Source organism: Geodermatophilus tzadiensis (assembly GCF_003002915.1).
Lineage (GTDB): Bacteria > Actinomycetota > Actinomycetes > Mycobacteriales > Geodermatophilaceae > Geodermatophilus > Geodermatophilus tzadiensis.
Genome location: NZ_PVTG01000006.1, coordinates 111,400 through 169,070, shown reverse-complemented (window position 1 = coordinate 169,070; position 57,671 = coordinate 111,400). Strand labels below are relative to the sequence as shown.

At 76.3% G+C, this 57,671-nt stretch carries 46 protein-coding genes and 1 tRNA gene (2 of these 47 only partly in view); 13 read left to right on the top strand and 34 right to left on the bottom strand.

Annotated features, from left to right (window positions below; genetic code table 11):
* Positions 1-706, bottom strand: the 5' portion of a protein-coding gene (locus LY71_RS10485) for an isoprenyl transferase (protein ID WP_106277059.1). Its footprint begins 74 nt before the window's first position; only the first 706 of its 780 coding nucleotides appear in the window; it begins with the start codon at positions 704-706; its stop codon lies beyond the left edge, outside the window.
* A 136-nt stretch (positions 707-842) separates the two neighbouring features.
* Between LY71_RS10485 and trhA the strand changes: the two genes are divergently transcribed.
* Positions 843-1,655: a PAQR family membrane homeostasis protein TrhA gene (gene trhA, locus LY71_RS10480; RefSeq protein WP_106277057.1), complete on the top strand. Its 813-nt coding sequence runs from the start codon at positions 843-845 to the stop codon at positions 1,653-1,655.
* 37 nt (positions 1,656-1,692) lie between these two features.
* On the opposite strand, the gene LY71_RS10475 is transcribed toward trhA, so the two are convergent.
* Genes LY71_RS10475 through LY71_RS10465 form a run of 3 tightly spaced genes read right to left on the bottom strand, consistent with a single transcriptional unit; the run spans position 1,693 to position 4,261 of the window.
* Positions 1,693-2,946: a geranylgeranyl reductase family protein gene (locus LY71_RS10475; protein ID WP_106277054.1), complete on the bottom strand. Its 1,254-nt coding sequence runs from the start codon at positions 2,944-2,946 to the stop codon at positions 1,693-1,695.
* A 30-nt stretch (positions 2,947-2,976) separates the two neighbouring features.
* Positions 2,977-3,633 carry a maleylpyruvate isomerase N-terminal domain-containing protein gene (locus tag LY71_RS10470; protein ID WP_106277051.1) on the bottom strand — a complete coding sequence of 219 codons (657 nt, stop codon included), beginning with the start codon at positions 3,631-3,633 and terminating at the stop codon, positions 2,977-2,979.
* 19 nt (positions 3,634-3,652) lie between these two features.
* Positions 3,653-4,261, bottom strand: coding sequence for a hypothetical protein (locus tag LY71_RS10465; RefSeq protein WP_211297252.1), 609 nt, complete (start codon positions 4,259-4,261; stop codon positions 3,653-3,655).
* Between the two features lie 295 nt (positions 4,262-4,556).
* Here LY71_RS10465 and LY71_RS10460 point away from each other — a divergent pair, with 295 nt between their 5' ends.
* On the top strand, positions 4,557-5,114 hold the full coding sequence (locus LY71_RS10460) for an AMIN-like domain-containing (lipo)protein (protein WP_106277048.1): 558 nt from the start codon (positions 4,557-4,559) through the stop codon (positions 5,112-5,114).
* A 22-nt stretch (positions 5,115-5,136) separates the two neighbouring features.
* On the opposite strand, the gene LY71_RS10455 is transcribed toward LY71_RS10460, so the two are convergent.
* Together LY71_RS10455 and mca are read right to left on the bottom strand one after the other, a co-directional pair.
* Positions 5,137-5,484: a hypothetical protein gene (locus LY71_RS10455; protein ID WP_245887815.1), complete on the bottom strand. Its 348-nt coding sequence runs from the start codon at positions 5,482-5,484 to the stop codon at positions 5,137-5,139.
* Entirely contained in the window at positions 5,481-6,368 is an 888-nt protein-coding gene (gene mca / locus LY71_RS10450) for a mycothiol conjugate amidase Mca (protein ID WP_106277046.1), read from the bottom strand. Before mca ends, LY71_RS10455 begins: the two co-directional genes overlap by 4 nt.
* Before the next feature lie 219 nt (positions 6,369-6,587).
* Between mca and greA the strand changes: the two genes are divergently transcribed.
* Both greA and LY71_RS10440 read left to right on the top strand, forming a co-directional pair.
* Positions 6,588-7,088, top strand: a complete 501-nt coding sequence (gene greA, locus LY71_RS10445; RefSeq protein WP_106277044.1) for a transcription elongation factor GreA — start codon at positions 6,588-6,590, stop codon at positions 7,086-7,088.
* 14 nt (positions 7,089-7,102) lie between these two features.
* Positions 7,103-7,423: an RNHCP domain-containing protein gene (locus LY71_RS10440; protein ID WP_106277041.1), complete on the top strand. Its 321-nt coding sequence runs from the start codon at positions 7,103-7,105 to the stop codon at positions 7,421-7,423.
* 176 nt (positions 7,424-7,599) lie between these two features.
* Here LY71_RS10440 and LY71_RS10435 read toward each other — a convergent pair whose 3' ends face one another.
* The 4 genes from LY71_RS10435 to ilvA all read right to left on the bottom strand — a co-directional run bounded on the left by LY71_RS10435 (position 7,600) and on the right by ilvA (position 13,005).
* Positions 7,600-9,660 (bottom strand): M3 family metallopeptidase, encoded by a 2,061-nt coding sequence (locus LY71_RS10435; RefSeq protein WP_106277038.1) that lies wholly within the window; start codon positions 9,658-9,660, stop codon positions 7,600-7,602.
* Positions 9,661-9,871: 211 nt separating this feature from the next.
* Positions 9,872-10,681, bottom strand: a complete 810-nt coding sequence (locus LY71_RS10430) for an ABC transporter permease (protein WP_106277036.1) — start codon at positions 10,679-10,681, stop codon at positions 9,872-9,874.
* Positions 10,678-11,676, bottom strand: a complete 999-nt coding sequence (locus tag LY71_RS10425) for an ATP-binding cassette domain-containing protein (RefSeq protein ID WP_106277034.1) — start codon at positions 11,674-11,676, stop codon at positions 10,678-10,680. The genes LY71_RS10430 and LY71_RS10425 overlap by 4 nt, the downstream gene beginning before the upstream one ends.
* 114 nt (positions 11,677-11,790) lie before the next feature.
* Entirely contained in the window at positions 11,791-13,005 is a 1,215-nt protein-coding gene (ilvA, locus tag LY71_RS10420; protein ID WP_106277031.1) for a threonine ammonia-lyase, read from the bottom strand.
* A 72-nt stretch (positions 13,006-13,077) separates the two neighbouring features.
* On the opposite strand from ilvA, the gene LY71_RS10415 reads away from it, so the two are divergent.
* Together LY71_RS10415 and LY71_RS10410 are read left to right on the top strand one after the other, a co-directional pair.
* Positions 13,078-14,553: a sigma 54-interacting transcriptional regulator gene (locus LY71_RS10415; RefSeq protein ID WP_106277224.1), complete on the top strand. Its 1,476-nt coding sequence runs from the start codon at positions 13,078-13,080 to the stop codon at positions 14,551-14,553.
* 2 nt (positions 14,554-14,555) lie between these two features.
* A complete protein-coding gene (locus tag LY71_RS10410) occupies positions 14,556-16,565 on the top strand; it encodes a VWA domain-containing protein (RefSeq protein WP_106277028.1) in 2,010 nt (669 codons plus the stop codon).
* On the opposite strand, the gene LY71_RS10405 is transcribed toward LY71_RS10410, so the two are convergent.
* Entirely contained in the window at positions 16,486-17,991 is a 1,506-nt protein-coding gene (locus tag LY71_RS10405) for a DUF2252 domain-containing protein (protein WP_245887814.1), read from the bottom strand. The two genes, LY71_RS10410 and LY71_RS10405, sit on opposite strands and share 80 nt — an antisense overlap.
* A 68-nt stretch (positions 17,992-18,059) precedes the next feature.
* Here LY71_RS10405 and LY71_RS10400 point away from each other — a divergent pair, with 68 nt between their 5' ends.
* Positions 18,060-19,091, top strand: a complete 1,032-nt coding sequence (locus LY71_RS10400; protein WP_106277222.1) for an SGNH/GDSL hydrolase family protein — start codon at positions 18,060-18,062, stop codon at positions 19,089-19,091.
* Positions 19,092-19,215: 124 nt separating this feature from the next.
* Entirely contained in the window at positions 19,216-20,436 is a 1,221-nt protein-coding gene (locus tag LY71_RS10395; protein ID WP_106277026.1) for an acetyl-CoA C-acetyltransferase, read from the top strand.
* Positions 20,437-20,527: 91 nt separating this feature from the next.
* Here LY71_RS10395 and LY71_RS10390 read toward each other — a convergent pair whose 3' ends face one another.
* From LY71_RS10390 to LY71_RS10370, 5 genes are all read right to left on the bottom strand, one after another.
* Positions 20,528-21,436 (bottom strand): Bax inhibitor-1/YccA family protein, encoded by a 909-nt coding sequence (locus LY71_RS10390; RefSeq protein WP_106277220.1) that lies wholly within the window; start codon positions 21,434-21,436, stop codon positions 20,528-20,530.
* Positions 21,437-21,627: 191 nt separating this feature from the next.
* Positions 21,628-23,121, bottom strand: coding sequence for a M20/M25/M40 family metallo-hydrolase (locus LY71_RS24450; RefSeq protein ID WP_146146102.1), 1,494 nt, complete (start codon positions 23,119-23,121; stop codon positions 21,628-21,630).
* 145 nt (positions 23,122-23,266) lie between these two features.
* Positions 23,267-23,340: transfer RNA gene (locus LY71_RS10380), tRNA-Leu, on the bottom strand.
* A 40-nt stretch (positions 23,341-23,380) separates the two neighbouring features.
* A complete protein-coding gene (locus tag LY71_RS10375) occupies positions 23,381-24,763 on the bottom strand; it encodes an NAD(P)/FAD-dependent oxidoreductase (protein ID WP_106277021.1) in 1,383 nt (460 codons plus the stop codon).
* 10 nt (positions 24,764-24,773) lie between these two features.
* Positions 24,774-25,535, bottom strand: a complete 762-nt coding sequence (locus tag LY71_RS10370; RefSeq protein WP_106277018.1) for a uracil-DNA glycosylase — start codon at positions 25,533-25,535, stop codon at positions 24,774-24,776.
* Between the two features lie 63 nt (positions 25,536-25,598).
* Between LY71_RS10370 and LY71_RS10365 the strand changes: the two genes are divergently transcribed.
* Positions 25,599-25,892, top strand: a complete 294-nt coding sequence (locus LY71_RS10365) for a DUF4235 domain-containing protein (protein WP_106277016.1) — start codon at positions 25,599-25,601, stop codon at positions 25,890-25,892.
* 2 nt (positions 25,893-25,894) lie between these two features.
* Here the strand turns inward: LY71_RS10365 and LY71_RS10360 are convergent, their stop codons facing one another.
* The 8 genes from LY71_RS10360 to LY71_RS10325 form a co-directional block, all read right to left on the bottom strand.
* Positions 25,895-26,848, bottom strand: a complete 954-nt coding sequence (locus LY71_RS10360) for a Ppx/GppA phosphatase family protein (RefSeq protein ID WP_211297250.1) — start codon at positions 26,846-26,848, stop codon at positions 25,895-25,897.
* Positions 26,845-27,363 (bottom strand): DUF501 domain-containing protein, encoded by a 519-nt coding sequence (locus LY71_RS10355; protein ID WP_245887813.1) that lies wholly within the window; start codon positions 27,361-27,363, stop codon positions 26,845-26,847. Before LY71_RS10355 ends, LY71_RS10360 begins: the two co-directional genes overlap by 4 nt.
* Positions 27,360-27,908, bottom strand: a complete 549-nt coding sequence (locus LY71_RS10350) for an FtsB family cell division protein (protein WP_106277013.1) — start codon at positions 27,906-27,908, stop codon at positions 27,360-27,362. The genes LY71_RS10355 and LY71_RS10350 overlap by 4 nt, the downstream gene beginning before the upstream one ends.
* Before the next feature lie 4 nt (positions 27,909-27,912).
* Entirely contained in the window at positions 27,913-29,193 is a 1,281-nt protein-coding gene (gene eno / locus LY71_RS10345; RefSeq protein WP_106277011.1) for a phosphopyruvate hydratase, read from the bottom strand.
* Between the two features lie 48 nt (positions 29,194-29,241).
* The gene (locus LY71_RS10340) at positions 29,242-29,403 is read right to left on the bottom strand and encodes a hypothetical protein (RefSeq protein ID WP_211297249.1); all 162 of its coding nucleotides are present in this window, start codon (positions 29,401-29,403) and stop codon (positions 29,242-29,244) included.
* 19 nt (positions 29,404-29,422) lie between these two features.
* Positions 29,423-30,640, bottom strand: a complete 1,218-nt coding sequence (locus LY71_RS10335; protein ID WP_106277005.1) for a glycosyltransferase family 2 protein — start codon at positions 30,638-30,640, stop codon at positions 29,423-29,425.
* A gap of 119 nt (positions 30,641-30,759) precedes the next feature.
* Positions 30,760-31,674 (bottom strand): nucleoside triphosphate pyrophosphohydrolase, encoded by a 915-nt coding sequence (locus tag LY71_RS10330; RefSeq protein ID WP_106277003.1) that lies wholly within the window; start codon positions 31,672-31,674, stop codon positions 30,760-30,762.
* Positions 31,675-31,699: 25 nt separating this feature from the next.
* Positions 31,700-32,710, bottom strand: a complete 1,011-nt coding sequence (locus tag LY71_RS10325; protein WP_170121301.1) for a SurA N-terminal domain-containing protein — start codon at positions 32,708-32,710, stop codon at positions 31,700-31,702.
* A gap of 160 nt (positions 32,711-32,870) precedes the next feature.
* On the opposite strand from LY71_RS10325, the gene LY71_RS10320 reads away from it, so the two are divergent.
* A complete protein-coding gene (locus LY71_RS10320) occupies positions 32,871-33,539 on the top strand; it encodes a 4'-phosphopantetheinyl transferase family protein (protein WP_106276999.1) in 669 nt (222 codons plus the stop codon).
* Positions 33,536-36,460: an acetoacetate--CoA ligase gene (locus LY71_RS10315; protein ID WP_106276997.1), complete on the top strand. Its 2,925-nt coding sequence runs from the start codon at positions 33,536-33,538 to the stop codon at positions 36,458-36,460. Before LY71_RS10320 ends, LY71_RS10315 begins: the two co-directional genes overlap by 4 nt.
* 32 nt (positions 36,461-36,492) lie before the next feature.
* Here the strand turns inward: LY71_RS10315 and mfd are convergent, their stop codons facing one another.
* The 5 genes from mfd to LY71_RS10290 all read right to left on the bottom strand — a co-directional run bounded on the left by mfd (position 36,493) and on the right by LY71_RS10290 (position 43,581).
* Positions 36,493-40,020, bottom strand: a complete 3,528-nt coding sequence (mfd, locus tag LY71_RS10310; protein ID WP_106276994.1) for a transcription-repair coupling factor — start codon at positions 40,018-40,020, stop codon at positions 36,493-36,495.
* A gap of 151 nt (positions 40,021-40,171) precedes the next feature.
* On the bottom strand, positions 40,172-40,930 hold the full coding sequence (locus LY71_RS10305) for a polysaccharide deacetylase family protein (protein WP_211297248.1): 759 nt from the start codon (positions 40,928-40,930) through the stop codon (positions 40,172-40,174).
* A complete protein-coding gene (locus tag LY71_RS10300; protein WP_106276992.1) occupies positions 40,927-41,388 on the bottom strand; it encodes an FAD synthase family protein in 462 nt (153 codons plus the stop codon). The genes LY71_RS10305 and LY71_RS10300 overlap by 4 nt, the downstream gene beginning before the upstream one ends.
* A gap of 97 nt (positions 41,389-41,485) precedes the next feature.
* Positions 41,486-42,124 (bottom strand): arsenate reductase/protein-tyrosine-phosphatase family protein, encoded by a 639-nt coding sequence (locus LY71_RS10295; protein WP_106276990.1) that lies wholly within the window; start codon positions 42,122-42,124, stop codon positions 41,486-41,488.
* Positions 42,121-43,581: a tyrosine-protein kinase domain-containing protein gene (locus tag LY71_RS10290; protein WP_106276988.1), complete on the bottom strand. Its 1,461-nt coding sequence runs from the start codon at positions 43,579-43,581 to the stop codon at positions 42,121-42,123. Before LY71_RS10290 ends, LY71_RS10295 begins: the two co-directional genes overlap by 4 nt.
* A gap of 224 nt (positions 43,582-43,805) precedes the next feature.
* Between LY71_RS10290 and LY71_RS10285 the strand changes: the two genes are divergently transcribed.
* Complete coding sequence (locus tag LY71_RS10285; RefSeq protein WP_106276985.1) at positions 43,806-46,040, top strand: hypothetical protein; 2,235 nt, start codon at positions 43,806-43,808, stop codon at positions 46,038-46,040.
* 31 nt (positions 46,041-46,071) lie between these two features.
* On the opposite strand, the gene LY71_RS10280 is transcribed toward LY71_RS10285, so the two are convergent.
* A complete protein-coding gene (locus tag LY71_RS10280; RefSeq protein ID WP_106276983.1) occupies positions 46,072-47,595 on the bottom strand; it encodes a lipopolysaccharide biosynthesis protein in 1,524 nt (507 codons plus the stop codon).
* Positions 47,596-47,849: 254 nt separating this feature from the next.
* On the opposite strand from LY71_RS10280, the gene LY71_RS10275 reads away from it, so the two are divergent.
* Positions 47,850-48,884, top strand: a complete 1,035-nt coding sequence (locus LY71_RS10275) for a glycosyltransferase (RefSeq protein WP_106277208.1) — start codon at positions 47,850-47,852, stop codon at positions 48,882-48,884.
* Between the two features lie 25 nt (positions 48,885-48,909).
* On the opposite strand, the gene LY71_RS24445 is transcribed toward LY71_RS10275, so the two are convergent.
* The 4 genes from LY71_RS24445 to LY71_RS10250 all read right to left on the bottom strand — a co-directional run.
* Positions 48,910-49,674 carry a polysaccharide deacetylase family protein gene (locus LY71_RS24445; protein ID WP_211297247.1) on the bottom strand — a complete coding sequence of 255 codons (765 nt, stop codon included), beginning with the start codon at positions 49,672-49,674 and terminating at the stop codon, positions 48,910-48,912.
* Positions 49,671-50,696, bottom strand: a complete 1,026-nt coding sequence (locus tag LY71_RS10265) for a glycosyltransferase family 2 protein (RefSeq protein ID WP_106276980.1) — start codon at positions 50,694-50,696, stop codon at positions 49,671-49,673. Before LY71_RS10265 ends, LY71_RS24445 begins: the two co-directional genes overlap by 4 nt.
* Positions 50,693-52,846: a glycosyltransferase gene (locus tag LY71_RS23105; RefSeq protein WP_170121300.1), complete on the bottom strand. Its 2,154-nt coding sequence runs from the start codon at positions 52,844-52,846 to the stop codon at positions 50,693-50,695. Before LY71_RS23105 ends, LY71_RS10265 begins: the two co-directional genes overlap by 4 nt.
* A 74-nt stretch (positions 52,847-52,920) precedes the next feature.
* A protein-coding gene (locus tag LY71_RS10250) for a PKD domain-containing protein (protein WP_170121299.1) crosses the window boundary here: on the bottom strand, positions 52,921-57,671 show its 3' portion. Its footprint extends 451 nt past the window's final position; 4,751 of the gene's 5,202 nt are visible here — the last part of the coding sequence; the start codon falls outside the window, past its right edge; its stop codon occupies positions 52,921-52,923.

The following is a 57,671-nucleotide window of genomic DNA, read 5'->3' as shown; positions in this document are numbered from 1 at the left end:
GCCAGTAGACGTCGGTGAAGTAGAACTCCGAGTGCGCCGTCTGCCAGAGCAGGAAGCCGGACATGCGCTGCTCGCCGCTGGTGCGGATCACCAGGTCGGGGTCGGGCTGGCCGCGGGTGTAGAGGTGCTCGGCGATGTGCTCGACGTCGAGGACGCCGACGAGCTCGTCGAGCGTCGTCCCCCGGCTGGCGTGCTCGGCCAGCAGCGAGCGGACGGCGTCGGCGATCTCCCGCCGCCCGCCGTACCCGACGGCGAGGTTGACGTGGGCGCCCGGGCGGCCGCGGGTGACCTCCTCGGCCTCCTTGAGCACCGCGACGGTCTCGGCGGGCAGCAGTTCCAGCGCGCCCACCGGCCGCAGCTGCCAGCGCCGGTCGGGCGCGGAGAGGTCCTCGGCGACGCCCTCGATGATCCGCATCAGCGGCGTCAGCTCCGGCTCGGGCCGGGTGAGGTTGTCGGTGGAGAGGAGGAAGAGGGTGACCACCTCGACGCCGGCCTCGTCGCACCAGCCGAGGAAGGAGGCGATGCGGTCGGCGCCGCGGCGGTGCCCGGCGTTGGGGTCGAGCAGGCCGGTGGCCCGTGCCCAGCGCCGGTTGCCGTCGATGATCGCCCCGACGTGCCGGGGGACGTCGGCGCCCACCAGCTGCCGCGCCAGACGCCGCTCGTAGAGCTGGGTCAGGACGTCGCGGACCCACTGACGCGCCCCCACGCGGCACACAGTAGGCCCCCGGCCGGACACGTTCCGCAGCTGTCCCTGAGCGGCGGGTCCCGGGGCCGGCCGGCTGCCGGGCAGCTCACAGGTCGCCGACGGTGCACGCCTCCCCGGTGCTCCGTAACCTCGGTCCATGGACGCTGCCCCCGACCCCCGCGAGCCGGTCCGGGTGCAGGCCGACGGGGCCGAGATCGAGGCCCCGCGCGGCCCCGCCGTCGCCACCGTCCACGACGAGGGCGAGCAGGTCGAGCGGACCTGGACCGCCGAGGACTTCGCCGACGGCGACTGGGAGCACCCCGACACCCGCCCGCGGATGCGCGGCTGGCTGCACCTGTTCGCCTTCTTCGGCGCGGTCGTCGCCGGCGCCGTGCTGGTCCCGCTCGGCTCGGTGCTCGGCGCCCGCGCCGGGTTCTCCGTGGCCGTCTACTGCCTGACGATCTGCGGCCTGTTCGGCATCAGCGCGCTCTACCACCGGCGGCGCTGGTCACCGCGCGGCTGGAAGCTCATGAAGCGGCTCGACCACTCGATGATCTTCCTGTTCATCGCGGGCACGTACACGCCGTTCTCGCTGCTCGCCGTCGACCAGCCCACCGGCTACTGGGTGCTCGGCGGCGTCTGGGCGGGGGCGCTGGCCGGCGTCTGCCTCAAGCTGTCCTGGCCGACGGCGCCGCGCTGGCTCGGCGTCCCGCTCTACGTGGGGCTGGGCTGGGTCGCCGTCTTCATCCTCACCGACATCCTGCACATCGCCGGCGTCACCTCGCTGGTGCTGCTCGCCGTCGGCGGGCTGCTCTACACCCTCGGCGGGGTGGCCTACGCCGTCCGGTGGCCCAACCCGGTGCCCGGCGTCTTCGGCTACCACGAGGTCTTCCACGCGATGACCATCGTGGCCGCGATCTGCCACTACATCGCCGTCTACTTCGCGATGTACAACTCCCCCTTCGTGTAGGCCTGGACCGCGTGCACCTCCGCGGGAGTGCACGGGCTCAGGCGAACAGGGGGCGGTCGTCGAAGCGGCGGGAGAGGCGGCCGGCGGTGCGCCAGGCGCGGGCCACGACGTCGCGGTCCTCGTCGGTGACCAGGTTGCCCATCACCCGCAGCGCCACGGTCATCAGCGCCCGCGAGCGCATGCCGACCGGCCCGGCCGCGGGCAGGAAGCGGGGGACGGTGAGCAGCCCGGCCAGCCGGCGGGCCACGGAGAACGCCTCGCCGTAGTGCTCCCGCAGCGTCGCCGGCCAGGCCTGCGACCAGTCGTCGGCGCCGAACAGGTCGACGACGGTGCGCCCGGTCTCGAGCCCGTAGTCGATGCCCTCGCCGTTGAGCGGGTTCACGCAGCCGGCCGCGTCGCCCACCAGCGCCCAGTTGCGCCCGGCCACGCCCGACACCGCCCCGCCCATGGGCAGCAGCGCCGACGCGGGCGCCTCGACCGGCCCCTGCAGCCGCCAGTCCTCCCGGCGGGCGTCGGCGTACACCTCCAGCAGCGACTTGAGCGCCACCCCGGCCGGGCGGCGGGCGGTGGCCAGCGTGCCGACGCCGATGTTGACCTTCCCGGCCCCGGCGCCCAGCGGGAACACCCACCCGTAGCCGGAGAGCAGCTCGCCCTCGGCGCCGCGCAGCTCCAGGTGCGAGGAGATCCACTCGTCGTCCGCCCGGCCCGAGCGCGCGTAGCCGCGGGCGGCGACGCCGTAGGCGGTGTCGCGGTGCCACTCGCGGCCGAGCACCCGGCCCAGCGGGGACCGGACGCCGTCGGCGACGACCAGCCGCCGGCAGCCGACGGTGACCGCCTCCTCCCCCGCCGTCTCGAACACCACGCCGGTGACCCGCTCGCCGTCGCGCTCGACGTCGACCGCCCGCGCGCCCTCCAGCGGCCTCGCCCCGGCCGCCAGCGCGCAGGCGCGGATGCGGGCGTCGAGCTCGGTGCGCGGCACGGCGCTGCCGTGGTCGGGGAAGGCCCCGCCGGGCCAGGGCAGCTCCCACACCCGGCCGAAGCCGGCGGCGCGCAGCCCGCGGTTGCGGGCGCGGGACCGCGCCCAGTCGCCGAGGCCCAGGCGGTCGAGCTCGGCGACCGCGCGCGGGGTCAGCCCGTCACCGCAGGCCTTGTCGCGAGGGAACACGGCGGCATCGGCCAGCAGCACGTCGTGCCCGGCGCGGGCGGCCCAGGCGGCCGCGGCGGACCCGGCCGGACCGGCCCCCACCACGAGCACGTCGGTGGCGGCGGGGACGGCGGCAGCGGCGGGCACGTCCCCAGTGTCCCTGGTCGGGACGGCGCGCTAACCGAACAGCGGGAACCGGGCGGCGGCGTCTCCCAGCACGGCGCGGTCGGCGTCGGTCAGGGGCTCGCGGCCGGTGCCGCGGCGGGCGGCCGTGGCGTCGTCCCACCCGGCGGGCAGCGGCCCGCCGAGCAGGGCCTCGAGCACCCGCCGCACCTCGGCCAGCGCCGCGGCCGGCGGGCCCGGCCGGTCCAGGTGCGCCACCAGGTCGAGGTGGTGGACGGCGGCCTCGAGGGCGAGCGTGGAGCACAGGTCGCGGGCGCACAGCACCCACCCCTGGGTGCCGAGCAGCTCGTCGGGCCGCGCCCGCCCGGCGGCCACCCCCACCGCCGCGACGAGCTCGGCGTACACGGGTGCCAACTCGGCCAGGCCGCCGGTGGCGCTGGCCCGCACGCGGGTGCGCCAGGCGGTGTCGGCCTCCTGCCCGGCGGTCGGCTGCCAGGACCGCCAGTAGGCGACGGCGTCGGTGGTGGGCGGCCCGCCCGCCGGGGTGGCCAGCGCGACCAGTCCCCGGCGGGCGTCGTCCACCAGGTGCAGGGTGAGGTCGAGGACCGCCCAGCCGGCGCACCCGCTGGGCTGCCACGCCTCCTCCGGCGCCAGGTCGGAGACGGTGGCCGACAGGGCGCCGTAGGTGGACCGCAGCAGCTCCAGGCTCACCCGGGCAGCCTCGCAGAGGTCACGGCTGCGGGCCGCGCCCCCGGACCTCCTCCACCGAGGCCATCGCCTCGCGCAGCTCGGTCAGCCAGCTGTCGGCGTTGCGGCCGACCAGGCGGACCGCCCACACCAGCGCCTCGGAGCGGGAGCGGGCCACCCCGGCGTCGACCAGGGTGTCGAGGACCAGCCGTTCGGGCTGGCGCAGCCGGGTCATCACCGGCACCGAGGCGTTGGTGAACACCTCGCGGACGTCGCCGCACGCGGCGCCCCAGGCCACCGAGCGGCCGTAGCGGGCCTGCGCGGCGTCGGCGACGGCCATGCGCTGCTCGCGGGTGTCCTCGCGGAACCGGGCGATCCGCCCGGCGCGGGCGGCGGCGGGGTCGCCCTCCCCGGCGTCCGGCTCGGCGAGCGAGCCCACGACGGTGATCTCGTCGCGGTCGACGGTGATCTCGACCGGCCCGGTGAACCAGCCGTCGGGCAGCCGCCCGGCGAACCAGCCGGCGACCTCGGCCCGGTCGACCGGCGGCGGGCCCTCGGCGCCGCGGCCACGGCCTCCGGGTCCGCGCCCGCGGAAACCGGGGGCGCCCATCCGGGCGAAGGGGGAATCGGCGAAGCGGTGGTGTCCGTGCACGACGGCCTCCTCGGGTGCGTGTTGATTACACGCTTACACAGTAGCGCTGCTTGCTCGGCCGGGCGCCACGCCGAGAGCGAACAGGAAGGCCGTGACCGCCGGTCATCCGTCGGTGACGGGAGCGCGATGTGCCGGTCCGTGTCGTCCCGATGCCGTCTCACTTGGTGGAGATGTGCCGAGGTGGAGGACGCACGATCGACACCTGTGGGCACTTCCGGCCATGGCATCAGCGGCCGCGTCGGCGGATTCTCTCCCTCGTCCGCACCACCAGCCCCCCTGACCCCGGGAGCACGCCATGAGCACCACCCGCACCCGCACCGCCGTCGTCCTGGCCGCCGCGGCGGCCGCCATCGCCGGCGGCGTCCTGCCCGCCTCCGCCGCACCGGGCTGCAGCACGGCGTGGGGCTCGGTGCCCGAGTCCGTCGTCGCGGACGGCGGCGGCACCCTCGACGACGTCCGCGCCGGCCGGCACGCCTGCTACGACCGGCTGGTCCTCGACCTCGACGGGGTCGACGCGTCCGACGTGTCCTACGACGTCCGGTACGTCCGCGAGGTGTTGCAGGACGGCTCGGGCGTGCCGGTCCCGCTGCGCGGTGCGGCCGACCTGCAGGTGCTGGTGCACACCCCGGCGTACACCGGCGGCGGTGCGGCGACCTACGACCCGGTCGACGACGCCGAGGCCGTGGACGTGGCCGGCTACAGCACCTTCCGCCAGGTCGCGTGGGCCGGGTCCTTCGAGGGCGAGAGCACCGTCGGCCTGGGCGTGCGTGCCCGGCTGCCGTTCCGGGTGACGGTCCTCGACGGCCCGGGCGACGGGTCGCGGCTCGTCGTCGACGTGGCGCACCGCTGGTGAGCCGCGGACGGACCCGCCGGCGTCAGCGCGCCGGCGGGTCCGTCCGGTCGCCGTCCCCGCGCTCCGGGCGCGGGCCCTCGATGGCGCGGGGCGCCCGGCGCAGCGTGTCGAGCAGGTCCTGCCCGGGCTGCCGCGGCGGGTCGACGAGCTCGGCCGGGGTGTCGGGGACGACGACCGCCGGCCCGTCGTCCCCGCGGTCGTCGAAGTCGCGCGGCAGCCTCTTGAGGTGCCCGTTCATCGACCTGACCAGCAGCGCCGCGGCGACGAGCAGCACCAGGACCAGGAACAGGCCGAACGGGCCGGACTTGCCGACGTCCTCGGGCAGCTGCTCGTCGACGGCGAGGACGGCACCGGTCAGCACGGCGTTCACGGGACCGGCACCTCGCTGCGGATGCCGGCGAACAGATCGTCCTCGGGCAGCGTCGAGTCGACCAGCGAGCGGGCCAGCTCGTAGTCCTCGGTCGGCCAGACCCGCTGCTGCAGGTCCATCGGGCAGGCGAACCAGCGGCCGTGGGGGTCGATCTGGGTCGCGTGCGCGATGAGCGCGGCGTCGCGGACCGGGAAGTAGTCGGCGCAGGGCACCCGCGTCGTCACCCGGTGGCTCATGTCGCGGGCCGGGTCCCAGCTCGCCAGCCACTCGGCGTAGGGCGACTCGGCGCCGGTCTCGAGCATCGCCTCGTGCAGCGCCCGCGTGCGGGTCAGCGTGAAGCCCATGTGGTAGTAGAGCTTGCTCGGCTGCCAGGGCTCGCCCAGGTCGGGGTAGCGCTCGGGGTCGCCGGCCGCCTCGAAGGCAAGCACCGACACGTCGTGGGTCTTGACGTGGTCGGGGTGCGGGTAGCCGCCGCGCTCGTCGTAGGTGAGCACGACGTGCGGGCGGAACCGGCGGATGAGCGCGACCAGCGGCGCGGCCGCCTCCTCGGTGGGCACCAGCGCGAAGCAGCCCTCGGGCAGCGGCGGCAGCGGGTCGCCCTCGGGCAGGCCGGAGTCGACGAACCCGAGGAACTCCTGCTCGACGCCCAGGATCTCGCGGGCCCGCGCCATCTCCTCGGCGCGCAGCTGCGGCAGGCGCTCCCACACCTCGGGCCGGTCCAGCGCCGGGTTGAGCACCGAGCCGCGCTCGCCGCCGGTGCACGTCGCCACCATCACCTGGACGCCCTCGGCGACGTACTTCGCCATCGTCGCCGCGCCCTTGCTCGACTCGTCGTCGGGGTGGGCGTGCACGGCGAGCAGGCGCAACGGGTCTGCTTCGGTCACCGGACCAGTGTCCCCCGAGTCGACGACGAGACGCTGCGACCCCGGCCATCCGGACGGGTGGATGTGCTGCTCGTCACTGTGTTCCCGGGTACGTTCGCCGTCCCCGCACCGGGCCCCGGGTCCGTGCGTGGGCCCGTCGGCCGGTGTTAGCTTCGTCGGATCGACGCCGCCGCCTCTCGACCGGGAGGCGGCCCCCGAGCCGCAGCAGGAGTCCCCCGCGTGTCCACCCCCACTGAGAACGAGCAGGGCATCTGGCTGACCCAGGAGGCCCACGACCGGCTGAAGGCCGAGCTCGACCAGTTGGTGGCCGGGCGGCCCGCCATGGCCGCCGAGATCAACGCCCGCCGCGAGGAGGGCGACCTCAAGGAGAACGGCGGCTACCACGCCGCCAAGGAGGAGCAGGGCAAGCAGGAGGGCCGGATCCGCCAGCTCACCGACCTGCTGCGCAAGGCGCGGGTGGGCGAGCCGCCAGCGACGGCGACCACCGCCGAGCTCGGCACGGTCATCACGATCCGCTTCCAGGGCGACGAGGAGACCGAGAAGTTCCTGCTCGGCTCGCGCGAGATCGCCGGCACCACCGACCTGGCCGTCTACTCGCCGGAGTCGGCGATGGGCTCGGCGATCCTGGGCTCGGAGCCGGGCACCTCGGTCACCTACCGGGCGCCCAACGGCCGCGACATCACCGTCGAGGTCGTCGCCGTCGAGCCGTTCGTCCCCTGACCGGGACCCTGCGCGTGGCCCGGTCCCGGCGGGCGGAGAACACCGGCTTCGTCTGCGTGCACTGCGCCGCCGACGTCCCCGCGAACACCGACGGGCACTACCGCAACCACTGCCCGTCCTGCCTGTGGTCGCTGCACGTCGACGACCTGCCCGGTGACCGCGCGAGCGACTGCCGGCAGCCGATGGAGCCGATCGGGCTGGTGGAGAAGTCGGGCAAGGGCTGGCAGGTGGTGCACCGATGCACGGCGTGCGGCCACCGCCAGCCCAACCGGCTGGTCCGCGACGGCGACGCCCCCGACGACCTGGACCTGGTGCTCTCGCTCCCCTGGCTCTGACACTGCGGTCCTACCGGACCGCACCGCGGCCAGGTGCCCGGAAGGACCTCGGTGCCCCCCACGCCTCGCACGCTCGGCGCGGGACCCTGCACCGAGGCCGATCGGCCGGGGAGCCGCTGCGTCGCGCCTGCGCGGACCCCTCCGGGGCCCACTCGGCACGACTGGGCCTGACGGCCCTAGCTGCTCGCCACCAGGCCGCGGCGGCGGAGCAGCGGCGCGGGGTCGGCGTCGCGTCCGCGGACGGCGCGGAACGCCTCCAGCGGGTCCACCGACCCGCCGCGGGAGAGCAGCCGCTCGCGGAAGACGTCGCCGTTCTCCCGCCGCAGCCCCCCGCGCTCCCGGAACCACTCCACGGTGTCGGCGTCGAGCACCTCCGACCAGATGTAGGAGTAGTAGCCGGCCGCGTAGCCACCGGCGAAGACGTGCTGGAAGTACGTCGTCCGGTAGCGGGGCGGCACCAGGTCGAAGGCCACGCCGGCGTCCTCCAGCGCCCGGCGCTCGAACTCCGCCGGGTCGCCGACCTCCGTCTCCGGGGTGATCCGGTGCCAGGCCTGGTCGAGCAGCGTGGCCGCGAGGTACTCCAGGGTCGCGAAGCCCTCGCCCCACAGCCGCGCGGCGTCGAGCGCCTCGACGACGGCGGCCGGCAGCGGCTCCCCCGTCTCCACGTGCCGCGCGTAGGAGCCCAGCACCTCCGGCCACAGCGCCCACATCTCGTTGACCTGGCTGGGGAACTCGACGAAGTCCCGCGGCACCGCCGTCCCGGCGAAGCGCGGGTAGGTGACCGCGGAGCTCAGCCCGTGCAGGGCGTGGCCGAACTCGTGGAAGAGCGTGTCGACCTCGTCGAGGGTGAGCAGCGTCGGCCGGCCCTCCGGCGCGGGCGGCACGTTGAGGTTGTTGACGACGACCGGCCGGGTGCCCAGCAGCCGCGACTGGGAGACGAACGAGCTCATCCACGCCCCGCCGCGCTTGCCCTCGCGGGCGAGGAAGTCCCCGAGGTAGAGGCCGACCGGCTCGCCGTCGGGACCGCCGACCTCCCACACCCGGACGTCGGGGTGGTAGCCGGCCAGGTCGGGGCGCGGGCTGAACCGGAAGCCGTAGAGGAGCTCGGCGGCCCGGAAGACGCCGTCGACGAGCACCCGGTCGAGCTCGAACCACGGCCGCAGCGCCGCGCGGTCCACCGAGTACCGCTCGGCGCGCACCCGCTCGCTGTAGAAGGCCCAGTCCCAGGCCGCCAGGTCGGTCACCCCGTCGCGCGCGGCGACCTCGGCGAGCACCGCGGCCTCCGCGCGGGCGTTGGCCGTCGACGGGCCCACCATCGAGGCGAGCATCGCGTCGACGGCGGCGGTGCTGCCGGCGGTCTGGTCGGCCAGGACCAGGTCGGCGTGGGTGGCGAAGCCGAGCAGCCGGGCGCGCTCGGCGCGGACCCGGACGATGCGGACGGCCACCGGCCCGTTGTCGTGCTCGCCGGACGACGCCCGGGACACCGAGGCCTCGAACACCCGGCGGCGCAGCCCGCGGTCGCGCAGCTTGGCCAGCACCGGCTGGCCGGTGGGCAGCAGCAGCGGGAGCACGTACCCCTCGAGCCCGCGGTCGGCGGCGGCGCGGGCCGCGGCGGCGACCTCCTCCTCGCCCAGCCCGTCGAGCTCGCCGGCGTCGGCGACCCGGACGGCGGCGGCCTCGGTGGCCAGCTGCAGGTTCTGCCCGAACTGCGTGGACAGCTCCGACAGCTCGCGGTTGAGCTCCGACAGCCGGGTGCGGCCGGCCTCGTCGAGGCGGGCGCCGGCGAGGACCCGGTCGAGGTGGGAGCGCTCGACCAGCCGGACCGCCTCGGGGTCCAGGCCGGCGGAGTGCCGGGCGGCGTGGACGGCGTCGACGCGGGCGAACAGCTGCGGGTCCAGCCGCAGCGCGTCGCCGTGCGCGGCCTCCAGCGGGGCGAGCTCGCGCTCGATCTCCCGCAGCCGCGGGCTGGACAGCGACGAGGAGAGGTTGCCGAAGACCGCCTCGGCCCGGCGCAGCAGCACACCGGAGCGCTCGAGTGCCTCGATGGTGTTCGCGAAGGTCGGCGGCTCGGCCGACCCGGTGATCGCGGCGAGCTCGGCGCGCTGCTCGGCCATGCCGGCGAGCACCGCCTCGCGGCAGTGCTCGAGGGTGACGTCGGCGAACGGCGGCAGCCCGAAGGGCAGCGGCGACTCGGCGAACAGCGGGTTGGAGGGGGCGGGGGCGGGCTGGGCGCTCATCGCGGCCCAGTCTCCGCCATGACACCGCGGTCCTACCGGACCGCACCGCGACCAGGAGGCCGGAAGGACCTCGGTGCCCCCCACACCTCGCAGGCTCGACGCGGGCCCCTGCACCGAGGCCAATCGCCGTCGAACCGGACCCGCCGATCCTCGCGGAGGCCTCCGGCCCCCACTCGTCCCGGCGGCGGCTCCGCCGCCGGGACGGGTGGGATCAGCGGGTGGCGGTGCGCTGGTAGAGGCGGACCGACAGCGGCACGAAGACCGCGAGGATGACCGCCGTCCAGATCAGCGTGTAGAGCACGGGGTTCTGCAGCGACCACGCGTCGGGCACCGGGTAGCCGGGCGGCACGTTGCCGAACAGCTCCCGTGACGCGAGGGTGACCGCCGAGACGGGGTTCCACTCGGCGAAGACCCGCAGCGCCGACGGGAAGGTCTCCAGCGGCACGAAGGTGTTGGCGACGAACGTCAGCGGGAAGATCACGATGAAGCTGGCGTTCTGCACCACCTCCGGCGTGCGGACCAGCAGCCCGACCATCGCCATGAGCCACGAGACCGCGTAGGCGAAGGCCAGCAGCACGAGGAACCCGGCGAGCGCCTCCCCGAAGGAGGACCGGATCCGCCAGCCCACCAGCAGGCCGGTCAGCGCCATCACCGCGATGGAGATGACGTTGAGCCCGGCGTCGGCGACCGTGCGCCCGATGAGCACCGCCGAGCGGGACATCGGCAGCGACCGGAACCGGTCGATGAGCCCCTTCTGCAGGTCGTCGGCGATGCTCGCGCCGGTGATCGTGGACCCGAAGACGACGGTCTGCGCGAAGATCCCCGGCAGCAGGAACTCCGCGTAGCTGATGCCCGGCGGCAGCCCGCCGATCGCGCCGCCGAACACGTAGCGGAACAGCACCACGAACATGATCGGCGACAGCGTCGCGAACACGATCAGGTCGGGCACCCGCCGGACCTTGATCAGGTTGCGCTTGGTGATGACGACGCTGTCGGACAGCGTCGCGGACAGCGAGCTCATCGCACACCTCCCGTGGGGACCGGCTCGGCCGGGACCTCGTCGGCGCCCGGGGACTCCTCGGTGGCGTGCCCGGTGAGCGCCAGGAACACGTCGTCGAGGTCGGGGCGGCGCAGCCCGACGTCGAACACCGCGGCCGTGTGGCCGTCGAGCCGGTGCAGCGCGTCGGCCAGCACCTCGGCACCGCCGCTGACCGGGATGCTCAGCCGGCGGGCCTGCTCGTCGACGTGCGGCGCGTCCACGGCGAGCGGCCGCAGCCGCTCCACCATGGCCGGCAGCACCGCCGCGTCGGTCACGGTGAACTCCAGCCGCTGCCCGCCCACCTGCGCCTTGAGCTCGTCGGCGGTGCCGCGGGCGATGACCCGGCCGCGGTCGATGACCACCATCCGGTCGGCCAGCCGGTCGGCCTCCTCGAGGTACTGGGTGGTCAGCAGGATCGTCGTCCCGCCACCGGCGAGGTCGGCGATGAACTCCCACATGCCCAGCCGGCTGCGCGGGTCGAGCCCGGTGGTGGGCTCGTCGAGGAAGAGCACCTGCGGCCGGGCGATGAGCGAGGCGGCGATGTCCAGCCGCCGGCGCATGCCGCCGGAGTAGGTCTTCGCCGGCCGGGTGGCCGCGTCGGTCAGGTCGAAGCGCTCGAGCAGCTCGGTGGCCCGGTCGCGCGACTCCCGCTTCCCGAGCCGGTACAGCCGGCCCACCATCTCGAGGTTCTCGAAGCCGGTGAGGTACTCGTCGACGGCGGCGTACTGGCCGGTCAGCCCGATCAGCGAGCGCACCCGGTCGGGCTCGTGGACGACGTCGACGCCGGCCACCTCGGCGCGGCCGCCGTCGGGCTGCAGCAGCGTGGTGAGGATGCGGACGACGGTGGTCTTGCCCGCGCCGTTGGGTCCCAGGAGGCCGAGGACGCTGCCCTCCGGGACGGTCAGGTCCACCCCGGCCAGCGCCGTGTTGGACCCGAAGCTCTTCTGCAGTCCCTCGACGAGGATGGCGTCGGTCATGCCCGTGAAACTAGGTGTGAGGGCCGACACTTCCCGACTGCTTTTCGCCATCGGCGTACGGAGTCCATGCAGTGTCGACCGGGGCGACACGCAGGAGTCATCGCCCGTTCCGCGTCAGGCCTCCGTGACGGCGAACCCCGCCCGCTCGAGCCCTCCGACGACGGTCCGCGCGTGGTCCGGGCCGCGGGTCTCCAGGACGACGAAGACCTCCACCTGGCCCAGGTCCAGGCGGGTGGCCGTCCGCTCGTGCTCGACCTCGAGGACGTTGGCGCCGGCGTCGGCGAGGACCGCCAGCACCGCCGCCAGCGACCCCGGCCGGTCGGGCACGGCCAGCCGCAGCCGCAGGTAGCGCCCGGCCGCGGCCATGCCGTGCTGGACGACCTTCATCATCAGCACCGGGTCGACGTTGCCGCCGGAGACGACCGCGACCACCGGCGGCTCGAAGGCCCCGGGCTCGGCGAGGACGGCGGCCACCGCGGCCGCGCCGGCGGGCTCGACGACCAGCTTGGCGCGCTCCAGGCAGAACAGCAGCGCCCGGGAGAGGTCCTCCTCCCCCACCGTGCGCACCTCGTCGACCAGGTCGCGGACGTGCGCGAGGGTGAGGTCGGTGGGCGCGCCGACGGCGATCCCGTCGGCCATCGTGGCCACCCCGCGCAGCGGCACCGGGCGGCCTGCCGCCAGCGACCCGGGGAACGCGGCGGCCCCGGCGGCCTGCACCGCGACGACCCGCACGTCCGGGCGCTGCGCCCGGACCGCGGCGGCCACGCCCGACACCAGCCCGCCGCCCCCCGTGCAGACGACGACGGTGGCCACGCCGGGGCACTGCTCGAGCACCTCGGTGCCGACGGTCCCCTGCCCGGCGATCACGTCGGGGTGGTCGAAGGGGTGGATGAACACCGCACCGGTCTGCTCGGCGTGCGCGACGGCCGCGGCCAGCGCCGCGGTCAGGTCGACGCCGACCAGCCGCGCGTCGGCGCCGTAGCCGCGGGTGGCCGCGACCTTGGGCAGCGGTGCCGACTCGGGCATGAACACGGTGGCGGAGACGCCGAGCATGCGGGCGGCCAGCGCCACGCCCTGCGCGTGGTTGCCGGCGCTGGCGGCCACCACCCCGCGCGCCCGCTCCGCCGCGGTGAGCCGGGACAGCCGGACGTAGGCGCCGCGGAACTTGAACGAGCCGGTGTGCTGCAGGTTCTCGCACTTGAGGTGCACCGGCCCGCCGACCCGGTCGGCCAGCGCCCGCGAGTGCTCCAGCGGCGTCCGCCGGACCACGCCCTCCAGCAGCGCGGCCGCCGCCGCGACGTCGTCCCCGGTCACCAGCTCGGCACTCACGGCCGGATCCTCGCAGGCCGGGTGGGCGCGGGCCGTTCCCCGACGGTCCCCGTGCGTCGTACCGTGGCTGAGGTGACGGACAGCGCCTCCCCATGGGCCCCAGCGCAGACCCCACCCGCACCCACGACCCTCGGCGAGCTCCGTGCCCGCGGAGCCGCCTTCCGGCCGGTCAAGGCCGAGATCCGCGCCAACCTGCTCGCCCGCCTCGGCGCGGGCCGGCCCACCCTCCCCGGCATCGTCGGCTTCGACGACACCGTCGTCCCCGAGGTCGAACGGGCGCTCATCGCCGGCCACGACCTGGTCCTGCTCGGTGAGCGCGGCCAGGGCAAGACCCGCCTCATCCGCACCCTCGTCGGGCTGCTCGACGAGTGGACCCCCGTGCTGGCCGGCAGCGAGCTCAACGAGCACCCGCTGCACCCGATCAGCGTGTGGGCGCACCGCCAGATCGCCGAGCACGGCGAGGACACCCCGGTGGGCTGGCTGCACCGCAGCGAGCGCTTCGGCGAGAAGCTGGCCACCCCCGACACCAGCGTCGGCGACCTCATCGGCGACGTCGACCCCATCAAGGTGGCCGAGGGCCGCACCCTCGGCGACCCCGAGACCGTGCACTACGGCCTGGTCCCGCGCACCAACCGCGGCATCTTCAGCGTCAACGAGCTGCCCGACCTCGCCGAGCGCATCCAGGTCGCGCTGCTCAACGTGCTCGAGGAGCGCGACATCCAGATCCGCGGCTACCGGGTGCGGCTCCCGCTGGACCTGCTGCTGGTGGCCAGCGCCAACCCCGAGGACTACACCAACCGCGGGCGGATCATCACCCCGCTCAAGGACCGGTTCGGCGCCGAGGTGCGCACCCACTACCCGATCGAGCTCGCCGACGAGATCCGCCTGCTGACGCAGGAGGCGCAGACCTCGTGGGTGGTCGGCGGCGACCGGCACGACGCGTTCGACGCCCCGGTCGTCCCCGCGCACCTGGTGGAGATCGTCGCCCGGTTCACCCGGCTGGTCCGCGAGTCCAGCCACGTCGACCAGCGCTCCGGCGTCTCCGCGCGCTTCGCCATCGCGAGCCTGGAGACCGTGGCCGCCTCCGCCGTCCGCCGGGCCGCCGTCGCCGGGGAGACCCGGCCGGTGGCGCGGGTGGTCGACCTGCCCGGCGTCGTCCCGGCCAGCCGCGGCAAGGTCGAGTTCGCCGACGCCGGCAGCGACCCGGACGACGACCGGGAGCTGGAGGTGCTCGAGCACCTGCTGCGGCAGGCCACCGCGCAGACCTTCCGCGCCCGCTGCGGCGGGCTGGACCTGACCGGCCTGCAGGAGCACTTCACCGGCGGGGAGACCGTCGAGTCCGGCGAGCTGGTGCCCGGCGCGGCGCTGCTCGGCCAGCTGGGCACCATCCCGCGGCTCGCCGAGCTGCTGGGCCGCCTCGGCGTCCCCGAGGGCGAGGAGTCGGCCGAGCAGGCCGCCGCCGCGGTCGAGTTCGCCCTCGAGGGGCTCTACCTCACCCGCCGGCTGGCCAAGGACACCGACGGCACCCGCACGGTGTACGGGGCCTGACGGTGGTCCGCCGACCCGGGAAGGGCTACCGGTACGGCCGCTGGCGGGGCGGGCCCGACCCGCTCGCGCCGCCCTACGACCTGGGCAGCGCCGTCGACGAGATCGGCGACTCCGTGCTCGGCGGCAGCGGCGTCCGCGAGGCGCTGCGCGAGCTGCTGCGCCGCGGCATGGACGGCCGGCGCGGCCTCGACGAGCTGCGCCGCTCGGTGCGCGACCGGCTGCGGCAGGCGCGCACCGCCGGCCGGATGGACGGCACGCTGCAGGAGGTCCGCGAGCTGCTCGACCGGGCCCTGGAGGCCGAGCGCCGGGCGCTGTTCCCCGACCCGGACGACGCTGCCCGGCTGGCCGAGGCCGAGCTCGACGCGCTGCCGCAGGACACCGCGGGCGCGGTGCGGGCGCTCAAGGACTACCCGTTCCGCTCGGCGGAGGCCCAGCAGGCCTACGACCAGATCCAGGACCTGCTGCGGCGGGAGGTGCTCGACAGCTCCTTCGCCAACATGAAGCAAGCGCTGCAGAACGCCACCGAGCAGGACATGCAGGCGGTCAAGGACATGGTCGCCGACCTGTCCCAGCTGCTCGACGCGCACAACCGCGGCGAGGACACCGACGAGCAGTTCCGCGAGTTCATGGAGAAGCACGGGCAGTTCTTCCCCGACGACCCGCAGTCGGTGGACGAGCTGGTCGACTCCCTCGCCCGCCGGGCCGCCGCGCAGGAGCGGATGATGGCCGGCCTGTCGCCGGAGCAGCGGGCCGAGCTGTCCGAGCTGATGGCGCAGACCATGTCCGACCTCGGGCTGGCCAGCGAGATGGCGCACCTGCAGGACGCGCTGCGCCAGGCCCGGCCCGACCTGCCGTGGGGCCAGCGGGGCCAGGTGCCCGACGGCGAGCAGGCCCTCGGCCTGGGCGACGCGACCAGCGCGGTCGCCGAGCTCGCCGACCTCGAGGCGCTGTCCAACCAGCTCTCGCAGGGCTACGCCGGGGCCTCGCTCGCCGACGTCGACGAGGAGCTGCTCGAGCAGGCGCTGGGCCGCGAGGCCGTCGACGACCTGGCGGCGCTGCGGCAGATGGAGCGCGAGCTGGAGCGGCAGGGCTACCTCAACCGCTCCGACGGCAAGCTGGAGCTCTCGCCCAAGGCGGTCCGCCGGCTGGGTGCGACCGCGCTGCGCCGGGTGTTCGCCACGCTCGACGCCACCGGCCGCGGCGAGCACGACGTCGCCGATGCCGGCGCGGCCGGTGAGCTGACCGGCGGCTCGCGGGAGTGGCAGTTCGGCGACGAGCAGCCGCTCGACGTCGTCCGCACGGTCCGCAACGCGGTGCTGCGAACCGCCGGGGAACCCCACGCCGTGTCGTCCCCACCCACCACCCCGACAGGCCACCGCCGGGTCCGCATCGCCGTCGAGGACTTCGAGGTGGTCGAGACCGAGCGCCGCACCGGGGCCGCCGTCGCGCTGCTGGTGGACCTGTCCTACTCGATGGCGCTGCGCGGCACCTGGGGCGCGGCCAAGTCGACGGCGATGGCCCTGCACTCGCTGGTGACCACCCGCTTCCCGCAGGACGCCATCCAGATCATCGGGTTCTCCTCCACCGCGCAGGTGCTGCGGCCGGAGACGCTGGCCGAGCTGAGCGTGGACACGCTGCAGGGCACCAACCTGCAGCACGGGCTGATGCTGGCCCGCCGGTTCCTGGCCCAGCACCGCGACGCCGAGCCGGTGGTGCTGGTGGTCACCGACGGCGAGCCGACGGCGCACCTGGAGGACGACGGCACGCCGTACTTCTGCTGGCCGCCGATGCCCGAGACGATCGCCAAGACCGTCGCCGAGGTGGAGCGGGTGGCCCGCTCGGGGGCGACGCTCAACGTGTTCGCGCTCGACCCGGAGCCGGGGCTGGTCCACTTCGTGCACGACATCACCGCCCGCGCCGGCGGCCGGGTCTTCACCCCCGACAGCGACCGGCTCGGCGAGTACGTCGTCGCCGACTACCTGCGCACCCGCAGGGGCCGCCGGTCCCGGTGAGGCATAGGAAGCTCTCCCCACGCCCGCGGTGCCCGCGACGTGGGGAGGGCCTCCTATGCCCGGCCCGAGCGGAGCGGGTGGGCGCCGCTGGAGCTGATGCCCGGGTCCGCCCGGCGCGGAAGGCGTCGACGAAGAGCCGGTGGTCCTCCTGCGCCTGCCGCGCGTAGGCGTGCGCGAAGTCGACGAGGTCGGCGACGAACTCCTCGCGGCGGCCGCCGACCATCGCCACGATCGCCTCCTCGGTCTGGAAGTCGACGAGCTCGTGGTCGCTGTCGAGGTCCCCGACGCAGTGCACCTTCGCCGTGGCCCGGCCCAGCTGGGCCAGCACCGGCGCGATCTCCTCGGGCTCGGTGAGGTCGTCCCACTCGAGGTCGACCTCGTAGGGCGAGAGCTCCTGGACGACGAAGCCGACCCCGCCGATCTCGGTGTGGCCGAGGAACTGCGAGGCGTTGGCCTGCAGCGCCCGCTGGCTGACCGCCGTGCGGTGGCCGTGGTGCTCGAAGGAGCCGCTGATGCGCGGGTCGCGGACCACCCGGCTCGGGGCGGCGACGTTGCCCTGCTTGAGGGAGAGGACGACGTCGTTCTCCAGCGCCTGGTCGTAGCCCTCGAGCAGCACGTTGTAGGCGGGCAGGCCCGCGCTGCCGATGCCGAACCCGCCGGTGCCGATGACGTCCTTGACGTCGTAGGCGACGTCGCGGCGGCGCACCGGGGGCACCACCGTGGTCCGCCACCGGTCCAGCGCGGCCAGCACGTGGTCGCGCTCGGCGTCGTCGAGGCGGCGGGTGCGGCCGCCGTCGGCGAAGCGGCGCTGGTAGGACTCGACGACCGTCATCCGGTCCAGCAGCGCACCGCGGGTGCGGGCGGTGGTCTCCAGGATCGCCCGGTGGACCGCACCCTCGGTGTTGGCCGTGGTCAGCGCGAAGGACCGGTCGTCGTCCGAGCGCGTGAAGGCCTCGACCTGGTCGAGGTAGGAGTGCAGGTAGCCGGCCAGCAGCTCGCCGATGACGTCGTCGCCGAGCGCCTTGCGCCAGGCCAGCAGCGCGAAGCTCGCGACGAAGCGTCGCAGGTCCCAGCTGACGTGCCCCACGTAGGCCTCGTCGAAGTCGTTGACGTCGAAGACGATCCGCCCGGAGCCGTCCATGTAGGTGCCGAAGTTCTCCGCGTGCAGGTCCCCCTGGATCCACACCCGCGCGGTCCGCTCGTCGCACCAGCGGTCGTCGAGGACGTCCATGTCGGCGTAGAAGAGACACGCGCTGCCGCGGTAGAAGGCGAACGGGTCGGCGGCCATCTTGCGGAACTTGGTGCGGAAGGCGTCGGCGTCGGCGGCCATCAGGTCGGCGAAGGCGTCGACCAGCACGCCGACGATGAGCTCGCTGCGGTCACCGGGAGTTCCCTCTCCGGCCACCCCTCGGGGGGATTCGGACACGGAGGGCACCGTAGAGGCTCGATAGCCTGCCGGACAGGCGGTTGCACGGCGCGACGACAGGGGTGGCGGTGACCCGAGCGGGCACGGCGAGACGGCTGGCGGCCGGTGTCGCCTACGGGGGCGGTGGGGCCGGCCTGGCCGGCGCGGGCCTGCTCGGCCTGCTCCGCCTGCAGGCCCGTGCGGCCCGCCGCCGCGTCGACGCGCGCACCTCCCGGCAGGACCCGCCCTCCGGCGACGGCGTCTACGGCCGCGGCCGGGGCCGGGCCAAGCCGATGGTGTTCACCGTCCTCGGCGACTCCAGCGCGGTCGGGCTCGGCGTCGACCGCGCCGCCGACACCCCCGGCGCGCTGCTGGCCGCGGCGCTGGCCGAGCTCGCCGAGCGGCCCGTGCGGCTGGTCCGGGTCGCCGTCTCCGGCGCGGAGTCCTGCGAGCTGGACCCCCAGGTCGACCGGGCACTGGCCGAGAAGCCGGACGTCGCGCTGATCATGATCGGCGCCAACGACGTCACCACCCGCACCCGCCCGGCGGTGTCGGTGCGCCACCTCGCCGACGCGGTGCGGCGGCTGCGGGCGGCCGGCGCGGAGGTCGTCGTCGGGACCTGCCCGGACCTGGGCACCATCCGCCCGATCGGCCAGCCGCTGCGACTGCTCGCCCGCCGCTGGAGCCGGCAGATGGCCGCCGCGCAGACCATCGCGGTGGTCGAGGCCGGGGGCCGGACGGTGTCGCTGGGCTCGGTGCTCGGGCCCAGCTTCGCCTCCGACCGGTCGCTGTTCAGCAGCGACGAGTTCCACCCCAGCGCGGCCGGGTACGCGGCGGCGGCCGCGGTCATCCTGCCGGCACTGGCCGACGCGGTGGGCGTGTGGCCGGCCCGCGCCGAGGGCCGCCGCCGTCGGGGCGCCGTCCGTCCGGTGGCCCGGGCCGCCGCGCGGGCCGCCGGCCGGCCGGGCACCGAGGTGCGCGCCACCGAGGTCCGCGGCTCGCAGACCGGGCCGCTGGGCACCTGGGCACGGCTGCTGCGGCGCCGGCCCACCGAGCTGCCCTCGCCGGAGGAGCTGCGTACCGAGGAGGTCCCCGTCGCGCCGGCGCACCGCGGTGCGTGAGCCACGCCACACGGGCGGGACGGTCCCGGGCGTCACCCTCATCCGGCCCGCTACCCGGGAGTAGTTTCCGGGGTGACCCGACACCCGGCACTCCCGGCCGGGCCCGCCTCATCGTGGAGGACCCATGCCCGAAGCAGTCATCGTCGCGACCGCGCGCTCGCCCATCGGCCGCGCGTTCAAGGGGTCGCTGAAGGACTTCCGCCCCGACGACCTGGCCGCCACCATCGTCCGGGCCGCGCTGGACAAGGTGCCGGGGCTGGACCCCGCCGACATCGACGACCTGATGCTGGGGTGCGGCCTGCCCGGCGGCGAGCAGGGCTACAACATGGGCCGCGTGGTCAGCGTGCTGCTCGGCATGGACCACCTGCCCGGCACCACCATCACCCGCTACTGCTCCTCGTCGCTGCAGACCACCCGCATGGCCATGCACGCCATCAAGGCCGGTGAGGGCGACGTCTTCATCTCCGCCGGCGTGGAGATGGTGTCGCGGTTCGTGAAGGGCAACAGCGACTCGCTGCCCGACACCCAGAACCCCGCGTTCACCGACGCCCAGGCCCGGGTGGCCAAGGTCGCCGAGAGCGGCGCGGACTCCTGGACCGACCCGCGGTCCACCGGCGAGGTGCCCGACGTCTACATCGCCATGGGGCAGACCGCGGAGAACCTGGCGCTGCTCAAGGACGTCTCCCGCCAGGACATGGACGAGTTCGCCGTCCGCAGCCAGAACCTCGCCGAGAAGGCGATCGCCGAGGGCTTCTGGGCGCGGGAGATCACCCCGGTCACCACGCCCGACGGCACCGTGGTCAGCACGGACGACGGCCCGCGCGCCGGCACCACCCTCGAGGGCATCTCCGGCCTCAAGCCGGTGTTCCGCCCCGACGGCCGGGTCACCGCCGGCAACGCCTGCCCGCTCAACGACGGCGCCGCCGCGGTGGTCGTCATGAGCGACACCAGGGCCCGCGAGCTCGGCCTGACCCCGCTGGCGCGGATCGTGTCCACGGCGGTCACCGGCCTGTCGCCGGAGATCATGGGCTACGGCCCGGTGGACGCCTCGAAGCTGGCGCTGCAGCGGGCCGGCATGACCATCGACGACATCGACCTCGTCGAGATCAACGAGGCGTTCGCCGCGCAGGTCATCCCGAGCTACCGCGACCTGGGCATCGACATCGACAAGCTGAACGTGCACGGCGGCGCGATCGCCGTCGGGCACCCCTTCGGCATGACCGGCGCCCGCATCACCGGCACGCTGATCAACGGCCTGCAGACGAAGGACGCGACGTTCGGCCTGGAGACCATGTGCGTCGGCGGCGGCATGGGCATGGCGATGGTCCTGGAGCGCCTGAGCTGACCTGAGCCCCCTCCGAACGGCCAGTGGCCCGGCCCCCGCGAGGGGACCGGGCCACTGCCGTCTGCCGACCCCGCTGCAGCGGGGCCCGTGCTCAGTTGTCCTGGAAGTAGGACAGCAGCCGCAGGATCTCCAGGTACAGCCAGACGACCGTGACGAGCAGGCCGAAGGCGATGTACCAGGCGAACTTGGCCGGGGCGCCGCGGCGGATGGCCTCGTCGGCCATGTCGAAGTCGAGCAGCAGCGAGAAGGCCGCTACACCGATCACGACGAGGCTGAAGACGATGGCCAGCGGGCCGCCGTCACGCAGGCCCAGGCCGCCGGGGACGAAGAAGCCGACCACCAGGTTGACCAGCACGAGGGCCAGGACGCCGAACAGCGCGCCCACGACCCAGCGGGTCAGCTTCGGGGTGACCCGGATGGCGCCGGTCTTGTAGACCACGAGCATGCCGGCGAAGACACCGAAGGTGCCGATCACCGCCTGCGTCACGATGCCGGGGTAGATGTTGTTGAACGCCTCGCTTATGGCGCCGAGGGCGACACCGTAGAGCGCGCCGTAGGCCAGGGTGGCCACCGGGTTGGCGATCTGCTTGAAGCTGATGACCAGGCCCAGGACGAAGGCCACGAGCACCGCGGGCAGCGCCAGGCCGAAGGCCAGGTCCTGCGGGAGCAGCGCCCAGGTGACGGCGGCCGAGAGGACCGTGACCAGGAAGGACAGTCCGGTCTTCTGGACGACGTCGTCCATGGTCATGTAGCGCGTGGTCGGCGGGCTGAACGGCTGGCCGGCGGGGGCCGGGGCGCCGTAGCCCTGCGGGGCGCCATAGCCCTGCGGCGCGCCGTACTGCTGGCCGTAGCCGGGAGCGGCGTAGCCCTGCTGGCCGTACGGCTGCCCGTACTGCTGGCCGTAGCCGGGAGCGCCGTAGCCCTGCTGGCCGTACTGCTGGCCACCGCCGGATCCGGCGTTGGCGAAGCCCCGGCCGAAGACCGGGTTGTGGCTGGGCATCGTCATCTCCTCGAGGTGACTTCGTCGGTCGGTGGGCTGCGTCCTCGCACCCCACTCGGTCAGTACAACGCAGCAGGTCGCCCCCGCGTTCCGCACGAGGCGTGCCACCCCGACCGGGTGAGCGGACACCGGGGGCGCGGCACCGTGCGGTGCCGCGCCCCCGGGTCGTCGCGCTCCCTGCGGTGCTCCGGTCAGTTCCCGGCGCCCGGCCCTCCGGCCGCCAGCACGGACGCCGCGTAGGCGATCGCGTCGGCGTTCTCGTCGAGGACACCGAGGTCGAGGTTGTCGAGGTCGTCGCACGCCTGGTGGTAGCACGGGTCGTAGGCCTCGCCCGCCACACCGCCGTAGACCGCGGCCTGCTCCTCGGTCTTCACGCCCTCGGCGCCGGTGAACAGGCCACCACTGGGCACGCCGGCGTCGGCGAAGGCCTGGTAGTCGCTGCGCCCGTCGAACTCGGTGTTCTCGTTGGCCAGGCCCCGGTCGGCGTAGAACTTCTCGAACGTGTCCTCGATCTGCGCCGAGCGCTCGGACACGTAACCGGCCGGGGTGCTCTCGAAGTCCTCGCCGTCGCTGTCGTAGACGAAGCGGACGGGGTTCGGGGAGCCGACCATGTCGAAGTTCAGGTAGGCCGAGATGCGGGCGACCTCCTCCTCCGGCAGCTGCTCGACGTAGTGGGTCGAACCGAGCAGCCCGGACTCCTCCGCTCCCCACCACGAGAAGCGCAGGGTGGCCTGGGGCTCGACCTTCTGCACGTTCTCGGCGAGCTCGAGGACGGCGGCGCTGCCGGTGCCGTTGTCGTTGATCCCCGGGCCCTCGGGCACCGAGTCGAGGTGGGCGCCGACCTGGACGACCTCGTCGGTGCGGCCGGGGAGCTCGGCGACGACGTTCTCCGTCGTCCGCGTCCCGGTCTCCGCGTCGACCGTGAAGGTCACCTCCGTGCCGCCCGCGGCGAGCTCCTGCCCGATCGCGAACGGGACACCGATGGCCGGCAGCACCCCCGGCTCACCGAGCGTCCCCGCGACCAGGCCCTCGTTCTCGGGCGTCCCGCGGTTGACGACGACGACGCCGACGGCCCCCGCCGTCTCGGCGTTGGCCACCTTGACCGCGAAGGTGCAGGTGCCGCGCTGCACGAGCGCGACGCCACCCTCCGGGAACCCGGCGAAGTCCTCGGCCTCGCAGCCGCTCGTGCTGGTGTCGGTGGGGGCCAGCGGGTCCCCGAGGTCGACCGGGACGACCGCACCGCTCGCCGTCCCGACGCCCGAGTACTCGAGGGCGGCGAAGTCGGTGTCGGCGACGTAGTCCCGCGCCTCGGGAGCCGTCCGGCTGAACGTCTGGCCGGTCAGCTCGAAGAAGTCGAAGTCGAACTCCTGCCGCGTGACGTCGTAGCCGGCCGCCTCCAGCCGCTGCTCCACGTAGTCCACCGAGGCGTCGTAGCCGGCGGTGCCCGAGGCGCGGTTGCCGCCGTGGGCCTCCGCGATCTCCTGGAACGCCGTCAGGTGCTCCAGGACGCCGTCGACCGTGGTGCACTCGAGCAGCTTGTCGACCGTGTTGTTGTCGCGGGTCTCGCAGCCGGCGGGCGCGGCCGCCGCCGGCAGCGCGACGACCACGCTGCCCGCGAGCGCCAGGGCGCCGGCGGTGCCGACCATGGCGACCCGTGACCGGCGCGCGGACTGGACCAGACTCATCCGTACTCCCTCGGACGTCGAGTGTGAGCGATCCGTCACTCACTGACCGTCACCCTGTCAAACAGGTCACGGGAGACGTCAAGGCCTGTCTTTCCTCCGGCCGATGGTGTACGGCGCCGGAGGGAGTCCTGAGCCCGGCACACGGTGCCCCCGGTGGGGTTCGAACCCACACTGTGACCCTTTTAAGGGGCCTGCCTCTGCCGGTTGGGCCACGGGGGCGCAGCCCACCCCGGGACCTCGCGGCCCCGAGGTGGTGCGGTCAGCTGGCCTGGGCGCGGTCGGCCCCGGTCGGCGCGGGCAGCTGCCCCGTGCTCCCACCCGCGGCGGCGGTGACGAACTCCCGGCGCGGGTCCTGCAGCTGGCCCAGGGCGATGACCTCGCGGCGGAACACCGAGGCCAGCGTCCAGTCGGCCACCACGCGCGCCTTGCGGTTGAAGGTCGGGACGCGGCTGACGTGGTAGCTGCGGTGCATGAACCAGGCCGGCCAGCCCTTGAGCTTGACGCCGTAGACCTGCGCGACGCCCTTGTGCAGGCCCAGGCTGGCCACCGACCCGGCGTACTCGTGGCGGTAGGGCTGCGGCTGCCGGCCGTGCAGGACGGCGACGACGTTGTCGGCCAGCCGCTTGGCCTGCCGGACGGCGTGCTGCGCGTTGGGCGCGGTCGTGGCGCCCGGCTGGTCCTTGGTCAGGTCGGGGACCGCGGCCAGGTCGCCCGCTGCCCACGCTCCCTCCAGCCCGCTGACCTGCAGCGTCGGCTCGCAGCGCACCCGGCCGCGCTCGTCGAGGGGCAGGTCGGACTGCGCCAGCAGCGGGTTGGGCTTGGTGCCCGCCGTCCACACCAGCGTGTCGCTGGCGAACGCGTCGCCGTCGCTGAGCCGCACGACGCCCTCGTCGGACACCGACTCCAGCCGGGTGTTGAGCCGCACGTCCATCCCGCGGGCGGTGAGCTGCTTGACCGTCCAGGCGGCCATGTCCAGGTCGACCTCGGGCAGGATCCGCCCGGTCGCCTCGACCAGCACCCAGCGCATGTCGCTGGTCGACAGCCGCGGGTAGTAGTGCTCGACGGCGTAGCGCGCCATGTCCTCGAGCTCGGCGAAGGCCTCGATGCCGGCGTAGCCGCCACCGACGAAGGTGAACGTCAGCGCCCGGGTGCGGACGGTGGGGTCGTCGGTCGAGGCGGCGGCGTCGAGCCGGGCCAGCACGTGGTTGCGCAGGTAGATGGCCTCGCCGACGGTCTTGAAGCCGATGCCGTGCTCGGCCAGGCCGGGGATGGGCAGCGTGCGCGCCACGGAGCCGGCGGCCATCACCAGGACGTCGTAGGACAGCTCGTAGGGCGCGCCCTCGGCCGGCACGACCCGCGCCTTCCTGTCGGCGTGCGACAGCGACGCCACCGCGCCGGTGACCACCCGGCAGCGGTGCAGGGTGCGGCGCAGCGGGACCACCACGTGGCGCGGCTCCACCGAGCCGGCCGCCGCCTCGGGCAGGAACGGCTGGTAGGTCATGTGCGGCTGGGGGTCGACGACGACGATCTCCGCCCGACCGCGGGACAGCTTCTTCTGCAGCCGCAACGCGGTGTAGAGGCCGACGTAGCCGCCGCCGACGACGAGGACCACCGGACGGGACGCGGGACCGGGACTGGTCATGGGCCTCAGCCTAGGGGCGCACGAGCTCCGTGGCCCGGGTCAGGACGGCGTCGAGCATCGGTTCGGTGAGCCGGCCGGTGAAGGTGTTCTGCTGGCTGACGTGGTAGCTGCCCAGCAGCGTCAGCGGCCCGCGCGGGCCGTCGAGGGTCACCTCCACGCCGTGGCCGAACGCCGGCCGCGGGCGGGGCAGCGCGTACCCGGCCGCGGCCAGCACCGGCCACAGCGCCGTCCAGCCGAAACCGCCGAGGACGACGACCACCCGCAGCCGCGCCAGCAGCGCCAGCTCGCGGGCCAGCCACGGGTTGCAGGTGTCGCGCTCGGCCGGGGTGGGCGCGTTGTCCGGCGGCGCGCAGCGCACCGCGGCGGCCACCCGGACGTCGCTGAGCTCCAGGCCGTCCCCGACGTGCGTCGACGTGGGCTGGCTGGCCAGCCCGGCCCGCCAGAGCGCGGCGAAGATCCAGTCGCCGCTGCGGTCGCCGGTGAAGACCCGGCCGGTGCGGTTGCCGCCGTGCGCGGCCGGCGCCAGCCCGACCACCGCGATCTGGGCGTCCGCGGGTCCCAGGCCCGGCACCGGACGGCCCCAGTACTCCTCGTCGCGGAAGGCCGCCCGCTTCACCCGGGCCACCTCCTCGCGCCAGGCCACCAGCCGCGGGCAGGCCCGGCAGCCGGAGACGCGGGCGTCGAGGACGGCGAGGTCGCGGGCGGCGCGGGCGGCGCGGGCGACGCCGGCGGGGGTGCGGGTGACGGGGAACCCGTGCGCGTCCACTGCCACTCGCCCAGTGGACCACCCGGGCGGGGACGGGCGGCCTCCGGGGCGACAGGGCATGATCACCGCATGGCCCGCACGGAGAAGGCGCCGCTGACCTGGAAGCTGCTCGGCTCGGGACTCGCCGTCCCGGCCGGCATCGCCGCCCGCAAGCTCACCGACGCCGCCTGGTACGCCGCGCGCGGCACGAACCCGCCGAAGAACCCGGCGGCGCCCGGGGTCAGCTGGCCCGACGCGCTGGCCTGGGCCGCCTTCTCCGGGGTCGTCGTCGCCGCCGGCCGGCTGGTGGCCGCCCGCGGTGCCGCGGCGGCCTACCAGTCGCTGACCGGCAAGCTGCCCCCCGGTCTCAACGAGGGCCCCTGAGCTCAGCGCCCGCGGGCGAGCCGGAGGGCGATGCCGTCGAGGATGTCGTGCTCGCTGACGACGACCTCGTCGAGCGAGAACGCGTCCATGAGCACGCGCAGCACCAGCGCGCCCGCGCCGATGACGTCCACCCGTCCCGGGTGCATGACCGGGTACGCCGCGCGCCGCTCGCGGGTGGCCGTCAGCAGCCCGGCGGTGACCGAGCGGACGGCGCCCACCCCGATCCGCGAGCCGTGGATGGCCACCGGGTCGTAGGCCGGCAGCCGCAGCGCGAGCGCGGCCACGGTGGTCACCGAGCCCGCCACGCCGACGAGCGTGGCCGCCTCCTGCACCGGCACGGCGGCGGTGACCTCGGCCAGCGCAGCGCGGACGTCGGACTCGGCGCGCTGGATCTGGTCGGCGGTGGGCGGGTCGCCGTGCAGGTGCCGCTCGGTCAGCCGCACGCAGCCGACGTCCACCGAGCGGGCGGCCCGGACGCCGCCGGCGTCGCCGAGCACGAACTCCGTCGAGCCGCCGCCGATGTCGACCACCAGGTGGGGCGGGTGCGGCGGCGCGCCGCCGTGCGCGGCGGCCGCGGCAGCGAGGGAGGCGGTGGCGCCGAGGAAGGACAGCCGGGCCTCCTCGTCGCCCGGGACGACGTCGGGCGGCTGACCGAGCGTCGCGGTGACCATCGCCTCGAAGTCGGCCCGGTTGACCGCGTCGCGGGTGGCGCTGGTGGCGACCATCCGTACGGCGGTGGCGCCGAGCTCGCGGGCCTGCGCGGCGTACTCGGCGAGCACGACGCGGGTGCGCTCGATCGCCTCGGGCGCCAGCCGGCCGGTGGCGTCGACGCCCTGGCCCAGGCGCACCACCTCCATCCGGCGCAGCAGGTCGGTGTGCGCGCCCTCCGGCGGGACGTCGGCGACGAGCAGGCGGATGGAGTTGGTGCCGCAGTCGACGGCGGCCACCCGCGTCACGTCGTCCCCTCCTGGGCGCAGGGGCCCTGGGCCCACCACTCCCCCATCTCGGCCACCGCGCGGTCGCCCACCGGGTTCACGCCGGGGCCCGCGGCCAGCGCGTGCCCGGCCAGCGCGTGCAGGCACTTGACCCGGTCGGGCATGCCGCCGGCGGTGGCGCGGGTGGGCAGCTCGCCCAGGGCGTCGCGCTCGGCGAGGTAGGCCTCGTGGGCGGCGCGGTAGGCCGCGGCGAGACCGGCGTCGGCGCCCAGGTCGTCCTGCCACTCGCGCATTCGGCCGGCCGACTCCAGCCGGCTGGCGGCCGCGGAGGCGCGCGGGCAGGTCAGGTAGTACAGCGTCGGGAACGGGGTGCCGTCCTCCAGCCGCGGGGAGGTCTGCACCACGTCGGGCTGCCCGCACGGGCAGCGGTGCGCCACCGCGCGCACCGCCCGCGGCGGGCGGCCGAGCTGCCGGCCCACGGTCGCCCGCTCCTCCGGGGTGATCGGCTCCCGCACCCGCTTCCCCGGGGCGGTCACTCCCCCGCTCCGGCGTCGTCGGCCTCGGCGACCGACCCGAGCAGCTCCTCGTACCAGGGCCGCTCGGTGTCGGGGACCTCGGGCAGGGTGCCGGCGTCGCCCTCGGCGGCCTCCCCGTCGACCACCACGACCAGCCGGTCCCCGGGCAGCACGTAGGCCAGCCGCTCGCGGGCCTCGCGGGCGGTCCACGCCGGGTCGGCCTGGCGGTCGAGCTGGGCGTCGAGATCGGCGATGCGCTGGTCGAGGGCGGTCCCCTCGGCGGCGAGCCGGGCCAGCTCCGCGCGGGTCTCCAGCCACTGCCGGAAGGGCCCGGCCAGTGTCAGCGCGAGCAGCAGCACCAGCCCCACCAGCACGACGGCCCGGCCGGTGAACAGCGGCCGCCGGGCCGACGCGGCGCGCGGCGCCGGGCGCGGGGTGCGCCGGCCGGGACGGGCCGCGGCGGGGCGGTTGCCCGCACCCGACCGCGTGCCGGCCGGCACCGGCCGGGACGCGGCGTGCGAGAGCGGCCGGCCGGTCGAGCGGCGCCGGCCGGTGCCCACGCTCACCGGGTCAGGAGGTCCGCAGGCGCGGGAAGGCCGCCGCGCCGGCGTAGCGCGCGGCGTCGTCGAGCTCCTCCTCGATGCGCAGCAGCTGGTTGTACTTCGCCACCCGCTCGCTGCGCGCCGGGGCGCCGGTCTTGATCTGCCCGCAGTCGGTGGCGACGGCGAGGTCGGCGATCGTGGTGTCCTCGGTCTCGCCAGAGCGGTGGCTCATCATGCAGCGGTAGCCGTTGCGGTGCGCGAGGCCGACCGCGTCGAGGGTCTCGGTGAGCGTCCCGATCTGGTTGACCTTCACCAGCAGCGCGTTGGCCGCCCCGCGGCCGATGCCGTCGGCGAGCCGGGCGGGGTTGGTGACGAACAGGTCGTCGCCCACGATCTGCACGCGGTCGCCGAGCGCCGCGGTCATCGCCACCCAGCCGTCCCAGTCCTCCTCCGAGAGCGGGTCCTCGATGGAGACGATCGGGTAGGCGTCGACCAGCTCGCGGTAGTAGTCGACGAGGTACTCGGCCGACCGGGTCTGGCCCTCGAAGTCGTAGCCGCCCTCGCCGTGGAACTCGGTGGCGGCGACGTCCAGCGCGAGGGCGATGTCGGTGCCCAGCGTGTAGCCGGCCTTCTCGACCGCCTCGGCGATGAGGTCGAGCGCGGCGCGGTTGGTGGGCAGGTCGGGGGCGAAGCCGCCCTCGTCGCCGAGGCCGGTGGACAGGCCGCGGCCCTTCAGCACCGACTTCAGCGCGTGGTAGCACTCGGCACCGGTGGACAGCGCCTCGGCGAAGGTCGCCGCGCCGATCGGCGCGATCATGAACTCCTGGACGTCGACGTTGCTGTCGGCGTGGGCGCCGCCGTTGAGGATGTTCATCATCGGCACCGGCAGCAGGTGCGACGACGGGCCGCCGACGTAGCGGAACAGCGGCAGACCGGTGGAGTCGGCGGCCGCGCGGGCGACCGCGAGGCTCACGCCGAGCAGCGCGTTGGCGCCGAGGCGGGACTTGTCGGGCGTGCCGTCGAGGTCGATGAGGCGCTGGTCGACCAGTCGCTGCTCGGTGGCCTCGTAGCCGACCAGCTCGGGGCCGATGACGTCGAGGACGCCGTCCACGGCCCTGGTCACGCCCTTGCCGCCGTAGCGCTCGCCGCCGTCGCGCAGCTCCACCGCCTCGAAGGCGCCGGTGGAGGCGCCGCTCGGCACCGCCGCCCGGGCGATCGTCCCGTCGTCGAGGGCGACCTCGACCTCCACGGTGGGGTTCCCGCGCGAGTCCAGGATCTCCCGCGCGCCTACGGCGTCGATGCTCGGCACGGGTGCAGCCTAGCCAGCCCGGCCGTCGCGGTGTGGTCGGCGCCGCGGTCAGCCCTTGGCGCGCCGGGGGACGAGCTTGAGCAGCGCCAGGCCGGCGAAGACCAGCGTCACGCCGGCGACCACCAGCGCCAGGGTGTCCAACCCCGTGGAGGCCAGCGTCGTCGACCCGCCGATGCCGCTGGCCGTCGCGTACCCCGCCTTGCTGTACACGTGCACCTCCTCCCGGGGCTCAGGTCGTCGCCGGGGCGGCGACGTGGTGCCAGGTCGCCTCGCGCCGGCGGAGGACGTCGAGCAGCGAGCGGACGAAGACGGCCTGGACGAACAGGTCGTAGGCCAGCTCGACGACGAGGGGCAGGGCGAGGAGGAGGGCCCGCCGGCCGCCGCGGCGCACGGTCACCAGCCGCTCGGCCAGGAACACGAGACCGACCGCTCCCCAGAAGGGGTCCACGTGCAGCCCTCCGTCCCGCGCGAGGAGCAGCACGGTGAGCACCAGGTAGGCCTGGAAGGCGAGGACGCCGACGCCGATGCCCACCTGCTGTCCCCAGTAGCGCAGGGTGACGCGGGTCAGCCCGTAGTGGCGGAGGTTCTCCAGGGCGCCGCGCTGCCAGCGCATGCGCTGCTGCCACAGGTCCCGCCAGGTCGGCATGATCTCGGTGACCACGGAGCAGGCCGCCGGGCTGGTGAGCCGCCAGCCGAGGGTCTTCAGGGCGAGGGTGAGCTCGTTGTCCTCGGTCAGCGCCAGGGTGTCGTACACCTGGCCGCGCCGGCCGGGCAGCGTGCTGCCGCGGGCGGCGGCGACCTCGCGCAGTGCGCGGACGCGGAACAGCGTCCCGGTGCCGGTGAGCACCATGACGCGGCCGGTCCGCGCGACGTCCCGGCTGTACCGCAGGTACTCGTTGCGCTGCAGCTGGCCGAGCACCCCGCTGCCGGGGTGGCCGTAGAACAGGCCGCCCGCCGCGCCGGTGCCGGGCGAGGAGTCGAGGCTGGCGGCCGCGGTCTCCAGGAACCGCGGGTCCAGCTGGGTGTCGGCGTCCATCACGAGCACGTGGTCGTCGTCGCGCAGGTCCGCCGAGGGCCCGGCGACCGGCTGCGCGGCCCGCCACCCGGACCCGGCGCGGCGGTCGGGGCCGCGGTCGTCGCGGGGCGCGCCGTCCGCGCGGCGGTCGGTGTCGGCGGTCCGGCGGAACCGCTGCACGATCGCCTGGTTCAGCGCCCCGGCCTTCTTGTCGGTGTTGCCGACGGTCTCGTACACCTCCGCGCCGTGCGCCCGCACGATGTCGGCCGTGTCGTCGGTGCAGTTGTCGGCGATGACGACGACGCGGTCGGGCCGTCGCGTCTGCCGCTGCAGCGCGGTCAGGGTGGCGCCGATGTTCGCCGCCTCGTCGTGCGCCGGGATCAGCACGACCAGGCGGGCGGGGTGCGGCCCGGACTCGGCCCGGTCGTCCATGCGGGGTCCCTCCGTCGCGGCCGGTGGCTGCGCCGGCTCCCGCCGGTACCGACGGCGGGCAGCGGCCCCGCCTGCACCCGAGTCGCTCAGGGACCACCCGGGCGGGTGAGGGCGGGGAGTCAGCCCCGCTCGCGGCGCCGGGCCTCGGCGTCGAGCTCCCCGGCGTAGCGGCGCACCGCCTCCCGCAGCGCGTCCTCGACGTCCCAGCCGCGCCGCTCGGCCGCGGCGACCACCGCCAGCAGCCGCTCCCCCAGCTCCTCCGGCGCGGCGGGGTCCAGCTCGGCCGGCTCCGGCGTCGGGAACCCGGCCCGGGCGGCCCGGCGCACCAGCGCCGCCCCCCAGGACGCGGCCGGCTGCGAGCGCGAGACGCCCTCGGTGGGCGAGCGCCGCTGCTTCTCCGCCTGCTTGATCTCCTCCCAGCCCGCCTCCACCCCGGCGACGTCGCGGGGGCCCGCGTCGCCGAAGACGTGCGGGTGCCGGCGGACCAGCTTGTCCACCAGGTCGCCGGCCACGTCGTCGACGTCGAAACGGCGCCCCGGACCGGCCTCGGCGGCCACCCGGGCGTGGAACACCACCTGCAGCAGCACGTCGCCGAGCTCCTCGCGCATGGCGACCGGGTCGTCGTCGACGATCGCGTCGTAGGCCTCGTGCGCCTCCTCGAGCAGGTAGCCGCGCAGCGAGGCGTGCGTCTGCTCGGCGTCCCACGGGCAGCCGCCCGGCGAGCGCAGCCGGTCCATCACCGCGACGACGTCGAGCAGCCGGGTCCCGGCCGGCACCGGGCTCCCGACCACGTCCCCGGCGTCGACCTCGGTGCCGGCCGCGACCAGGGCGACGACGCTGTCGGGGCGGGCCGCGGCGGCCGCGGCGTCGGGGACGTCGTCGACCGCCCAGCCCCCGGCCCGCAGCGCGTCGGCGGTCGCCGCGGCGCCGGGCAGCGCGACGAGCGGTCGGCCGCTGGACAGCGCCTGCCAGGCGGCCGGGCCGAGCAGACCGGGCAGGGCGGGGGAGACGACGACGGCGAGCGCGACGGGCACCCGGCCAGTCTCCGGGACCGCCGGCTCAGCCGCCCGAGCCGGTGCCGGTGGTGCCCGAGCCGGTGCCGGTGCCGGCCGGCTCGTCGAGCAGGTCGACCACCCCGCCGTCGGCCTCGCGGACCACGTCGTCCTCCAGCGCCCCGTAGCGCGGGTTCACGGTGACGTCGAGGTCGGTGCGCACCTCGTCGACCAGCGCCGCGCCGGCCTCCTCGAGGCCGGTGGCCGCCTCGTCCTCCAACTGGCCGCGCACCTCCTCGAAGGACGGGGTGGTGCGCTGGCCGACGTAGACCACGACCACCCCGGCCACCTGCGGCACGGTCACGGTGAAGGCGGTGCCCGGCGCGGCCGGCGCCACGCCCGCGGCCAGCGGCGCGGGGACGTCGGCGAGGGCCACGGGCGCCACCGCGGGCAGCGTGTTCTGGCCGGGGAAGCGCGCGGCCACGGCCGGGTAGGCCGCGGGGTCCGCGGTCAGCTCCCCGACCACGCCGTCGGCGGTGGGCTGGTCGGGGACGACGAGGTAGCCGAGCTCCACCTGCTCGAGGTCGCCGCGGGTCTCCTCGTACCGGGCGCGCAGCGCGGCCTCGTCGAGCGCGCCGCCCTCCCCCGCGGCCTCGGCCACCTCCCGGCGCACCAGCTGCTGGCGGGCGCTCTCCAGGACGTCGTCGCGGGAGAAGCCCTGGTCGGCCGCCTGCGCGAACAGGGCCGCGGCGTCCTGCCCGGCCAGCGACCGGTCGACGAACGCGGACACATCGGCGTCGGTGACCTCGACGTCGTAGCGCTGCGCCGCGGCGGCGTAGACCTCCTCGCGGAGCAGGAGGCTGAGCACCTGGCGGGTGAAGTCGGTCTCCGAGCCGGCCGCGGCCTCCGCGATCGCCGGGTCGGCCAGACGCTCGTCCACCGCCGCCTGCAGCTCGACGGCGGTCACCTGCTGGTCGCCGACGTAGGCGGCCACCGACGGCGAGGTCCGGCAGCCGCTCACCGCGACCAGCGCGACGAGACCGACGGCCAGCGGTGCGGTCAGGCGACGGGTCTGCACCAGCGGAGCGTGCCACACGCGGTGGCGGGCACGGCGCAGGCGGCGGGGACGCCGATCCCCCGGCCGAGCCCGTCCGCCGGGTCGCCCGGTCGCGTGTCCGCACCCGGCCCTCCCCCCGACGAGGGATCCCACGCGGGGACCCGGCTGCCAGCATCGCGGCATGCCGCCGCCCGTCCCCGCGTCGTCCCGCGCGCTGCCGTGGGCGGACGTCGCCGTCCGGCTGGTCGACCTCGCCGCGGACGACGCCGAGCTGGCCCGCGCGGAGGCGGTGCTGAGCCCGGCCGAGCTGGCCCGCGCCCGGCGGGGCACCCCCGCCGTCCACCGGCGCCGCGTGCTCCTGCGGGCGGCCCTGCGCACCGCCCTGGCCGCCGAGCTGGGCACCGACCCGGCCCGGGTGCCGCTCGGGACCACGGCCGCCGGGCGCCCGGAGCTGCCGCCGGCCACCGGCCTGGACGCCGGCTGCTCGGCCAGCGGCGGGCTGGGCGTCGTGGCCGTGGGGCGCGGCTGTCGGGTCGGCGTCGACGTGGAGCGGGTGGCGCCGTGGACGGCCGACGTCCTCGACGAGGGCTGGCTCGCCGACGCCGAGCAGCGCGCGCTCACCGCCCTGCCGGAGGGTGCCCGCGCCCTCGCGGCGACCCGTGCCTGGACGCAGAAGGAGGCCGTCCTCAAGGGCCGCGGGACCGGCCTGCGGGAGGACCCGGCCGCCGTGGTCACCGAGATCGGGCGCACCGACGGGACGGTGGCCGGCTGGGCGGTCCGCGACGTGCCCGTGCCCGACGGCTGGGTGGCCAGCCTCGCCGTCGCCCCCCACCAGGAGGTCCCCTCGTGACGCTCGCCCCCGCCGTCCCCCAGCTCGCGTCGTTCCGGGCCCGCTGCGAGGCGGCGGCCGGCGCCGCGCTGGACGCGCCCGGCGCCCTGCACGCCTTCTCCGTCGAGCGGCCCGAGGAGTTCTGGCGCACCCTGCTCGACTGGTCGGGGCTGCCGTGGTCGGGCTCCGCGGACGTCGTCCTCACCGGCACCGACGTCGAGACCGCCCGCTTCTTCCCCGACCTGCGGCTGAACTACGCCGAGGCGCTGCTGCGCCCGGTGGACGGCGCCGGGGACGACGCCCCCGCGCTCACCGCGGTGCACGCCGACCGCCCGGCCGACCGCTGGACGCGCGGTGAGCTCCGCGACGCCGTCGCGCGGACCGCGACCGCCCTGCGCGGGCAGGGGCTGGCGCCGGGCGACCGGCTCGTGCTGGTCGCCGCCAACACCGGCGAGACCGCCGTCGTCGCCCTGGCCGCGGCCGCCGTCGGGGCCGCCGTCTCCACGGCCGCGCCCGACATGGGCGCGGCGTCCCTGCTCGGCCGCTTCGCCCAGGTCGAGCCCGCCGTGCTGGTCCTCGACCGCCGGGCGGTGCCCGACGACGTGGTGGCCGAGGTGGTCGCCGGCCTGCCGGCCCTGCGCCGGGTGCTGCTGCTCGACGACCGCCCGCTGCCCGACCTCGGCCTGCCGGCCGAGCGGCTGGCCGACGCCGCCGCCGGCGCCGAGCCCACCCTCGACTGGCCCCGGCTCGCCTTCGACACCCCGCTGTTCGTGATGTTCTCCTCGGGCACCACCGGCCCGCCCAAGGCGATGGTGCACGGGGCGGGCGGCACGCTGCTGGAGCACGTCAAGGAGCACCGGCTGCACGTCGACCTCGGGCCCGGCGACACGCTCTACTTCCACACCACCACCGCCTGGATGATGTGGAACTGGCAGCTCTCGGCGCTGGCCACCGGCGCGCACGTCGTCGTCTACGACGGCCCGGTGTCCGGCCCCGGGACCCTCTGGGAGCTGGTGGCCGAGCACGGCGTCACCGTCTTCGGCACCAGCCCGGCCTACCTGCAGCTGGGGCAGGACGCCGGCCACCGGCCCGCCGAGGCCGCCGACCTGTCGCGGCTGCGGGCCGTGCTCTCCACCGGCGCGGTCCTGCACGACTGGCAGTTCGACTGGGTCGCCGAGGCCGTCGGGCCGGTGCCGCTGCAGTCGGTCTCCGGCGGCACGGACGTCATCGGCTGCTTCGTGCTCGGCGCCCCCGACGTCCCCGTGCGGCGGGGCCGCTGCCAGACGCGCAGCCTCGGCCTCGACGTCACGGCGGTGGACGAGGACGGCCGCGAGGTCGTCGGTCGGGTCGGCGAGCTGGTCTGCCGGCGCCCCTTCCCCAGCCGCCCCGTCGGGTTCCTCCGCGACCCCGACGGCAGCCGCTTCCACGACGCCTACTTCGCCGACCACCCCGGCGTGTGGACCCACGGCGACCTGATCGAGTTCGACGCCGACGGGTCCTCACGGCTGCACGGGCGCTCGGACGGCGTCCTCAACGTCGACGGGCTGCGCATCGGGCCCAGCGAGATCTACACCGTGCTCCGGCAGCTGCCCGAGATCGCCGACGCGATGGCCGTCGAGCAGCGCGACGACAGCCGGCCCGGGAGCTCGCGGATGGTGCTGCTGGTCGTGCTGCGGCCGGGCGCCCGGCTCGACGGCGGGCTGGAGCGCACCATCCGGCGCACGCTGCGCCGGGACGCCTCGGCCGCGCACGTGCCCTCGCTGGTCGTCGCGGTCGACGACCTGCCGCTCACCCACAACGGCAAGCGCTCCGAGCGGGCGGCCCGCGACGCCGTCAACGGCGACCCGGTCGCCAACGCCGTCGCGCTGCGCGACCCCGGGTGCCCGGACCGGATCCGCGCGGCCGTCGCCGCGGCCTCGGCCGCGCCCCCCGCGCCGGAGGACGACGGCCTGCTCGGCCGGGTCTCCCGCATCTGGTGCGAGGTGCTCGGCCTGCGCTCCGCCGACCCCGACGACGACTGGTCCGACCTCGGCGGGACCTCCCGCCAGGTGCTCAGCCTGCTGCGGCGGGTCCGGCTGGACCTGGACGCCGACGTCCCGGTGCAGCGGTTCGCCGAGGACGCGACGCCGGCCGGGCTGGCCCGGGCCGCGGAGGCGGCGCTGGCCGCCGCGCCGGCCGCCGTGACCGTGCTGCGGGCCGGGGCGGGCCGCCCGGTCTTCCTCGTGCCGGACGCCTGGGGTCAGCTGAACCTGTACGCGGGGCTGGTCGAGCGGCTGGCGACGCCGCGGCCGGTGCTCGGCCTGCGGCTGCCGCTGCGCGACGGCAACGGGCGGCACCGCACGATCGAGGAGGTCGCCGCCGACGCCCTGGTACAGGTCCGCGGCGCCCAGCCGGCCGGCCCCTACACCCTGCTCGGCTACTCCTTCGGCGGCCTGGTCGCCCACGAGGTCGCCACCCGGCTGCGCGCCGCGGGCGAGGACGTCGGCTGTCTCGGCCTGCTCGACGTCCGCCCGCCCCTCGCGGCGCTCAGCCGGTGGGAGGCCGCGCGGGTGCGGTGGGCCGGCCGCTGGGCGACGGTGCGCTCCGGTCGCGTCCCGGCGGCGGTGCTGCGCCGCGTGACCGGCCGGGGGCGGCCGTCAGCGCCCGCGCCCGGCCCGGTCCCCGCGACGCCCGACCCCGAGCTGCGGTTCTTCCTCGGGTCGCAGGAGGTGTCGGAGGCCCACCGCCCCGCCCGGTTCGACGGCCCGGTCGCCTACTTCCTCGCCGAGGGGTCCCGGGCCGCGGCGTCCCGGACCCTGGGCGCCTGGCGGCGGGTCGTGCGGGAGCTGCGGGTGGTCGAGGTCCCCGGCTGGCACGGGGACCTCGACGACGAGCGGATCGGGATGCTCAGCGACCGGCACGTCGCCACCCTGGCGGCGGAGGTCTCCGCCGCCCTGGACTGAGGGCAGGGGGTCCCGGGCGGTCCCGGACGGCCTCAGGCGGCCACGGGCTGCGCGAGCACCGCCGTCAGCAGCGCGTGCAGGTTCTCCAGCAGGGCGACGTCGCGCAGTGGGGTGCGCCGGTCGGGGCCGACCGGGACCTTGAGCGAGATTGTCTGCACGGCCGACTTGTAGGTGGCGCCGTCGGCCAGCCGGGCCAGCCGCATCTGCTGCGACTCGCGCAGCGGCACCGGGCTGACCCGGATCGAGCGGCCCTGCAGCGACACCTCGGTGACGCCGAGCCGGCGCACCGCGGCGCGGAAGCGGGCGACGGCGAGCAGGTTGAGCACCGGCGCGGGCGGGGCGCCGTAGCGGTCGGTCAGCTCGTCGAGGACGGCCTGCGCCTGCTCGTCGTCCTGCACCGCGGCGACCTTGCGGTAGGCCTCCATGCGCAGCCGCTCACCCGGCACGTAGTCGTGCGGCAGGTGCGCGTCGACCGGCAGGTCCACCCGGACGTCGGCGGGCTCGGCGGGCGCCTCCTCCCCGGTGACGGAGGCGCGGTAGTCGCTGACCGCCTCGCCGACCAGGCGCACGTAGAGGTCGAACCCGACCCCGGCGATGTGCCCGGACTGCTCGCCGCCGAGCAGGTTGCCCGCGCCGCGGATCTCGAGGTCCTTCATCGCCACGGCCATGCCGGCGCCGAGGTCGGTGTTGTGCGCGATGGTGGTCAGCCGGTCGACCGAGGTCTCGGTGAGCGGCCGCGAGGGGTCGTAGGTGAAGTAGGCGTAGGCCCGCTCGCGGCCACGGCCCACCCGGCCGCGGATCTGGTGCAGCTGGGAGAGGCCGAAGGTGTCGGCGCGGTCGACGATCAGGGTGTTGGCGTTGGGGATGTCCAGGCCGGACTCGACGATCGTGGTCGCGACCAGGACGTCGTACTCCTTCTCCCAGAAGCCGACCATGATCTTCTCGAGCTCGTGCTCCTTCATCTGCCCGTGGCCGACGGCGACGCGGGCCTCGGGCACCAGCCGGCGGATCTTGGCCGCGGCCTTGTCGATGGACTGCACCCGGTTGTGGATGACGAACACCTGCCCGTCGCGCAGCAGCTCGCGGCGGATCGCGGCGGCCATCTGCTTGTCGTCCCAGGCGCCGACGTAGGTCAGCACCGGGTGCCGCTCCTCCGGGGGCGTGAGGATCGTCGACATCTCGCGGATGCCGGTCAGGCTCATCTCCAGCGTGCGCGGGATCGGGGTGGCCGACATCGACAGCACGTCGACCGCCGTCCGCATGGTCTTCAGGTACTCCTTGTGCTCGACGCCGAAGCGCTGCTCCTCGTCGACGACGACCAGGCCGAGGTCCTTGAACCGGGTGGTCGGCTGCAGCAGCCGGTGGGTGCCGACCAGCACGTCGACCTCGCCCGCGGCGAGCCTGCGCAGCGTCTCGGCGCTCTCCGCGTCGGACTGGAAGCGGGAGAGCACCGCCACCGTCACCGGGAACTGCGCGAACCGCTCGGAGAAGGTCTTGAAGTGCTGGTTGGCCAGCAGCGTCGTCGGCACCAGGACGGCGACCTGCTTGCCATCCTGCACCGCCTTGAACGCGGCCCGGACGGCGATCTCGGTCTTGCCGTAGCCGACGTCGCCGCAGATGACCCGGTCCATCGGCACCGGGTTGGCCATGTCGGCCTTGACCTCCTCGATGGCGGCCAGCTGGTCGGGCGTCTCCTGGTAGGGGAAGGCGTCCTCGAGCTCGCGCTGCCAGACGGTGTCGGGGCCGAAGGCGTGGCCCTTGGTGGCCATCCGGGCCGAGTAGAGGCGGATGAGCTCGGCGGCGATCTGCTTGACCGCCTTGCGCGCCTGGCCCTTGGTCCTGGCCCAGTCCGAGCCGCCGAGCTTGGACAGCGCGGGCTGCTCGCCGCCGACGTAGCGGGTGAGCTGGTCGAGGGCGTCGGTGGGCACGAACAGCCGGTCCGGCGGCTGGTTCCGCTTGCCCGGCGCGTACTCGACGATGAGGTAGTCGCGCTGGCCGCCGTGCACGGTGCGGCTGACCATCTCGACGTAGCGGCCGATGCCGTGCTGCTCGTGGACGACGAGGTCGCCGGGCTGCAGCTGCACCAGGTCGACGGCGTTGCGCCGCCGGGCGGGCATCTTCACCGCGTCGCGCATGGTGGTGCCGCGCTGGCCGGTGAGGTCGTGCTCGGTGACCAGCGCGAGCCTCACCCCGGGCAGGGTGAATCCGGACTCCAGGTTGCCCTGGGTGATCGAGGTCAGCCCCGCCTCGGGGGCGGAGTCCATGCCGGGCACCAGCCGCACGCCGAGGTCGGCGCCGGTGAACTGGTCGGCGGCGCGCTGCGCCGGGCCGGGACCGGCGAAGGTGACCACCACCCGCCAGCCGTCGCGGTTCCAGCTGCGCAGCGTCTCCACGGCGCGGTCGAGGTCGCCGGAGAAGCGCTCGACGGGAGTGGCCTCGAGCGCGCCCTCGTCCTCGCCGAGCGTGAACGCGCCGGTGGTCCACCACGGCAGGCCGCGGCCGCGGGCGGCGGCCTCGACGTCGGCGAGCTCGCGGAACGACGACGCGCCCAGGTCCAGCGGCGCCTCCCCCGCCTCGGCGGCGGTGGCCCAGGACGCGGCGAGGAACTCCTCGGCGGTGCGCACCAGGTCGGCCGCGCGGCTGCGGACCCGCTCGGGGTCGGCGACGAGGACGTGGGTGCCGGCGGGCAGCAGGTCGGTGAGCAGCTGCATCTGCTCGTCCCCGATCAGCGCCGGGGTGAGCGACTCCATGCCCTCGACGGCGATGCCCTCGGCGAGCTTGCCCAGCACCTCCAGCAGCCCCGGGTGCTCCACGGCGAGCGCGGCGGCCCGGGCGCGCACCTCGTCGGTGAGCAGCAGCTCGCGGCACGGCGGGGCCCACAGCCGGTCGGGCCGCTCGTCGAGGGAGCGCTGGTCGGCGGCGGAGAAGTACCGCAGCTCGTCGACCTCGTCGCCCCAGAACTCCACGCGCACCGGGTGCGGCTCGGTGGGCGGGAAGACGTCGAGCAGGCCGCCGCGGACGGCGAACTCGCCGCGCTTCTCCACCAGCTCCACCCGGGTGTAGGCGGCGTCGGCCAGGGCGCGGGCGACGTCGTCGAGCTCGGCGGTGTCCCCCGGCCTCAGCTCCACCGGGACGAGGTCGCCCAGGCCCGGGGCCAGCGGCTGCAGCACGCTGCGCACCGGCGCCACCAGGACGTCGACGGCGCCGCCCTGGCCCGGGTGGGTGAGGTCGCGCAGCACGGCCAGCCGGCGTCCCACGGTGTCCGCGCGCGGGGAGAGCCGCTCGTGCGGCAGCGTCTCCCACGCCGGGAAGGTCTCCACCCGGCGGCCGGGCAGGAAGCAGCGCAGCAGGTCGGCGGCGACGTCGGCGTCGCGCTCGCCGGCGGTGACCAGCAGGACCGGCACGCCCGCGCCGGGGGCCTCGGCGGCCAGCGCGGCGGCCACCAGCGGCTGCACCGGTGGCGGGGCGGGGACGGCGAGCTCGGCCGATCCCGCGGCGGCCACCACGCGGGCGATGCCGGGATCGCTGAGGACGACGTCGAGCACGCCGCGCAGACTCACGAGGGACCACTCCTGGGGGTTCGGCCGGCCCGCGACGGTGCCGCCGGGTGCGGTACGGGCCCCTCCCCAGGCTAGACGGCGGGCGCGTCCCCTGCCGGGGCGCGACCGGTGGGCTCCGCCGGCCGGCGGCGGGAGGCCCGCGGCGCCGTCCTCAGGCGCCGGCGCCCCGGACGCGGAGGGAGTGGCGGGCCAGCCGGGCGACCAGGTGGGCGGCGGTGTCCGACGGCGCCACGTAGCAGCGCGGCACGGTGAAGCGGTCGCCGGGGGAGTAGTCGCCGGTCACGCAGGCGTGGTCGTACCCCGCGGCCCGCACGGCGGCGGCCGCGGCGGCGTCGAAGTCGCCCCACGGGTAGCAGAACCCCGGCACCTCGGCCTGCAGGACGTCCTGCAGCACCCGGCGGCTGCCCGCGACCTCCTCGGCGAGCGTCGCCGGGTCGGCGCCGGCCAGGCGCACGTGCGTGAGGGTGTGGCTGCCGACCTCGTGCCCGGCCGCGGCCACGGCCCGCACCTGGGCGGCGTCCACGAGGTCCAGCCGCGGACCGGCGTCCCACTCGTTGGCGCCGCCGAGCCGGCCGGCCACCACGTACAGGGTGCCGGTCATCCCGTGCCGGGCGAGGACGGGCACGGCGTGCTCGAGGAAGTCGGTGTAGCCGTCGTCGAAGGTCAGCCCGACCAGTCCGCCGGCCGCCCCGCGGTCGTGCGCCGCCAGGAGCTCGGCCAGCGGCACACCGCGCAGGCCCAGGCGCCGCAGCAGGCGCAGGTGCCGGTCGAGCCGGGCCGGGTGCACGCGGACCCGGTGCGGGTCGGGCTGCCGCGAGGGGCTGATCGAGTGGTACATGAGCACGGGCGGGACGCGCAGCCGGGTCCCGGCCGGCCCCCCGGCGGCGGACGTCGAGGCGGCCAGGGTCACGACCGGCCCCCGGTGGAGCCGGCGAGCGCGGGGACGCCGCGACCGTCCAGGACGGCGAGTGCGCGACGCAGCGCCGTGCTCGACGTGTGCACCGTGTAGGGGAAGTAGCGGACCTCGACGCCGACCGAGGCGAAGTCGCGCTCGAGCCGCCGCCCCTTCTCCGTGCCGCGCCAGTCGTCGCCCTTGAAGATGACGTCGAACCCGACCGCGCGCCAGGTGTCGAGCTTGTCGGGGACGACCTCGGCGTGGACCTCGTCCACGATGCGCAGGCTGCGGACGATCTCCATCCGCTCGGGCAGGGGCACCACCGGCGCCCGTCCCTTGGTGAGCACCAGCATCTCGTCCGAGACGACCCCGGCGACGAGGTGGTCGCAGTGCTCGGCGGCGTGCCGGAGCAGGTTGAGGTGGCCGATGTGGAACAGGTCGTACGCGCCCGGCGCGTAGCCGACGACGGTCATGGGACTCCCCCGGTCTCCCGTGCGGTGCAGAGGACCAGTCGACCAGGGCCGGTGACCGTCCGTCATCACCCGGGAGGGTCGTCCACCCGATCCAGCGTCACCCTCGGGCTGCGCTGCCCCCGGTCGTCACGCAGAGTGGTCCCGGGCCCGTCCCGACACGGTCCGGCCCGGGAGCCCGCACGGTGGCCAGGACCCGGTCCACCGACTCCCGGATCTCGGCGGCCACCCGGGCGAAGACCTCGTCGTCCCGCCCGTGGGGGTCCTCGACGTCGTCGGGCGCACCCGCCGGCCGGAGGGGGCGCAGACGCGGGGCGGCGGTGACGACCGCGGCCAACGCCCGGCCGGGCGTCGCCCCGGCAGGCACCACGCCCTCCGCCCGGGCCGCCCCCGCCAGGTCGGCGAACTCGCGCAGCGTGAAGGTCCGCCGCACCGCGGCGGGCACCAGCGTGACCACGCCGCGACGCTGGTCGCGGGTCATGGTGAGGACGAGCCCGGCCCGGGCGACCAGGGCCGCGCCCAGCTGGCGCGCCGGCGTCCGCGGCGGCGCGACGTCGAGCAGCCGGGCCATCTGCTCCGCGATCGGCTCCCCCGTGCAGGCGTGCAGACCCGCGCTGGACACCCGGACGTCGGACCCGGCCAGGCCGGCGGCCAGCCACGCCTCGGCCGCCGGCGAGCGGCAGATGTTGCCGGTGCAGACGACGAGGACCTCGAAGGGGACCGGCGCCTCGGTGGTCACCCGCGGCGCCCGGCCGGCACCGGGGGCAGGGGCACCGGCGTCCGGGCGGGCCCGTCCGGCGTCCCCCCGGCGCGGGGGTCGGCGCCCCCGGCGTCCGGGACCCGCTGGTAGCTGTAGGAGTCCTCGGAGCGGTGCACCTGGTTGAGCACGACGCCCAGCACCCGCGACCCCACCTGGGACAGCGCGTGCAGGCTCTCGGCGAGCTGCGCCCGCCGGACCCGGGAGGCGTTGGCGATCACCAGCGTGCCGTCGACCGCGCGGGACAGCACCACGCCGTCGGTGACGGCCAGCACCGGCGCGGTGTCGATGACGACGTGGTCGTACCGCGCGCGCACCTGCTCGAGCAGGTGGCCCATGGCCGGGGACCCCAGCAGCTCGGCCGGGTTCGGCGGGATCTGCCCCGAGGGCAGGACCGCCAGGCCCGAGGTCCCCCACTCCTGCACGACGTCGTCGAGCGCGGCGTGGCCGGCCAGCACCGTCGTGAGGCCGACGACCCCCTCGACGTCGAGCGCGGTGGCCACCGTCGGCCGCCGCAGGTCCGCGTCGACGAGCAGCACCCGGGCGCCGGTCTCGGCGAGGGCGCACGCGAGGTTCACCGCGACGGTCGACTTGCCCTCCCCGGGCAGCGACGAGGTGGTCAGGACGACGTGCGCGGACGCCGCCCGGTCGCCGGGCGAGGCGTCGGGGACCTGGAGGAACTGCACGTTGGTGCGCAGCTGGCGGAAGGACTCCGCCTGCGGGTGGTGCGGATCGGCGGCGACGACCGGGCGCCGGCCCAGACCGCGGGGCAGCACGCCGAGCGTCCCGACGACCGGGAGGGGGGTCACCTCGCGGAGGGCGTCGGCGTCCCGGACCCGTGAGTCGAGCACGTCCCGGCCCCAGGCCAGCGCGAGGCCGAGGAGGAGGCCCGCGGCCAGCCCGACGGCGAGGTCGAGCAGCGGGTCCGGGGAGGCCTGGCCGGGCGGTTCCTCCGCGGGCGTCACCGTCGCGGCGGCGATGGTGGGCCGGCCCTCGGCGTCCTCGGGCGCGAGGTCCTCCACCACGTCGGCCAGGGAGGCGGCCACGGCGTTGGCCACCCGGGCGCTGCCGGTCGCCGAGGACTCGGTGACGGTGATCTCCACGAGGACCGTGTCCACGGGCGCCGCGGCCTGCACGCGGCCGGCGAGCTCGGAGACCGGGACGTCCAGGCCGAGGTCGTCGACCACCGGGCCGAGGACGGCGGGGGTGGTGGCCAGCCGGGCGAAGGAGGCGACCTGGTTGCGGGTGTACGTGGCCCCCTGGACCAGGTCCGAGGCGGAGTCGCCGTACTGCAGGGTGAAGAACACCTCGGCCGTCGCCCGGTAGCTCTTGGCCGCGACCTGGGTGTGCAGCACCGCCCCGAGCAGGCAGACGCAGACCGCGGCGACGACCCAGCGCCACCGCCTCCGGACCGCCCCGACCACGACCGCGCTGCCCATCCGACTCCCCCTCCGCCGCTGAGCGGCTGCGTCGTGCGCTCGCACCGGCCGACGGCCCGCGCGTCGCGCATCCCGGCGAGCCTCCGTGGTCGGGACCGCTCCTGGCGACGCCGGTGGGCCCGACGCCACCCCATGGGGTCATCCCGCCGGCCCCATCCGGTCGGCACCCTCGTCCCGGGGCGGACGGGGGGTGACGATGGCGGCTCGATCTCCAGGGGGTGTGCATGACGCTGACGGCCTACGCCGCCGCGGTCGTCCGTCGCTGGCCGTGGGTGGTGCTGGCCGGACTGGTGGGCGCGCTGCTCGGCCCCGGTCTGGCCCCCGCGGCCACCTACGAGGCCGGCACGGAGCTGTACGTGGGGGTCGCCCGGGTCGACGACCGGGAGGACGCCGTGTACGCCGCGCTGCTCCGCGAGGAGGTCCTGCCCACCCTGGCCGAGCTCGCCCGCTCTGCCCCGGACGGGGCGGGGGCCGAGGGCACGACCGTCCGCGCCGAGCTGGTGGAGGACACCTCCGTCCTGCGCGTCTCGGTCGGCGCAGCCACCCCGCAGCTGGCCGCCGCGCGGGCCGACGCGGTCGCCGACGCCGTCCGTGACCGGGCCCGCACGACCTACCGGGACGCGGACGGCGCCCCCCTGCTCACCGTGGCCACCGTCGCCCCGGCGACCCCGCCGCGGGTCCCGGCGTCCCGGGACGGGACGACCCTGGCCGCCCTGGGGACGGCCGGCGGAGCGGCGCTCGCGGCCCTGGGAGCCGGGCTGCTCGAGGGAGCCCGCCCGCGGGTGCACACCGCGGCCCAGGTTCCCGGCGCTCCCGTCCTGGCCGCGCCGGGGGGCCGCGGCCGCCGGCGCGCGGCGCGCCGGGCCGTCCGCGTCGACCGCCTGCGCACCCTCCTGGGATCCGGCGCCGGCGGCCGGCCGGTCGCCCTGGTCGGGAGCTCGCCGCACCGGGCCGGGCTGACCCGCGAGCTGGCCGCCGGTGGCGTGCTCGACGTCGTGGACGGCCCGGGCCGGAGCCCGGGCGGCGTCGTCGTGGTCGCCGAGGCGGGACGGACGACGGTCCGGCAGCTCGACGCGGACCTCGCCGCCGTCCGGGACGGCGGCGCGGCGGTCCGGGGCGTGGTCGTGGACGGGCACGCGCGCGGCGGCCGGCTCGCCGCCCTCCTGGACCGGGTGGAGCCGCGGGCAGCGGTCCGGCCCTGGACGTCGCCGACCGGCTGGTGCGCGCTGCTCGCCCTCGCGGTCGCCGGCGCCGACCTCTCGCTCCCGCTCGCCGCGACGTCGGGGCTGGTGGTCACCGCGCTCCTGCTGCCCCTGTGGGGACCGGCTCTCCGGCGCTACCGCGGCGGGGTCCCCCTCGCCGTCCTCACCGGCCTGGGACTGCTCTCCGGGCTGCTCCTCGCGCGGTGGTCGGCGGTCGACCACGCCGTCGCCCCCCTCGAGGCCGCGGCCACCGGGTTCGCCGTGCTGACCGGCCTCGGCACCGTCGGCCTGCTGCTGTGGGCCCGGACGGTGCTCCCCCTGCGCGCCGTCGGGGTGGCCTTCGGCGTCGGGCAGCTCGTGCACGGCCTGCTCCGGGTGCCCGTCTCCGACAACCCGGTCAAGTTCGAGCTGTCGTTCCCGCTCACCGTCGTCCTGCTGTCCCTGGTGGTCGGCCGCCGGCGCCCCGGGGCCTCCCTCGCCGTCCTCGGGGGGATGGGCCTGCTCAACGTCCTCAACGACGCGCGCAGCGCCTTCGCCCTGTGCCTGGCCGCGGCCGCCGCGGTCGTCTGGCAGGCGCGGCCCGGGGTCGCGGGCCGGGCGGTGCGCTGGGGACGCGGCGCCGTCCTGCTGCTCGTGGGCGGCACGGCCGCCTACGCCCTGCTCTCCGAGCTGCTGGTCTCCGGCGCCCTCGGGGCGGGCCTGCAGGCCCGCAGCGCGGCGCAGGTCGCCCAGAGCGGCTCCCTGCTGGTCGGCGGGCGGCCCGAGTGGACCGCCACGTGGTCGCTCGTGCAGTCCCGGCCCCTCGGGTTCGGGCTGGGGACCGTCCCCTCCCCCGGCGACGTCCAGCTCGGCGCGTCCGGCATCGCGGCGGTGAACGACCCCACGGCCGAGGGCTACCTGCAGCACTACCTGCTGGACGGCCGGTTCGAGCTGCACTCCGTGGTCGCCGACCTGTGGTCCAACCTCGGCCCGCTCGGGCTCCTCCTCGGCCTCACGATGGCCGGGCTGCTCGTCGCCGCCCTCGCCGTGCGGCTCGCCCGCCGCGAGGCCCCGGCCCTGCTGTGCTTCCTGGTGCCCACCGCGCTGTGGTTCCTCGCCTTCGGCCCGCTGCCCACGGACCTGGACGCGGTGACCCTGGCCGTGGGGCTGGCGCTGCTGCCCCGGGCCGCGGCCGCTCCCCCGGTGGCGCAGCCCCCGGCCGTCGCCGAGCCGGGTCCGGTGCGCGGGCGCGTCCCGGTGGGGACGCCGGCGGGCTGACCGCGGGTCCCGCGGCCGGGGCCGGGAGCCCTCAGGCCGGCCGGCGGCCGAGGCCGGTGCGGACGGCGTCGACCACGGCGCGCAGGTCGCGCCGGACCGGCGGTGCCACGGCCAGGAGCGCGGCGTAGCCGGCGACGCCCGCGGCCACGGCGGTGAGCAGGACCAGCGGCGCCGGGATCCCGGCCACGCCGAGGGCCGCCGTCCACGAGCACCCGACGACGACGGCCGCCAGCGCGAGGATCCGCAGGGCGCCGGTGACCAGCTGCCGCAGCGGGATCGGCGCGAGCCGGGACAGCCACCACAGCGACACCGGCCAGGTCAGGGCGGGCGCGACCGCGAAGCCCGCGGCGACCCCCACGACCCCGTGGCCGCTGCCGACCACGATGCAGACCAGCCGCACGGCGGTCTCGAACAGCGAGTAGCGGATCAGGGCGGACGTCAGCCCGCGGGACAGGTAGACCCAGTAGCCGACGAAGGCCAACGTCTGGCAGATGCCGCCCACGGCCATGAGCCGCAGCACCGGGGCCACGCCGTCCCAGCGGTCGCCGAGGAACACGGCGGTGACCGGGTCCGCCGCGCCCAGCACGAGCGCGAGGCCGGCGACCAGCGTGTAGCCGAGGGCCTGCTGGCCGCGGCGGACGTAGCCCGCCCACCGAAGGGGGTCGTCCTGCAACCGGGCCAGCACGGGGAGCGCGACCTGCGTCGTGGGCGCGCGCACCTGCCCGAGCGGGGCCATCAGCAGCTGGTAGGCCCGGTTGTAGAGGCCCAGCGCGGCGGCACCGGAGCGGGTGCCGATGAGGAGGGAGTCGGCGTTGCGGCTGGCGTACCCGAGCAGCTCGATGCCGACCATGTGCCAGCCGAAGCGCAGCAGGCCGTCCATGGGCGTCCGCCGGTCCGGCCGGCCGGGCACCCACCGGCCCGAGGCCACGACGAGGACCGTCATCACCAGGTACTGCACCAGCTGCTGGCCGACCAGGGCCCAGTACCCGGCGCCCGAGCCGGCCAGGGCCAGTCCCGCCACCAGCCCGGCCGCCGGTGCGGCCACGTCCACGACGGCGAGCCGGCCGAAGCACAGCCGCCGGGTCAGGTCGGCCCGGTACTGGGTGGCGATGCCGTTGAGCAGGAAGACCGCGGCCAGCGCCTGGGTCATTGCGCCGAGCTCCGGACGGCCGTAGAGGGCCTGCACCAGCGGGGCGGAACCCACGGCCAGCACGCTCAGCAGCAGGCCGGTGCCGGTGTTGATCCAGAAGAGGTTGCTGCGCTGCGCCGCCGAGAGGGTCCGCGCCTGCACCGCCGCCGTCGACAGGCCGAGGTCGCGGAAGACGTCGGCGACCCCGATGACCGCCATGACCATCGCCAGCAGGCCGTAGTCCGTCGGCCCCAGCAGGCGGGAGAGCAGGACCACGGAGAGGACCTGGACACCGATCCGCAGCCCCTGTCCGCCCAGGGCGACGAGGACCCCGCGGGCCGCCCGGCGCCCGAGCGCGCCGCCGTCCGCACCGTCGTCCGTGCCGTCGTCCGCGCCGTCGTGCACCGGCCGGGTGGTGGCGGTCATCCCGCCGCCCTCGGGAACGGCGGGCGCGGCTCGTCCCCGCGCGGGTGTCCAGGCACCGGGTCCTCCCGATCGAGAGCCCCGGACCGGCGGTGGGGCGACCCCGGCGATCAGACCACGCCCTCCCGCGCCCGGCCCCCGGTCCGCCGGCGGATCTCACCAGGACGGGCGAGGCCGTGCGGCCGCCCGCCGGGCAGAGTGGACCACCGGTGCCGGCGTCCGCCGGCGTGCCGGTCCGACGGGACGGGGGACGCGTCGTGCGCTCGAGACAGCGGGACGGGGCCCTCGTGGTGCTGCAGTCGTTCCCGCGCCCGCGGCCGACGACCAACCCCTACCTGGTCATGCTCGGCCGCAGCCTCGCCGAGCTGCCCGACGTGCGGGTCCTGACCTTCTCCTGGCGGCGGGCGCTGCGCGGCGGCTACTCGGTCTTCCACGTGCACTGGCCGGAGATCCTCGTGTCGGGGACCGGTCCCCTCAAGAAGGCGGTGCGGCAGCTGCTCTTCGCGGTGCTGCTCCTCCGGCTGCGGGCCACCCGCACGCCGCTGGTCCGCACGGTGCACAACCTGGAGCTCCCCGCCGGCATCTCCCGGCGGGAGGTGGCCCTGCTGCGCTGGGCCGAGCGGTGGACGACGCTGCGCATCCGGCTCAACGACGAGACCCCGGTGCCCGCGGGCGCACCGGCCCGGACCGTCGTCCACGGCCACTACCGCGACTGGTTCGCCGGCCGGCCCCGCGCGGCCGCGCGCCCCGGGCGGCTGGCCTTCGTCGGGCTGCTGCGCCACTACAAGGGCGTCGACCGGCTGGTCGCCGCCTTCGCCGGGACCGCCGGGCGGACGGAGCACCCGCTGGAGCTGCGGGTGTCCGGCAGCCCCTCCACCCCGGAGCTGGGCGCCGAGCTGGTCGCGGCCGCGGCCGCGGACCCCCGGGTGTCGGTGTCCCTGGGCTTCCTCGCGGACGACGACCTGGTCGCGGAGGTGACCGCGGCGGAGCTCGTCGTCCTGCCCTACCGGGAGATGCACAACTCCGGCGGGACGCTCGCGGCGCTGTCGCTGGACCGGCCGGTGCTGGTGCCCGACAACCCCGTCAACGAGCGGCTCGCCGCGGAGGTCGGCCCGGGGTGGGTGCACCGCTACGCGGGTGAGCTCACCGCCGGGCACCTGGTCGACGCCGTGACCGCTCTCCGGGCGGCGCCGCCGGCCGCACCACCCGACCTCTCCGGGCGGGACTGGGACCGCGTCGGGGAGGCGCACGCGGCCGCCTACCGGCAGGCGCTGGGCGAGCTGCGCGGCTGACGGCGACCGCGGGGTCGCCGGCCGGTCAGCGGGTGAGCCGGAGCTCGCGGACCAGGCGCCCGCCCTGGGCCACCTCCCGCAGCGAGCGGGCGGCCAGCCCGCGCTCGGCGTAGCCGGCGAGCACCTCCGCGACCAGCGCCCCCCGGTCGAGCACCGGGGCCGGGCCGTCGTCGGCGAGGTCGTCGGGACCGGCGGTGCCGTCGTGCGCCAGCACGATCGCCCCCGGGCGCAGCCCCAGGCGGGACCGGGCGATCCGGTCGGCCGGGGGGACGTCCTTCCAGTCCCAGGTGGACGGGCCCCACAGGACCGGTTCGAGGCCGGCCCGGGCCACCGCCCGCCGGGTGGCGAGGGTCTGCCGGCCGTAGGGCGGGCGGTGCCAGCGGACCGGGAGGCCGGTGGCGTCCTCGAGCTCGGCGCGGCCGGACCGGGTCAGCCGGGCCACCTCCTCGACCGGGACGGCCGGCAGCGGCCGGTGGTCGACGCCGTGCAGGGCCACCTCGTGCCCGGCGGCGACGACCTCGTCGAGCAGGCTGGGGTACCGGCGGACGCGGGTGAGCAGCACGAAGAAGGTGGCGGTGGCGCCCGCGTCGGCCAGGGCGGCCAGCACCCGGTCGGTGCCCCCGGGCTCGGGGCCGTCGTCGAAGGTGAGCACCACCTGCGGGGCGACCGTGCGCACGCCGACGACCGAGCCCGCCAGGGGCGCGGCGGCCCGGCGCAGCCGCCGGGCGGCGGCCCGCCGCCCGGCCGCGAGGGCGCTCCCCGGTGCGGCCCCGGCGGCCACGACGCTCACCGGCGCGGCTCCGGCAGCCGGGCCAGCCGCCACCGGCGCCCGCCGCGGGCGTACTCCTGGTAGACGACGCCGAGGGCGCCGCCGACCATCCCGGCGCCCCGGCACAGGGCCCGGAGCCCGCGGGCCCGGTGGCGGGGCGCGCGCGCCAGCAGACCGAGCGCCCAGCGCGCCGTCCCCCCGGCCATGCGCAGCAGCCCCCGGACCAGCCCCCGCGCCCGCACCGCCAGGCGCGGCGCCGTCCCCGCGGTGAGCCGCAGCTCGGTGAGGACCGCGCCGTTGCCGTGGCTCCACGCGCGGGTGAGCACCCACCGGCGGGTCATGCGCTCGGCGGGCACCTGGTCGACGACGGCGGACTCCGCGCACCACACCATGCGTCCCCCGGCCCGGGCCAGGGACCGGCTGAAGAGGGTGTCCTCTCCCCCGCCCAGGCCCAGCGCCGACTCGAAGCGCGTGCCACAGGCGCGCACCTGGTCGAGGTCGAGGAGCAGGTTGCCCGCGGCGGCGGTGTCGATCCCGGTCCCGCTGGGCAGGTTGCGGCGGACGAAGAAGCCGCCCGCCTCGAGCCACGGGTCGAGCTGGCCGGCGTACTCGGCGAGGACCCGGCCGGACACCGCCGCGGCGCCGCTGTCCGCCCAGGTGTCGAGCAGCGCGGCCAGCCACTGCTCGCGCGGCCGCTCGTCGTCGTCGATGAAGGCCAGGAGCCGGGACCCCGCGGCCTCGTCCATCGCCCGGTTGCGCACCGCGGCGATGCCCGGCGTCGGTTCGGCGGCGTAGCAGACCCCGGGGCCGCCGGCCTCGGCGACCACGCCGGCGGCACCGCGCTCGGGGTCGTTGTCCACCACGAGGACGTCGACGGCGTACCGCCCCGCGGACCCCGCGGTCACCTCGGCCGCCTGGTGGCACAGCACCGGCAGCAGGGCGCGCAGGTCGTCCGGGCGACGGTAGGTGGGCACCGCCACGGTGACGTGCACGGTGGCCCGCGCGGCGGCGGGCACGGCGGCGGGCACGGCGGACGCGGTCATGCGCTCCTCCTCGGTCCGGGAACGGCCCGGGCGGGCGACGGCCGGCCGGGCGCGCCGGTCAGCGCGGCCACCGTCGCGACCAGCCCGGCCCGGTACCGCTCGGGCGCGTGCCGGCGCCGGGCCTCGGCCGCGTCGGCCACCGCCAGGTCGCGGACCCGCGGCCAGTCGGCGAGCAGCCGCTCGACGGCGTCGGCCCAGGCCGCGGGCCGGCCCGGCGCGACGACCTGCACGCTGCCGAAGCCGGCCACCGCCTCCCGCAGCCCGCTGGAGTCGCTGACCACCAGCGGGCGGGCGGCGAGGACCGCCTCGACCGCGGCGTTGCCGAACGACTCCTCGGCCACCGAGGGCACCAGCACGACGTCCGCGGCCGCGAGGGCCGGGGCCACGTCGGGCCGGAAGCCGAGGAACGCCACCCGGTCGGCCACCCCGGCGGCCACGACCTGCGCGCGGAGCTCGGCCTCGAACCACTCGTAGCCGGGGAACACCGAACCGACCAGGTCCAGCCGGGCGTCGACGCCGCGGGCCACCAGGTCGGCGAGGGCCGCCACCGCGACCTGCGGCCCCTTGCGCGGCGAGAGCCGGCCGACGAACAGCAGCCGCACCGGGTCGTGCGGTCGCGGCCGGGCCGGGACCGGGGCGGCCGGTCCGCGGACGGCGTTGTGCAGGACGGTGCTGCGCCGGTGCAGCCGCGGCGCGACCTCGGTGAGCACCTCGTGCGTGAAGCCGCTGTTGACCAGGACGCGCGTGGCCAGCGCCGGGGACAGCGCGAGGGCGCGGCGGAGCGGGCCGGGCAGCGAGCGCTCGGCCTCGTGGACGTGGACGACGCAGGGCCGCCGGGCCAGGCGGGCCAGCAGCGGCCACGTCGGGACGGTGACGGTGTTGACGTAGACGCCCGCCGCGCCGTGCCGGCGGACCAGCCGCAGCGCCGGGAGCACGCCGCGGACGGCGTCGGCGGCCAGCCGCACCGCCCCGCGCGGGCGCAGCGCGGCGTTGCGCAGCACCGGCATGGGGCACCGCACCACCCGCACCCCGCGGGCCTCGAGCGCGCCGACCAGCGGCCCGGGGCCCGGCACGGCGACCGTGACGTCGAACTCCGAGCGCAGCGCGTCGACCGACTCCAGCAGCATCCGGTCGGCTCCGTAGAGGTCGGCGCCCGGGTGGACGACGAGCACCGGCGGGCGGCGGTGGCGGGCGGCGGGTCGGAGGACCGCGCGGACGACGAGCGCGGCGCCGGCCAGCGAGCCGCGCGCCGCGGCCAGGAGGGGCCGGGGCGAGTGCAGCAGCTGCCGCCGCCCGCCCCGGAGCACGACCTCCCAGCCGGCCGCGGGGGTGCGCAGCAGCCAGCCGAGCATCGCCCGGCGGCCGAGGTGCCGGGCGGCGAACGCCAGCCGGTTGCGGCAGTTCCAGTAGTAGTAGAGGTCGGACTTGGCCGTCCCGCGCCGGTGCTGCGTGCCGCCCTCGTCGTGCACCGCGACCAGGTCGTCGCACAGGACCGTCCGGCCGCCGGCGAGCTGGGCGCGGTAGCTGAGGTCGACGTCCTCCCAGTAGAGGAAGTAGGAGTCGTCGAGGCCGCCGAGCAGGTCGAACAGCGTGCCGTGCACGACCAGGCAGGCGCCGGTCAGCCACTCGCGCACGGTCGCCGGTGCGGCCGGGTCGGCGGCGCGCCGTCCGGTGCGCCCGTCGCGCAGCCGCAGTCGCGAGCCGGCGAAGTAGACGCCACCGGCGGAGTCGACGATCCGCGGGCTCAGCAGCGCCAGGGGGTCGGCCAGGCTGCGCTCGGCGAGCCGGTCGACCACGTCGCGCTCCACGACGGCGTCGGGGTTGAGCAGCAGGACGGTGGTGCAGCCCTGCGCGCGGGCCGCGGCGACGCCGGCGTTGACGCCCGCGCCGAAGCCCCGGTTGTCCGGGAGGGCCACGAGCTCCCACCCCTCCTCGGCGGCCAGCCCGGTCACGGCCCGCCGTTCCTCGGGCGTGGAGAGGTTGTCCACGACCACGACCGGCAGGCCGGTGCGGCCGAGGGGGACGAGGTTGCGCCGCAGCAGCGCCGACGAGCCGTAGTTGACGACGACGACGCCGAGCGGCCCCGCCCACCGCGCGGCGGTGGGCGGGGCCGCTCCGGCCTCGGCCACGAGGGGGGCTTCGACGGTCACCCCGCGATGGTCCCGGCCCGGTGCGGCGCCGGCGTGGATCCGCCGGCGCCGCTCACCCGAGTTGGGGTGTCCGCTCAGCCGGCCGGCGGAGCGGTGCCGGCGGGCCCCACCCACAGGTCGTCGACGCGGACGGTCGACGGGGCGGTCGCGCTGCCCGAGACGTACTCGTACAGGTAGACCGCACCCGGCCGCTGCAGCGCCGCCGTGGCGTCCGTCGCGGTCACCAGCCAGGCCGCCGGCTCCGCGGTCCCGGTCGCCCACAGCTTGGTGCGCAGCGTCGTCGTGCCGGTGCCCGCGGTCTCAAAGCGGACGGTGAGCGACGTCCCCGGCGCGTAGCCGCCGGGCAGCACCGTCCCGGCCAGGATCGTCTCCACCCCGTCGACGTAGCGGGCGAGCATCACCTCGGCCTGCCCGTCGCCGCGGTAGCGCAGCAGCACCCGGTGGTCGCTCGTGCCCACCCGCCGGGCGGCCAGGCTGACGTAGGTGCCGCCGCCGGTCGCCGTCTGCGGCAGGGTGACCCTCGCCTGCACCGCCACGTCGGCCTGCGACACCCCGGCCAGCAGGGCCGACGCGTTGCGCCCCGCCGCCGCGACCAGCTGACCGGCGCCGCCGGTGACCGACGTGGTCCCGCCGACGGTCCACTCCCCACCCCGGTCGGCGGTGCCCCAGCCCGCCGCCAGCTCGCGGCCGAAGGCGTCGGCGGCCAGCGCCTGGTCACCCGGCTGCGGCTGCGGCTCCGGCTGCGGCTCCGGCTGGGGCTGCGGTGCGGGGGCGGTGACGGTCACCGCGCGGGTGGTCGTGCCGGTGGCGCCGTCGTCGTCGGTCACGGTCAGCCGGACGGTGTAGGTGCCGGCCGCCGCGTAGGTGTGCGACGCCGTCGGCCCGGTGCCGGTGGCACCGTCCCCGAACTCCCACGCCTGGGCGACCACCCGGCCGTCGGCGTCGGCCGAGCCGGCGGCGTCCACCGCCACCGCCAGTCCCGTCGCGGCGGCGGTGAACGCCGCCGTCGGCGCCTGGTTGGCCGGCTGCTCAGGGCCTCCCGGCCCGGCCGGCACGCCCGGCACGGTGCCGGCGGGGCCGACCCACAGGTCGTCGACCGAGACCGTGGAGGTCCGGGTCGCGCTGCCCGAGACGTACTCGTACAGGTACAGCGCGCCCGGCCGCTGCAGCGCCGCCGTGGCGTCGGTGCGGGTCAGCAGCCAGGCCGCGGGCTCGGCGGTGCCGGTGGCCCACAGCTTGGCCCGCAGCGTCGTCGTCCCGGTGCCCTCGGTCTCGAACCGGACCGTGAGCGAGCCTCCCGGCGTGTACCCGCCGGGCAGCACCGTGCCGGTGAGGATGGTCTCCACCCCGTCGACGTAGCGGGCGAGCATCACCTCGGCCTGCCCGTCGCCGCGGAAGCGCAGCAGCACCCGGTAGTCACTCGTGCCCACCCGGCGGGCGGCCACGCTGACGTAGGTGCCGCCACCGGTGGCGACCTGCGGGAGGACCAGCTCGGCCTGGACGGCCGCATCTGCCTGGGACAGCCCGCCCAGCAGCGCCGAGGCGTTGCGCCCCGCCGCCGCGGTGAGCTGGCCGGCGCCGCCGGTCACCGCCGTGGTCCCGCCGGCGGTCCAGGCGCCGCCGCGGTCGGCCGATCCCCACCCCGAGACGACGCTGCGCTCGAAGGAGTCCGCCGCGACCGCCGTGTCGCCCGGCTGCGGCTGGGGCTGCGGTGCGGGGGCGGTGACGGTCACCCCGCGGGTGGTCGTGCCGGTGGCGCCGTCGTCGTCGGTCACGGTCAGCCGGACGGTGTAGGTGCCGGCCGCCGCGTAGGTGTGCGACGCCGTGGCCCCGGTGCCGGTGGCACCGTCCCCGAACTCCCACGCGTACCCGGCCACCGTGCCGTCGGCGTCGGCGGAGGACGTGCCGTCCACGGCCACCGCCAGCCCTGTCGTGGCGGCGGTGAACGCCGCCGTCGGAGCCGTGTTCGCCGGGGGCTGGGGCACGACCGTGCCCGCCGGCTCCGCCCGCAGGTCGTCGACCCGCACGGCAGAGGTCCGGGTCGCGCTGCCCGAGACGTACTCGTAGAGGTACAGCGCACCCGGCCGCTGCAGCGCCGCGGTGGCGTCGGTGCGGGTCAGCAGCCAGGCCGCGGGCTCGGCGGTGCCGGTGGCCCACACCTTGGTGCGCAGCGTCGTCGTGCCGGTGCCCTCGGTCTCGAAGCGCACCGTGAGCGAGGTCCCCGGCGTGTAGCCGCCGGGCAGCACCGTGCCGGTGAGGACGGTCTCGACCCCGTCGACGTGCCGGGCCAGCATGACCTCGGCCTGGCCGTCGCCGCGGTAGCGCAGCAGCACCCGGTAGTCGGTCGTGCCCACCCGCCGGGTGGCCACGCTGAGGTACGTGCCGCCCCCGGTCGCCGTCTGCGGCAGCGTGAGGGCCGCCTGCACCGCCACGTCGCTGCGCGAGACGCCGCCCAGCAGGGCCGAGGCGTTGCGCCCCGCCGCCGCGGTGAGCTGACCGGCGCCACCGGTCACCGCCGTGGTCCCGCCGACGGTCCAGGCGCCGCCGCGGTCGGCCGATCCCCACCCCGAGACGACGCTGCGCTCGAAGGAGTCCGACGCGACCGAGCCCGCCCCGGCCGGGGCCTGGGTGACGGTCACCACGCGGGTGGTCGTCCCGGTGGCGCCGTCGTCGTCGGTCACGGTCAGCCGGACGGTGTAGGTGCCGGCCGCCGCGTAGGTGTGCGACGCCGTCGGCCCGGTGCCGGTGACACCGTCCCCGAACTCCCACGCGTACCCGGCCACCGTGCCGTCGACGTCGGCGGACGACGTGCCGTTCACCGTGGCGGTCAGGTCGCTCACGGCCACGTCGACGGCCGCCGTCGGCGCGAGGTTCGCGCCCCGGCCGAGGGTGAGGTGCGTGCCGATCTGCTGGGCCGACAGGGCCTGGGGATACAGCGCCACCTCGTCGACCTGGCCGTTGAACCAGTCGGAGCCGACCCACCAGCTGGTGTCGCCGCCGACGCGCCAGTAGCCGGCGTAGGACGTCGCGGTGGTGACGTCGCCGCGGATCCCGATGCGGACGCCGTCCACGTACATCTCCAGGCCGCGCGGGCTCAGCGACCCGACGACGTGGTGCCAGCGGCCGTCGTTGTACGCGGTGTCGCTGCGGACCTCCGCGGCGGCCCCGTTGTGCACGCCGAAGTACACCCGGCCCATCGGGTCCAGGAAGACGTGCCGGTCGTAGGCGGTGCTCGACCCGGTGGCGGCGTTGCCGAAGCCGACGATCTTCCCGCCCCGGGTCGACGTCGTCCGGAACCAGGCCTCCACGGAGAAGACGTCCGGGCTGGGGACCGCCGTCCGGGTGGCCAGGAAGCCGGTGCTGCTGCCGTTGGTGGCGACGGCGGTGTCCCGGTCGCCGCCGATCGCGCCGGCCTGACCCCGGGTCACCCCGGCGTTGACCGTCATGTCCTGGGCGCCGGCGGCGTCGAACGCGGTGGCGCCGGCGGCCTCGCCGAGCGACCAGTGGCCGACCGCGCCGTCCGCGGCGACCTGCTGCGCGTAGGGCCGGGGGCTGCTGGTGGCACCCGCCGGGACCTCGGCCGTGACCCACGCCGAGGCCAGCCGGTTGCCCGCCGGGTCGGTCGCGGTCACCAGGTAGCGGTGCGAGCCGGCCGCGGCGCCGCGGTCCAGGCAGGCGTAGGTCGGCGCCCTCCAGAACGTCGACGGGCGGGTGACCTGGCACACCGGCGCGGCGGTGTCGCTGTCGCGGTGCACGCGGTAGGTGAGGTGCTCGTTGTCGCGGTCGACCGCCGCCGGCCAGGAGACCCGGACCGCGCCGGAGACCGCGGTCACCGTCGGCGCGAAGGTGCCGACGGCACGCGGCGCGACCGCGTTCGGCGCGAGGTCGCGGGCGGCGAAGCGCACCAGGCCCTGCTGGGTGCTGCCGTTGACCGTGGGGAACTCGCCGCCGTAGACCACGTACCGGCTGGTGCCGGTCACGTGCCAGGTGGCCTGCGAGGCACCGCTGACCGCACCCGGGGAGAAGGTCGGGAACCAGGCCAGCAGGGACGGCGCCGGCCGGCCGACGAGGTTGTTGTTGCGCAGCCCGTACGGGCCGACCTTGCCGGTCGCGGCGAGGCTCAGCGCGGTGCCGAACTGGTGCACCCGCGGGTTCTGCTCGGGGTAGCCGCCGATCTGGCTGCACTCGTGCGGGTGGCCGGCCATGTAGACCGCGCCGTTGACGGCGACGGCGGCGAAGCTGTCGCCACGGCAGTCGTTGATCCAGCGCACCGTGCCGCCGTCGGCGGTCACGGCGAAGGAGCCCTCGAGGTTGCCCGGCCCGTAGAAGTCGTAGCCGGTGCCGTAGACGTTGGTCCCGTCCGTGCTCAGGCTCCAGATCCCGGAGTTGACGCCCTGGTTGGTGACCAGCCGGCCGATCTCGAAGGGCCGGGTGGCACCGGTGACCCCGTCGAGGGCACCCACCCCGGTCGCCGGCACCCCGTTGAGGCCGTCGAAGCGGCCGGCCGCGACCACCTGGCCGTCGGGGCCGGCCACCACGAGGGCCATCACCGCGTTGCTGGTCTCCCGGTTGCGGGGGTCGTCGTTCGGCAGCACGTTGCCGGCGGTGGAGCCGGTCCCCGGCTGCGGGGCCCACGGCAGGAGCGCACCGGTGGCCGCCGAGACCGCGGCGAGCCGGTTGCGGCCGGCCGACCCCACCGCGGAGATGTCCCCGCCGAGGTAGACGGTCGTGTCGGTGGCGGCGATGGCGCGCACCTGGCCGGCGACCGGCGGGCGGAACTCGGCGACCAGCCGGCCGGTGGCGGTGCTGTAGGCCGCGACGCGCT

Bases quoted from the DNA above. Each gene is read 5' to 3' on its own strand.
- LY71_RS10395 (WP_106277026.1), top strand. From the start codon at position 19,216: ATGCCCGAAGCAGTCATCGTCGCGACCGCGCGCTCGCCCATCGGCCGC.
- LY71_RS10425 (WP_106277034.1), bottom strand. From the start codon at position 11,676: ATGACCGACGCCATCCTCGTCGAGGGACTGCAGAAGAGCTTCGGGTCC.
- LY71_RS10320 (WP_106276999.1), top strand. From the start codon at position 32,871: ATGCCGCCGCCCGTCCCCGCGTCGTCCCGCGCGCTGCCGTGGGCGGAC.
- trhA (WP_106277057.1), top strand. From the start codon at position 843: ATGGACGCTGCCCCCGACCCCCGCGAGCCGGTCCGGGTGCAGGCCGAC.
- LY71_RS10290 (WP_106276988.1), bottom strand. From the start codon at position 43,581: ATGGGCAGCGCGGTCGTGGTCGGGGCGGTCCGGAGGCGGTGGCGCTGG.
- LY71_RS10460 (WP_106277048.1), top strand. From the start codon at position 4,557: ATGAGCACCACCCGCACCCGCACCGCCGTCGTCCTGGCCGCCGCGGCG.
- LY71_RS10265 (WP_106276980.1), bottom strand. From the start codon at position 50,696: ATGACCGCGTCCGCCGTGCCCGCCGCCGTGCCCGCCGCCGCGCGGGCC.
- LY71_RS10375 (WP_106277021.1), bottom strand. From the start codon at position 24,763: ATGACCAGTCCCGGTCCCGCGTCCCGTCCGGTGGTCCTCGTCGTCGGC.
- LY71_RS10285 (WP_106276985.1), top strand. From the start codon at position 43,806: ATGACGCTGACGGCCTACGCCGCCGCGGTCGTCCGTCGCTGGCCGTGG.
- LY71_RS10280 (WP_106276983.1), bottom strand. From the start codon at position 47,595: ATGACCGCCACCACCCGGCCGGTGCACGACGGCGCGGACGACGGCACG.
- LY71_RS10365 (WP_106277016.1), top strand. From the start codon at position 25,599: ATGGCCCGCACGGAGAAGGCGCCGCTGACCTGGAAGCTGCTCGGCTCG.
- LY71_RS10390 (WP_106277220.1), bottom strand. From the start codon at position 21,436: ATGCCCAGCCACAACCCGGTCTTCGGCCGGGGCTTCGCCAACGCCGGA.
- LY71_RS24450 (WP_146146102.1), bottom strand. From the start codon at position 23,121: ATGAGTCTGGTCCAGTCCGCGCGCCGGTCACGGGTCGCCATGGTCGGC.
- LY71_RS10300 (WP_106276992.1), bottom strand. From the start codon at position 41,388: ATGACCGTCGTCGGCTACGCGCCGGGCGCGTACGACCTGTTCCACATC.
- LY71_RS10435 (WP_106277038.1), bottom strand. From the start codon at position 9,660: ATGAGCGCCCAGCCCGCCCCCGCCCCCTCCAACCCGCTGTTCGCCGAG.
- LY71_RS10430 (WP_106277036.1), bottom strand. From the start codon at position 10,681: ATGAGCTCGCTGTCCGCGACGCTGTCCGACAGCGTCGTCATCACCAAG.
- LY71_RS10335 (WP_106277005.1), bottom strand. From the start codon at position 30,640: ATGGACGACCGGGCCGAGTCCGGGCCGCACCCCGCCCGCCTGGTCGTG.